General features: G+C 71.3%; 45 protein-coding genes and 1 tRNA gene (1 of these 46 only partly in view). 25 read left to right on the forward strand and 21 right to left on the reverse strand.

Features of this window, described 5'->3' with window-relative positions; translation table 11 throughout:
* Positions 1 to 161: 161 nt before the first annotated feature.
* From ACZ6B1_RS06940 to ACZ6B1_RS06955, 4 genes are all read right to left on the reverse strand, one after another.
* On the reverse strand, positions 162 to 1,583 hold the full coding sequence (locus ACZ6B1_RS06940; RefSeq protein ID WP_468775657.1) for a S28 family serine protease: 1,422 nt from the start codon (positions 1,581 to 1,583) through the stop codon (positions 162 to 164).
* Between the two features lie 152 nt (positions 1,584 to 1,735).
* The gene (locus ACZ6B1_RS06945) at positions 1,736 to 2,128 is read right to left on the reverse strand and encodes a hypothetical protein (protein ID WP_468775659.1); all 393 of its coding nucleotides are present in this window, start codon (positions 2,126 to 2,128) and stop codon (positions 1,736 to 1,738) included.
* 126 nt (positions 2,129 to 2,254) lie between these two features.
* Positions 2,255 to 5,974, reverse strand: coding sequence for an ABC transporter ATP-binding protein (locus ACZ6B1_RS06950; protein WP_468775661.1), 3,720 nt, complete (start codon positions 5,972 to 5,974; stop codon positions 2,255 to 2,257).
* Between the two features lie 123 nt (positions 5,975 to 6,097).
* Positions 6,098 to 7,021: a serine hydrolase gene (locus ACZ6B1_RS06955; protein WP_468775663.1), complete on the reverse strand. Its 924-nt coding sequence runs from the start codon at positions 7,019 to 7,021 to the stop codon at positions 6,098 to 6,100.
* Between the two features lie 72 nt (positions 7,022 to 7,093).
* Between ACZ6B1_RS06955 and ACZ6B1_RS06960 the strand changes: the two genes are divergently transcribed.
* Entirely contained in the window at positions 7,094 to 7,465 is a 372-nt protein-coding gene (locus ACZ6B1_RS06960; RefSeq protein WP_468775665.1) for a hypothetical protein, read from the forward strand.
* A gap of 31 nt (positions 7,466 to 7,496) precedes the next feature.
* On the opposite strand, the gene ACZ6B1_RS06965 is transcribed toward ACZ6B1_RS06960, so the two are convergent.
* Genes ACZ6B1_RS06965 through ACZ6B1_RS06975 form a run of 3 tightly spaced genes read right to left on the reverse strand, consistent with a single transcriptional unit; the run spans position 7,497 to position 11,688 of the window.
* Entirely contained in the window at positions 7,497 to 9,194 is a 1,698-nt protein-coding gene (locus ACZ6B1_RS06965; RefSeq protein ID WP_468775667.1) for a thiamine pyrophosphate-binding protein, read from the reverse strand.
* Between the two features lie 5 nt (positions 9,195 to 9,199).
* Complete coding sequence (speB, locus tag ACZ6B1_RS06970) at positions 9,200 to 10,171, reverse strand: agmatinase (RefSeq protein WP_199210641.1); 972 nt, start codon at positions 10,169 to 10,171, stop codon at positions 9,200 to 9,202.
* A gap of 56 nt (positions 10,172 to 10,227) precedes the next feature.
* On the reverse strand, positions 10,228 to 11,688 hold the full coding sequence (locus ACZ6B1_RS06975; RefSeq protein WP_468775669.1) for a sodium:solute symporter family protein: 1,461 nt from the start codon (positions 11,686 to 11,688) through the stop codon (positions 10,228 to 10,230).
* Between the two features lie 192 nt (positions 11,689 to 11,880).
* Between ACZ6B1_RS06975 and ACZ6B1_RS06980 the strand changes: the two genes are divergently transcribed.
* A complete protein-coding gene (locus ACZ6B1_RS06980; RefSeq protein WP_468775671.1) occupies positions 11,881 to 13,668 on the forward strand; it encodes a PucR family transcriptional regulator in 1,788 nt (595 codons plus the stop codon).
* Between the two features lie 103 nt (positions 13,669 to 13,771).
* Positions 13,772 to 14,560 (forward strand): phosphatase, encoded by a 789-nt coding sequence (locus tag ACZ6B1_RS06985; RefSeq protein ID WP_468775672.1) that lies wholly within the window; start codon positions 13,772 to 13,774, stop codon positions 14,558 to 14,560.
* A gap of 70 nt (positions 14,561 to 14,630) precedes the next feature.
* Here the strand turns inward: ACZ6B1_RS06985 and ACZ6B1_RS06990 are convergent, their stop codons facing one another.
* Entirely contained in the window at positions 14,631 to 14,978 is a 348-nt protein-coding gene (locus ACZ6B1_RS06990; RefSeq protein WP_468775674.1) for a hypothetical protein, read from the reverse strand.
* 480 nt (positions 14,979 to 15,458) lie between these two features.
* On the opposite strand from ACZ6B1_RS06990, the gene ACZ6B1_RS06995 reads away from it, so the two are divergent.
* The 3 genes from ACZ6B1_RS06995 to ACZ6B1_RS07005 all read left to right on the forward strand — a co-directional run bounded on the left by ACZ6B1_RS06995 (position 15,459) and on the right by ACZ6B1_RS07005 (position 18,894).
* Positions 15,459 to 15,872 (forward strand): hypothetical protein, encoded by a 414-nt coding sequence (locus ACZ6B1_RS06995; protein ID WP_468775676.1) that lies wholly within the window; start codon positions 15,459 to 15,461, stop codon positions 15,870 to 15,872.
* Positions 15,873 to 16,009: 137 nt separating this feature from the next.
* On the forward strand, positions 16,010 to 16,618 hold the full coding sequence (locus tag ACZ6B1_RS07000; protein WP_468775678.1) for an ABC transporter ATP-binding protein: 609 nt from the start codon (positions 16,010 to 16,012) through the stop codon (positions 16,616 to 16,618).
* The gene (locus ACZ6B1_RS07005) at positions 16,615 to 18,894 is read left to right on the forward strand and encodes an FtsX-like permease family protein (RefSeq protein WP_468775680.1); all 2,280 of its coding nucleotides are present in this window, start codon (positions 16,615 to 16,617) and stop codon (positions 18,892 to 18,894) included. The genes ACZ6B1_RS07000 and ACZ6B1_RS07005 overlap by 4 nt, the downstream gene beginning before the upstream one ends.
* Positions 18,895 to 18,963: 69 nt before the next feature.
* On the opposite strand, the gene tesB is transcribed toward ACZ6B1_RS07005, so the two are convergent.
* The 3 genes from tesB to ACZ6B1_RS07020 all read right to left on the reverse strand — a co-directional run bounded on the left by tesB (position 18,964) and on the right by ACZ6B1_RS07020 (position 21,761).
* A complete protein-coding gene (gene tesB, locus ACZ6B1_RS07010; protein ID WP_468775682.1) occupies positions 18,964 to 19,830 on the reverse strand; it encodes an acyl-CoA thioesterase II in 867 nt (288 codons plus the stop codon).
* 34 nt (positions 19,831 to 19,864) lie between these two features.
* Positions 19,865 to 21,022 carry an acyl-CoA dehydrogenase family protein gene (locus tag ACZ6B1_RS07015; protein ID WP_468775683.1) on the reverse strand — a complete coding sequence of 386 codons (1,158 nt, stop codon included), beginning with the start codon at positions 21,020 to 21,022 and terminating at the stop codon, positions 19,865 to 19,867.
* A 133-nt stretch (positions 21,023 to 21,155) separates the two neighbouring features.
* Positions 21,156 to 21,761 carry an SACE_7040 family transcriptional regulator gene (locus tag ACZ6B1_RS07020; RefSeq protein WP_468775685.1) on the reverse strand — a complete coding sequence of 202 codons (606 nt, stop codon included), beginning with the start codon at positions 21,759 to 21,761 and terminating at the stop codon, positions 21,156 to 21,158.
* A 95-nt stretch (positions 21,762 to 21,856) separates the two neighbouring features.
* Here ACZ6B1_RS07020 and ACZ6B1_RS07025 point away from each other — a divergent pair, with 95 nt between their 5' ends.
* The 11 genes from ACZ6B1_RS07025 to ACZ6B1_RS07075 all read left to right on the forward strand — a co-directional run bounded on the left by ACZ6B1_RS07025 (position 21,857) and on the right by ACZ6B1_RS07075 (position 35,265).
* Positions 21,857 to 23,473, forward strand: a complete 1,617-nt coding sequence (locus ACZ6B1_RS07025) for a carboxyl transferase domain-containing protein (RefSeq protein WP_468775687.1) — start codon at positions 21,857 to 21,859, stop codon at positions 23,471 to 23,473.
* A gap of 11 nt (positions 23,474 to 23,484) precedes the next feature.
* The gene (locus ACZ6B1_RS07030) at positions 23,485 to 25,410 is read left to right on the forward strand and encodes an acetyl/propionyl/methylcrotonyl-CoA carboxylase subunit alpha (RefSeq protein ID WP_468775689.1); all 1,926 of its coding nucleotides are present in this window, start codon (positions 23,485 to 23,487) and stop codon (positions 25,408 to 25,410) included.
* Between the two features lie 21 nt (positions 25,411 to 25,431).
* A complete protein-coding gene (locus ACZ6B1_RS07035; protein ID WP_468776054.1) occupies positions 25,432 to 26,352 on the forward strand; it encodes a hydroxymethylglutaryl-CoA lyase in 921 nt (306 codons plus the stop codon).
* 5 nt (positions 26,353 to 26,357) lie between these two features.
* Entirely contained in the window at positions 26,358 to 27,518 is a 1,161-nt protein-coding gene (locus tag ACZ6B1_RS07040) for an acyl-CoA dehydrogenase family protein (protein ID WP_468775691.1), read from the forward strand.
* A gap of 360 nt (positions 27,519 to 27,878) precedes the next feature.
* Positions 27,879 to 28,088, forward strand: a complete 210-nt coding sequence (locus ACZ6B1_RS07045; RefSeq protein WP_468775693.1) for a hypothetical protein — start codon at positions 27,879 to 27,881, stop codon at positions 28,086 to 28,088.
* A 146-nt stretch (positions 28,089 to 28,234) separates the two neighbouring features.
* On the forward strand, positions 28,235 to 29,281 hold the full coding sequence (locus tag ACZ6B1_RS07050) for an ABC transporter substrate-binding protein (protein ID WP_468775695.1): 1,047 nt from the start codon (positions 28,235 to 28,237) through the stop codon (positions 29,279 to 29,281).
* 37 nt (positions 29,282 to 29,318) lie between these two features.
* Positions 29,319 to 30,140, forward strand: coding sequence for a siderophore-interacting protein (locus ACZ6B1_RS07055; protein WP_468775697.1), 822 nt, complete (start codon positions 29,319 to 29,321; stop codon positions 30,138 to 30,140).
* Between the two features lie 110 nt (positions 30,141 to 30,250).
* Positions 30,251 to 31,693 carry a lysine decarboxylase DesA gene (desA, locus tag ACZ6B1_RS07060; RefSeq protein WP_468775699.1) on the forward strand — a complete coding sequence of 481 codons (1,443 nt, stop codon included), beginning with the start codon at positions 30,251 to 30,253 and terminating at the stop codon, positions 31,691 to 31,693.
* On the forward strand, positions 31,677 to 32,963 hold the full coding sequence (locus ACZ6B1_RS07065) for a lysine N(6)-hydroxylase/L-ornithine N(5)-oxygenase family protein (protein ID WP_468775701.1): 1,287 nt from the start codon (positions 31,677 to 31,679) through the stop codon (positions 32,961 to 32,963). The genes desA and ACZ6B1_RS07065 overlap by 17 nt, the downstream gene beginning before the upstream one ends.
* Positions 32,960 to 33,499, forward strand: a complete 540-nt coding sequence (locus ACZ6B1_RS07070; RefSeq protein WP_468775703.1) for a GNAT family N-acetyltransferase — start codon at positions 32,960 to 32,962, stop codon at positions 33,497 to 33,499. The genes ACZ6B1_RS07065 and ACZ6B1_RS07070 overlap by 4 nt, the downstream gene beginning before the upstream one ends.
* Positions 33,496 to 35,265: an IucA/IucC family protein gene (locus tag ACZ6B1_RS07075; RefSeq protein ID WP_468775705.1), complete on the forward strand. Its 1,770-nt coding sequence runs from the start codon at positions 33,496 to 33,498 to the stop codon at positions 35,263 to 35,265. The genes ACZ6B1_RS07070 and ACZ6B1_RS07075 overlap by 4 nt, the downstream gene beginning before the upstream one ends.
* A gap of 62 nt (positions 35,266 to 35,327) precedes the next feature.
* Here ACZ6B1_RS07075 and ACZ6B1_RS07080 read toward each other — a convergent pair whose 3' ends face one another.
* The gene (locus ACZ6B1_RS07080) at positions 35,328 to 36,938 is read right to left on the reverse strand and encodes a beta-N-acetylhexosaminidase (protein ID WP_468775707.1); all 1,611 of its coding nucleotides are present in this window, start codon (positions 36,936 to 36,938) and stop codon (positions 35,328 to 35,330) included.
* 161 nt (positions 36,939 to 37,099) lie between these two features.
* Positions 37,100 to 38,665, reverse strand: a complete 1,566-nt coding sequence (locus tag ACZ6B1_RS07085; RefSeq protein WP_468775709.1) for a purple acid phosphatase family protein — start codon at positions 38,663 to 38,665, stop codon at positions 37,100 to 37,102.
* Between the two features lie 165 nt (positions 38,666 to 38,830).
* Here ACZ6B1_RS07085 and ACZ6B1_RS07090 point away from each other — a divergent pair, with 165 nt between their 5' ends.
* Both ACZ6B1_RS07090 and glmS read left to right on the forward strand, forming a co-directional pair.
* Positions 38,831 to 39,088, forward strand: coding sequence for a hypothetical protein (locus ACZ6B1_RS07090; RefSeq protein ID WP_351665125.1), 258 nt, complete (start codon positions 38,831 to 38,833; stop codon positions 39,086 to 39,088).
* A gap of 26 nt (positions 39,089 to 39,114) precedes the next feature.
* Positions 39,115 to 40,932 carry a glutamine--fructose-6-phosphate transaminase (isomerizing) gene (gene glmS, locus ACZ6B1_RS07095; protein ID WP_468775711.1) on the forward strand — a complete coding sequence of 606 codons (1,818 nt, stop codon included), beginning with the start codon at positions 39,115 to 39,117 and terminating at the stop codon, positions 40,930 to 40,932.
* A gap of 233 nt (positions 40,933 to 41,165) precedes the next feature.
* On the opposite strand, the gene ACZ6B1_RS07100 is transcribed toward glmS, so the two are convergent.
* Entirely contained in the window at positions 41,166 to 41,693 is a 528-nt protein-coding gene (locus tag ACZ6B1_RS07100) for a universal stress protein (protein ID WP_468775712.1), read from the reverse strand.
* Positions 41,694 to 42,010: 317 nt separating this feature from the next.
* On the opposite strand from ACZ6B1_RS07100, the gene ACZ6B1_RS07105 reads away from it, so the two are divergent.
* The 4 genes from ACZ6B1_RS07105 to ACZ6B1_RS07120 all read left to right on the forward strand — a co-directional run bounded on the left by ACZ6B1_RS07105 (position 42,011) and on the right by ACZ6B1_RS07120 (position 44,789).
* Positions 42,011 to 42,268: a hypothetical protein gene (locus tag ACZ6B1_RS07105; protein WP_468775714.1), complete on the forward strand. Its 258-nt coding sequence runs from the start codon at positions 42,011 to 42,013 to the stop codon at positions 42,266 to 42,268.
* 377 nt (positions 42,269 to 42,645) lie between these two features.
* A complete protein-coding gene (locus tag ACZ6B1_RS07110; protein WP_468775716.1) occupies positions 42,646 to 43,857 on the forward strand; it encodes a helix-turn-helix domain-containing protein in 1,212 nt (403 codons plus the stop codon).
* 128 nt (positions 43,858 to 43,985) lie between these two features.
* A complete protein-coding gene (orn, locus tag ACZ6B1_RS07115) occupies positions 43,986 to 44,588 on the forward strand; it encodes an oligoribonuclease (RefSeq protein WP_358937845.1) in 603 nt (200 codons plus the stop codon).
* Positions 44,589 to 44,716: 128 nt separating this feature from the next.
* A tRNA-His gene (locus ACZ6B1_RS07120) sits at positions 44,717 to 44,789 on the forward strand.
* Between the two features lie 110 nt (positions 44,790 to 44,899).
* On the opposite strand, the gene ACZ6B1_RS07125 is transcribed toward ACZ6B1_RS07120, so the two are convergent.
* From ACZ6B1_RS07125 to ACZ6B1_RS07145, 5 genes are all read right to left on the reverse strand, one after another.
* The gene (locus ACZ6B1_RS07125; RefSeq protein ID WP_468775718.1) at positions 44,900 to 45,955 is read right to left on the reverse strand and encodes a LacI family DNA-binding transcriptional regulator; all 1,056 of its coding nucleotides are present in this window, start codon (positions 45,953 to 45,955) and stop codon (positions 44,900 to 44,902) included.
* Between the two features lie 207 nt (positions 45,956 to 46,162).
* The gene (locus ACZ6B1_RS07130; RefSeq protein ID WP_468775720.1) at positions 46,163 to 47,620 is read right to left on the reverse strand and encodes a GH1 family beta-glucosidase; all 1,458 of its coding nucleotides are present in this window, start codon (positions 47,618 to 47,620) and stop codon (positions 46,163 to 46,165) included.
* Positions 47,621 to 47,683: 63 nt separating this feature from the next.
* On the reverse strand, positions 47,684 to 48,604 hold the full coding sequence (locus ACZ6B1_RS07135) for a carbohydrate ABC transporter permease (protein ID WP_468775722.1): 921 nt from the start codon (positions 48,602 to 48,604) through the stop codon (positions 47,684 to 47,686).
* Between the two features lie 14 nt (positions 48,605 to 48,618).
* Positions 48,619 to 49,617, reverse strand: a complete 999-nt coding sequence (locus ACZ6B1_RS07140; RefSeq protein ID WP_468775724.1) for a carbohydrate ABC transporter permease — start codon at positions 49,615 to 49,617, stop codon at positions 48,619 to 48,621.
* Positions 49,618 to 50,080: 463 nt separating this feature from the next.
* A complete protein-coding gene (locus ACZ6B1_RS07145; protein WP_468775726.1) occupies positions 50,081 to 51,403 on the reverse strand; it encodes an ABC transporter substrate-binding protein in 1,323 nt (440 codons plus the stop codon).
* A 495-nt stretch (positions 51,404 to 51,898) separates the two neighbouring features.
* Here ACZ6B1_RS07145 and ACZ6B1_RS07150 point away from each other — a divergent pair, with 495 nt between their 5' ends.
* Entirely contained in the window at positions 51,899 to 52,936 is a 1,038-nt protein-coding gene (locus ACZ6B1_RS07150) for a LacI family DNA-binding transcriptional regulator (protein WP_468775728.1), read from the forward strand.
* 191 nt (positions 52,937 to 53,127) lie between these two features.
* Positions 53,128 to 54,561: a GH1 family beta-glucosidase gene (locus ACZ6B1_RS07155; protein WP_468775730.1), complete on the forward strand. Its 1,434-nt coding sequence runs from the start codon at positions 53,128 to 53,130 to the stop codon at positions 54,559 to 54,561.
* A gap of 160 nt (positions 54,562 to 54,721) precedes the next feature.
* Here the strand turns inward: ACZ6B1_RS07155 and ACZ6B1_RS07160 are convergent, their stop codons facing one another.
* Both ACZ6B1_RS07160 and ACZ6B1_RS07165 read right to left on the reverse strand, forming a co-directional pair.
* A complete protein-coding gene (locus ACZ6B1_RS07160) occupies positions 54,722 to 56,194 on the reverse strand; it encodes a glycoside hydrolase family 18 protein (protein WP_468775731.1) in 1,473 nt (490 codons plus the stop codon).
* Positions 56,195 to 56,369: 175 nt separating this feature from the next.
* Positions 56,370 to 57,671 carry the 3' portion of a sensor histidine kinase gene (locus ACZ6B1_RS07165; protein ID WP_468775733.1) on the reverse strand. 75 nt of this gene lie beyond the right edge of the window, so the window shows 1,302 of its 1,377 coding nt (coding positions 76-1,377); its start codon lies beyond the right edge, outside the window; it ends in the stop codon at positions 56,370 to 56,372.

Consider the following 57,671-nt stretch of genomic DNA (forward strand, 5'->3'; position numbering starts at 1 on the left):
ACGAGTTGCTCGACCGCTTCCCCTTCTAGGTCGTGCCCAGCCCGAGCGGTGGGACACACCCCCTTTTCTGGCGGGTGTGACACGCCGGGCCACCCCACCCCCCCCTCCCCGCCCCCCCGCCGGTGCCGGCCCCTCCGGGTGGAGGGACCGGCACCGGTGGGTCAGGGACGCAGCGCGGGCTCGCGCTCCACGTCCCGTACGTCCAGCTTCGCGTCGTGGCGGGCCAGCGGCCTGGCCGCGGACGGGTCCGCCTGGACGGCGGCGGGCGCGACGCCCGCCCACTCCAGGATGCGGGCCGTGGCCAGCGCCTTCTGGTCGGGCACCAGGCCCGCCACATTGGCCCCGTGGTTCATGCCGGGGGCGGTGTAGACGTACGAGTCACGGGCGCCCGCGCCGAGGCGGAACCGCTCCGAACCCCACGGGTCGTTCTCGCCGTAGACGAAGAGCATGTGCCGGGCGTGCTGCCTGACCCAGCTGTCCACGTCCCGCATCGCGTCCGGCTGGAAACGCATCGGGATGGAGCGGGGCACGAAGTTGCGCGGCGGCTGGTAGCCGTAGCGGATCAGCTTCTTCTCGATGTACGGGAAGTGGATGGTGGGCGCGCCGAGCTGGGTGCCCGCCTGGTAGTAGTACGGGGTGTACGTCTCCAGGCCCTGGTCGGTGTAGGCGGAGAAGCCGGAGATGGTGTCGACCGAGTCCCAGATCGCGTCGTCGGCCGCGGTCGCCGCGTCGGCGGGGATCGTGTCGCAGTCCTTCAGCAGGCTGTACTGCCAGAAGCCCCAGACGTAGTCGAGGACGACCGCCTCGTAGGCCTTGTCCAGGCCGCCGATGGTGTCGAAGGTGTAGCCGTTGTCCGCGGCGTACTGCGCGTACTTCTTCTCCAGCGGCTCGCGGCGCACCAGCGCCTCCCGCTGGACGGCGTTCAGCCGGTCCCGGCACTCCTTGGTGCCGACGCCCGCGAAGAACCGGTCGTAGGCCGAGTCCTCCTTGTTGACGACGTCGTTGGGGGCGACGTACGCGATCACGCCGTCCATGTCGCGCGGGTAGAAGCGCTCGAAGTAGGTGGCCGTCATGCCGCCCTTGGAGCCGCCGGTGGCCAGCCAGTTGGCGGAGTAGACCGGCTTCAGGGCCTGGTAGACCCGGTGCTGGTCACTGGCCGCCTGCCAGATGTCCAGCTTGGACCAGTCGGCCGGCGCGGGCCGGGACGGCGTGAAGAAGCGGTACTCCAGGGAGACCTGGTTGCCGTCCACGATCTGGGTGGGTTCCCGGCGGGACGGGGTCGTGGAGACGTTGTAGCCGCCGGTGTAGAAGACCGTCGGGCGGCTGGTGTCCTTGTGCAGCACGGTGATCCGCTGCTGGAAGGTGCCCTTGGACGGGTGCCGGTGGTCGACCGGCTGCGTGTAGTTCAGTACGAAGTACCGGTAGCCGGGGTACGGCTTCTCCTGGACCAGGCTCATGCCGGGTATCGCCAGGAGCCGGTCCTTGATGTCGGGCTCGGACTGGGCGGCGGTGGCCGCGCCCGCTGTGCTCAGCGTGCCTATGAAGACCGTGAGCGCCAGCAGCCATCTGAGCGCCTTGCGCATGCGCACTCTCCCCTGTGAGACAGATGTGCGCCGGAAGTTAGCGGAGCAACTGCCGTGACACCAGAGGGGGTTGTGCGCTTTGGGCCGTTCTGCGGCTACATGGCCGTACGGTTCGGCGGCTCAGGGGTTCAAGGGTTCGCGAATTCAGCGGTTCAGCACAGGAACCAGCCGGAGCTGACCGAGGCTCGGCCCACCGAGCCCCGCACCCACACGCAGCGCTGTCCGGCGTGCACGGTCACCGGGCCGGCGTGGTGCTTGAACCGGCCGGCGTCCACGACGGGCCGGTTGCCGCGGGCCTGGACGCTGACCGACATCAGGCGTCTGGCGCCGGGGTGCCGGGTGACGGTGACGGCGCAGACGTAGCCGTTGCGCTTGTAGACGTGCACGACGCCGGCGCTGAAGGGAAGGGTGCGGACCTCGCGTCCCGCGCACGAGCCGGCCGGGGCCGCCTGGGCGGCACCGGGCACCGCCAGGGCGAGCGCGCCGGAGGCGGCCAGGGCCGCCGCGCCGAGCGCCAGACGCCGGCGTATCGCACCACAGTCCATCGTCGTCCTCCCCGTACCGCGGTCATACGTCCCCGGCATACGTCACCGACGACCGTACTGATGTACGGACGCACGACATGTGTCGGATGGTTGCACGGCCGTCGGCGAGAAGGCCCTCCGGGGTGCTCAGCGGATGGCGCCGACCGGCTCCTCCGGTTCCGACCGGCCGACGAAGGTCCGCCACAGCTCCGCGTACCGGCCGTCACGGGCCAGGAGTTCGTCGTGGGTGCCGTCCTCGACCACCCGGCCGTGGTCCATGACCACCACCCGGTCGGCGCGCGCGGCCGTGGTCAGCCGGTGCGCGACAACCAGCGTGGTGCGGCGGCCCGCCAGCCGGTCGGTGGCCTGGTTGACCTGGGCCTCGGTGGCCAGGTCCAGGGCGGCCGTGGCCTCGTCGAGGAGCAGGACGTCCGGGTCGACCAGTTCGGCGCGGGCGAGCGCGATGAGCTGGCGCTGGCCGGCCGAGAGGTTGCGGCCGCGCTCGGCGACCTCGTGCAGGTAGCCGCCGTCGAGCGTGGCGATCATCTCGTGCGCGCCGACCGCCCGCGCCGCGGCCTCGACCTCGGCGTCGGTGGCCTCGGGGCGGCCGTAGGCGATGGCGTCCCGGACGGTGCCCGGGAAGAGGTACGCCTCCTGTGGGACCACCCCGAGGCGGTGCCGGTAGGAGGTCAGGTCCAGGGCGCGCAGATCCGTGCCGTCGGCAGTGACCCGGCCGGAGGTGGGGTCGTAGAACCGGGCCACCAGCTTCACCAGGGTCGACTTCCCGGCCCCGGTCTCGCCGACGAAGGCGACCGTCTGCCCGGCCGGGATCGTCAGGTCGATGCCGGCCAGCGCCTCCTCCTCGGCGCCGTAGGCGAAGCGCACGCCCTCGAAGGCGATGTCGCCGCGCAGGGAGCCGACCTCGCGGGGCTCGTCGGCGGAGCCGGTGGAGGTCGGCTCGCGCAGCAGCTCCTGGATGCGGCCGAGGGAGACGGTGGCCTGCTGGTAGCCGTCGAAGACCTGGGAGAGCTGCTGGACCGGGGCGAAGAACAGGTCGATGTAGAGCAGGTACGCCACCAGCGCGCCCGTGGTCAGCGTGGCCGCCTCCACCCGGCCGGCGCCGGTGATCAGCACGGCGGCCGCGGCGACCGAGGACAGCAGCTGGACGAAGGGGAAGTAGACGGAGATCAGCCACTGGCCGCGGATGCGGGCGGCGCGGTAGCTGGCGCTGCGCTCGGCGAACCGCCGGGCGCCGTCCCGCTCGCGCCGGAAGGCCTGCACGATCCTGAGTCCGGCCACCGACTCCTGCAGGTCCGCGTTGACCACCGACACCCGCTCACGGGCGAGCTCGTACGCCTTCACACTGGCCCGGCGGAAGAAGAAGGTGGCGACGATCAGCGGGGGCAGGGTGGCGAAGACGACCAGGGCGAGCTGTACGTCGAGCACCAGCAGGGCGGCCATGATGCCGAAGAAGGTGACGACCGAGACGAACGCGGTGACCAGGCCGGTCTGCAGGAAGGTGGACAGGGCGTCGACGTCCGTCGTCATCCGGGTCATGATCCGGCCGGTCAGCTCGCGCTCGTAGTAGTCGAGGCCGAGCCGCTGGAGCTGGGCGAAGATCTTCAGCCGCAGCGCGTACAGCACGCGCTCGCCGGTGCGGCCGGTCATCCGGGTCTCGCCGATCTGGGCGGTCCACTGCACCAGCACGGTGAGCAGGCCCAGCAGCGACGCCGCCCACACCGCGCCGAGCGCCGCCCTGCTGACGCCCTGGTCGATGCCGTGCCGGATCAGCACCGGCAGCAGCAGGCCCGCGCCCGCGTCCACGGCGACCAGCAGCAGGCTGACCAGCAGCGGCAGACCGAAGCCGTGCAGCAGGCGGCGCAGGCCGTACGACTGCTCGGCGCGCACCGCACGGGCCTCATCGACGTCGGGGGTGTCGGTGGCCGGGGGCAGCGCCTCGACCTGGGCGAGGAGTTCGGGGGTGGCGGGGGTGCCGGCCATGGCCGCGTCCCTGGGCCGGCGCTCGCCCGTCCACAGCCGGGGGGTGACGCCGGCCTCGGCGTCGAACTCGGCGTCCAGCTCCTCGCGCAGGCTGGTGTCCTCCTGCGGTTCGGCGGGGCCGGTGTGGCCCGGGGAGACGCCGCCCAGCTCGTCGGGGTCGGTCAGCAGCCGGCGGTACAGGGCGCAGCGCTCCTGCAGTTCCTCGTGCGTGCCGATGTCGGCGAGCCGGCCGCCGTCCAGGACGGCGATGCGGTCGGCGAGGTTCAAGGTGGAGCGGCGGTGGGCGATGAGCAGGGTCGTACGGCCCTCCATCACATGCTTCAGCGCCTCGTGGATCTCGTGCTCCACGCGGGCGTCCACGGCGGAGGTGGCGTCGTCCAGGACCAGCAGGCGGGGGTCGGTGAGCAGGGCGCGGGCGAGCGCGACGCGCTGGCGCTGGCCGCCGGAGAGGGTCAGGCCGTGCTCGCCGACCTTGGTGTCGTAGCCCTGGGGCAGCTCGCGGATGAACCGGTCCGCCTGGGCGGCGTGGGCGGCGGCCTCGATCTCCTCCTGGGTGGCGGCCGGGCGGCCGTAGGCGATGTTCGCGCCGACGGTGTCTGAGAAGAGGAACGAGTCCTCGGGGACCAGGCCGATCGCGGCCCTCAGCGAGTCCAGGGTCAGCTCGCGCACATCGTGCCCGCCGATCAGGACGGCGCCCCGGGTGACGTCGTAGAAGCGCGGCAGGAGCAGGGAGACGGTGGACTTGCCGGAGCCGGAGGAGCCGACGACGGCCAGGGTCTCACCGGACCGGATCTCGAGGCTGAGCCCGTCGAGAACGGGACGCTCGTGGTCGTAGCCGAACGACACCCCGTCGAACTCGACGGTCGCCGGCGCGTCGGCCGGGAGGGTCTTCGTGCCGTCCTTCATGGTCGGCTCGGTGTCGATCAGCTCCAGCACGCGCTCGGTGCCGGCCCGGGCCTGCTGCCCGACGGTGAGCACCACGGCGAGCATGCGGACCGGGCCGACGAGCTGGGCGAGGTAGGTGGAGAAGGCGACGAAGGTGCCGAGGGTGATGTGGCCGCGCACGGCCAGCCAGCCGCCGAGCGCGAGCATGACGACCTGGCCGAGGGCGGGCACGGCCTGCAGGGCCGGGGTGAACCTGCTGTTCAGCCGGATGGTGCGCAGCCGCCCCGCGAAGAGCCGGCGGCCGACCTCGCGCAGCTTTCCGGTCTCCTGCTCCTCCTGCCCGAACCCCTTCACCACGCGGACACCGCTCACCGCGCCGTCCACCACGCCGGCCACGGCCGCGGCCTGGGCCTGCGCGTACCAGGTGGCGGGGTGGAGCTTGCTGCGGCTGCGCTTGGCGATGGCGTAGAGGGCCGGGGCCACGGCCAGGGCGACCAGGGTCAGCGGCAGCGACAGCCACGCCATGATCACCAGGGAGATCAGGAAGAGCAGGACGTTCCCGATGGTCATCGGGAGCATGAAGAGCAGGCCCTGGATGAGCTGGAGGTCGCTGGTGGCCCGGCCGACCACCTGCCCGGTGGACAGCTCGTCCTGGCGGCGGCCGTCGAGGCGGGTGATCGTGCCGTACATCTCGGTCCGCAGATCGTGCTGGACGTCGAGGGCGAGCCGTCCGCCGTAGTAGCGGCGGACGTAGGTGAAGACGTAGACCAGCACGGCCGCGCCGAGCAGGGCCCCGGCCCACACGGCCATGGAGCGGGTGTGGGCGCCGATCACATCGTCGATGATCACCTTGGTGAACAGCGGCACGACGGCCATGACGGCCATGCCGCCGAGGGAGGAGCCGAGGGCGAGGACCACGTCCTTCGGATACCGCCAGGCGTAGCCCGCCAGCCGCCGTGCCCATCCCCGTTGCGCTGCCACGCCGGTGCCTTCCTGTCGTCCTGCTCTACCGGAAGGCACCAACGCCGGGGCGTGCGGATTTCATCCCCCTGCAACAAAACGGAGCCCGGCACCAGGGCCGTACCCGTGAGTGACGGACCCGCTTCAGCCCTGCGGCGGCACCGCCACGTGCGCCTCGCTCGGCGTGCTGGTCGGGGTGTAGCGGGCCACGGCGGCCGTCGTGGGCACCAGGTCCTTGTGGATGGCCTTGGCGACGTTCTGGATGGTGGTGACGCCGTAGCTCATGGTGCTGTTGTCCTGCGTCAGCACGGACATCATGTAGTCGTGGCCGCCGCCGTTGAAGGTGCCGAGGCTGTGCACCCGCCAGCCGTGCGTGGCGCGCTGCAGCCAGCCGTTCTTCACGTGCACGGTGACCGTGGACGGCGCCCCGGCCGGCGTGCCCCAGCGCTGCGAGGAGACGACCTGGTTCATGAGCTTGAGGATGTAGGCGCGGGAGTTGTCGCTCAGCACGCTGTTCTTGGCGGTGACGAGCTTGAGCAGCTTCTGCTCGTCGGTGACGTTCTCCTGGGTCAGTCCCCAGTAGCCGTTCGCGCCGGGGACCGTCTTCGTCATCCCGGCGGCCGACAGGAAGCCCTTGATCTTCGTCGTGCCGAGCTGCTTCCAGAGCGTGCTGGTCGCGTCGTTGTCCGACTTGGTGATCATGGCCTTGGCGAGCGAGGCCTCACGGTCGGTCAGGTACCGGTTGTGCTTCTTGGCGTCCCAGAGCAGCGTGGCGAGCACGGTGACCTTGACGGTGCTGGCCGAGTCGTAGGCGGTGGTGGCGCGCAGGGTGCAGGTGGTCTTGGTGGACCGGTCGTAGAGGCCGATCGCGACGGTGCCCCTGCGGTTCGCGAGCGCCGCGGTGATGTCCTTCTTCAGCTTGTCGGCCAGGCCCGCCGTGGCGGACGTGCAGCTGACGGTGGGCGCGGTCGCCGCCGCGGCCGGGGTGGCGGCGACCGCCGGTATGAGCACGACGGCGCCGAGGGCGGCCGCCAGCGCTCCGGTGCGTACGGATGTGCGGAAAGTCATGCATGCGTTGACTCACCGGGACGGGTGACGGTTGTACGTGTGGCCTTCGGAACGGGTGGCAATGATTCACCCATGCCACAGACAGAAGGTCAGCTGAAGCAGTCCGGGCGCCTGTTCGCGGCACTGGCAGTGCTGCGCTTCCTCGCCCGCGTGGACCGCCGACTGCTCACCCCGGACGCGGCGCCCAACGCGAAGGACAGCCCGGAGATACGCATGAGGCACGTCAAGGGCGACCTGTACGACGTACTCACGGCGGCTCGCCGGCAGGGCGGCGGAGAACACTGGAAGGCCGCATCGGAGATATTCCGGTCGATACCGGGCTTCCTGACGGCCGGGGCGGTCCCGCCGGGCAACATCAACGACGACGAGCTCGCGGAGCACCAGGCGGGTTACGAAGCCCAGCTGGCCGAGTACCGGGAAAAGTTCCCCGGCCTGCTGGACTGACGGACTCTCCGCGCCCCCGGGTCAGCGGCTCTCAGTCGTCGCCGTCGCCCAGATGCGTAGGCGCGAACATCCGCAGGACCGCGGGGAGTACGACCACCGACGGGCCGGGTGCCGCCAGCGCCTTCGCCAGGTCCGTCTCCAAGGCCTCCGGGGTCGTCAGGACGCCCGGTACGCCGAAGGACTCCGCCAGGGCCACGTAGTCCGGGCGGGTCAGTTCGGTGGCCGTGGCCTGGCCGAAGGCGTCGGTCATGTACTCGCGGAGGATGCCGTAGCCGCCGTCGTCGACGATCAGCCAGGTGACCGGCAGGTCGTACTGGCGGGCCGTGGCCAGTTCGGCGATCGAGTAGAGGGCGCCGCCGTCGCCGGACACCGCCAGGACGGGGCGGGTGGGGTCGGCCGCCGCCGCGCCGAGTGCCGCCGGGAAGCCGTAGCCGAGGCCGCCGGCGCCCTGCGCGGAGTGCATGGAGTTGGTGCCCCGGGGATCGAAGGCCGACCAGGCCCAGTAGGCCAGGATCGTCATGTCCCAGAAGGACGGGGAGTCGGCGGGGAGGGCGCGGCGGACCGACGCCAACACGTCCTGTTCCAGGGTGAGTTCCTGGCCCGCGATGCGGTCCCCGACCTTGGCGAGCAGCTCCCGCACCCGCTGCGGCGCCGACTCGTCCGTGCGGTCCTCCACCGTCTCCAGCAGGGCCTGGAGGGCGAGGCGGGCGTCCGCGTGGATGCCGAGGGCCGGGTGGTTGGACTCCAGTTTGCCGAGGTCGGCCTCGATCTGGATGACCCGGCCGCGCGGCTTGAACGTGTGGTAGTTCGAGGAGAGTTCGCCGAGGCCCGAGCCGACGACCAGGAGGACGTCGGCGTCCTCCAGGAAGTCGGTGGTGTGGCGGTCCTCCAGCCAGGACTGGAGGGAGAGGGGGTGGGCCCAGGGGAAGGCGCCCTTGCCGCCGAAGGTCGTCACCACCGGGGCGTCCAGCTTCTCCGCCAGCGCCTTCAGCTTCCCGGACGCGTCGGCCCGTACGACTCCGCCGCCCGCGATGATCGCCGGGCGGGCCGCGCGGGACAGCAGGTCGGCCGCCACCGCGGTCAGTTCGGGGCGCGGGGCCAGGTCGTCCGGGGTGGCGTCCATCGCCGTCACCACCGGAAGCGCGGTCGCGGAAAGCAGCACGTCCTGGGGGATCTCCACCCACACCGGGCCGTGCGGGGCGGAGAGGGCCGACTTCCAGGCCTCGGCGATCGCCGACGGGATCTGGGACTGGGTGCGGACGGTGTGGACCGACTTGACCACACCCCGGAACGAGGCCGCCTGGTCGGGGAGTTCGTGGAGATAGCCGTGCCGGCCACCGCCCAGGCCGGCGGTCGGGATCTGGCTGCTGATCGCCAGCACCGGGGCGGAGGCGGCGGCGGCCTCCTGGAGCGCGGCCAGCGAGGTCAGCGCGCCCGGGCCGGTCGAGAGCAGCAGCGGGGCCGCCTCGCCGGTGACCCTGCCGTACGCGTCGGCCGCGAAGCCCGCGTTGTTCTCCACCCGCAGGCCGATGTAGCGCAGCGACGAGCGGCGCAGGGCGTCGAACATGCCGAGGGCGTGCTGGCCGGGCAGACCGAAGACGGTCGTCGCGCCCAGCCCGGCCAGGGTCTCCACGACCAGGTCTCCGCCGGTGCGCCCGGGGGGAGGGTTCAGCGCGGTCGAGATCTGTGCCTCGGTCGGGCGGAGCACCAGGTCGTGGTCGTGAGTCACTTCGCTTACGCGTCCTTCCGGGCCGCCGCGATCTGGCGGCTCATGATGGTGGTCAGTTCGTAGGCCGTGTGGGAGGCCGCCACCGAGGTGATCTCCGCGTGGTCGTACGCGGGGGCGACCTCGACGACGTCCGCCGACACCAGGTTGCACGATGCCAGCCCGCGCAGGATCTCCAGGAGCTCGCGGGAGGTCATGCCGCCCGCCTCCGGGGTGCCGGTGCCCGGGGCGTGGGCCGGGTCGAGGCAGTCGATGTCGATGGAGATGTACAGCGGGCGGTCGCCGATGCGCTGGCGGAGCTGGTCGGCCACCTCGTCGGCGCCGCGGCGGTAGACGTCCGCCGAGGTGACGATGCCGAAGCCCATCTTCTCGTCGTCGGTGAGGTCCTGCTTGCCGTACAGCGGACCTCGGGTGCCGACGTGGGAGAGCGCCTCGGTGTCGAGGATGCCCTCCTCCACCGCGCGGCGGAACGGGGTGCCGTGGGTGTACTCGGCACCGAAGTAGGTGTCCCAGGTGTCCAGGTGGGCGTCGAAGTGGAGCAGGGCAACCGGGCCGTGCTTCTTCGCCACCGAGCGCAGCAGGGGCAGCGCGATGGTGTGGTCACCACCGAGGGTCATCAGGCGGGCGCCCGTGCCGAGGAGGTCGTCGGCCGCCGCCTCGATGGTGTCCACGGCCTCGTTGATGTTGAACGGGTTCACGGCGATGTCGCCGCCGTCCGCGACCTGCGCGAGGGCGAAGGGGGAGGCGTCCTGCGCCGGGTTGTAGGGGCGCAGCAGCCGGGACGCCTCGCGGATCGCGTTGCCGCCGAAGCGGGCGCCCGGCCGGTACGAGACGCCGGAGTCGAACGGCACGCCCACCACGGCGACGTCGGCGGTGCCGACCTCGTCGAGGCGGGGCAGCCGGGCGAAGGTCGCGGGGCCGGCGTACCGCGGGACGCGGGAGGAGTCGACGGGGCCGCGGGGCGTCTCGTTGCTGCTCATGGTCAAATGCCTTCTTTCTGGCGCTTCATCGCGCTTGTACTGCTTTCCTAATGACTCTACTGGTGAGCCACTACCGGTTCGGACGCGAGTTCGGGGGAGCGTCCCGCGAGGCGTTCCCGCCAGGCGGCGAGGACGGCCTCGTCGGTGGGCCTGGTCGCCAGGGAGACGGCGACGTAGGCGACGAGGGAGGCGAGCAGGCCGTAGTAGACGGGCTCGTTGGCGAGGATTCCGTAGCCCGCCATCAGGCCGATCACGGCGAGGCCGCCGACGGCCACGGAGGCCAGCGCGCCCTGCGCGGTGCCGCGCTTCCACAGCAGACCGCCGAGGATGGGCACGAGCAGGCCGCCGACGAGGAGGTTGTAGGCGACCGTCAGGGCCTCGACGACGTTGTTCAGCGCGATCGCGGTGCCGATCACTCCGACGCCCATGATCAGGATGAAGACCCGGTTGCCCCGGACCTCGTCGTGCTCCTCGCCGGAGGGCCTGACCACGCCCCGCAGCCGCGACCAGATGTCGTTGTTGGCGACGGTGGCGCAGGCGATCAGGGCACCGGAGGACGTCGACATCACGGCGGCGAGGGCGGCGGCCAGCACCAGGCCGCGCACGCCGACGGGCAGCTCGTCCTTGACGATGGTGGCGAACGCGTCGTCGGGGCTGCCCAGCTTGGGGTAGAGCACCTTGGCCGCCGTGCCGATCACGGCGCCGGCGAGGGCGTAGGCGAGGCAGTAGGTGCCGGCGACCGTGCCGCCCCACTTCGCCGTCTTGTCACTGCGGGCGGTGAACACGCGCTGCCAGATGTCCTGGCCGATCAGCATGCCGAAGGTGTAGATCAGCACGTAGGTGAAGATCGTCTCGCCGCCGATGCCCAGCGGGTCGAAGTACGAGGTCGGCAGCTTGGCCTTCATCTCGGAGAAGCCGCCCGCCTTGACCACCGCGATGGGCAGGAGCAGCAGGAGCACGCCGATCGTCTTGACCACGAACTGCACCATGTCGGTGAGGGTGATCGACCACATGCCGCCCAGCGTCGAGTACGCGACGACGATCGAGCCGCCAAGGATGATCGCGACGGTGCGGTTCATGTCGAAGAGGACGTCGAAGATGGTGGCGTACGCGATGGTGGACGTCACCGCGAGCATGAGCGTGTAGGCCCACATGACCAGGCCGGAGATCACGCCCGCGCGACCGCCGTATCGGAGGTCGAGCATCTCGGAGACCGTGTAGACCTTCAGGCGGGCGATGCGCGCCGAGAAGAAGACCGACAGGGCCAGCAGGCCGAGGCCGATGGTGAAGACCATCCACGCGCCGGAGAGGCCGTACTGGTAGCCGAGCCCGACGCCGCCGATGGTGGACGCGCCGCCGAGGACGATCGCGGCCATGGTGCCGGAGTACATGGCGGGCCCGAGACGACGGCCGGCCACCAGGAACTCGCTCTTGGACTTGGCGCGGCGCATGCCCCACCAGCCCATGGCCAGCATGCCGGCGAGATAGACGACGATCACTGTGTAGTCGACGGCCATGTGGGGCCCTCCTTCGCGCACATCCGGTGGCGTGTCGTGCGGGTTGCAATGGGGACGTGACGGCAGCGGATCGCGGGGACATCCGCCCGTACCCGCGGCTGCCGGACTGACTTGACACTAGGTGGCCGGAAAGCGACTGCGAAGTGTACGTTTCATCCATATGAACGGGGCTGGATGGAGGGAACGCACACCATGCCGGAACCGGTCGTCCCAGCCGTCCCACCGACCCCACCGGTCGCGCTCTCGGCCCTGCTGTCCCGGGAGGACCTCGCCCTGCGCCAGATCGCGGGCCCGTCCGACCCGTCCCTGGTGATCCACGCGGCGCACACCTCGGAGATGGCCGACCCGTACCCGTATCTGCTGGGCGGAGAGCTGCTGCTGACGGCCGGGGTGCACATCCCGGAGGCGGCGGAGGGGAGCACGTACTTCGACGACTACGTCTCCCGGATCGTGGCCGCGGGGGGCGCGGCCCTCGGCTTCGGGCTGGCCCCGGTGCACGACACCGTGCCGCCCGCCCTGATCGCGGCCTGCGACGCGCAGCACCTGCCGCTGCTCGAAGTCCCGCCCCGGACCACCTTCTCGGGCGTGGCCCGCGCGGTCTGGCAGCTCATGGCGCAGGCCCGCCTCGCCGAGCTGCGCCGCGTGACGGACGCCCAGCAGAGCCTCGCGGCGGCGGCGTCCCGACCGGACCCGGTGCCCTCGGTGCTGCGCCAGCTCGCCCAGCGCCTCGGCGGCCACGCCGTCCTCTACGGGCCGGACGGCACCGGCATCGCGGAGGCGGGCCGGGCGATGTCCGGCGCGGCGCGGGAGGCTCTGGCGAAGCTGGTGGACGTGGTCCGGCCGAGCGGCCCGCGGAGCCCGGAGCCGGACCGCGTCCCGGAGGGCGACGGCGGTACCGGGCGCTCCGGCACCGACGGCCCGGGGGCCGGCGGCACCGGATCCGTCCGGCCCGGCGCCGGCGGCCCGACGGCCGACGGGGCGGCCGGCGCCGTCCGCGGCGGGCAGGCCGGCGCGGCCCGACGGACGGGCGAGCGCACTGCCTCTCCCCCGCCCGCCGGAGCGACCACCTCGGGGACCGGACGCCCGCTCCCGGCATCCACCCCCGCCGACACCCGGCGGCCCGGCGCCACCGCACCCGCCACCCCGGCCCCAGCGCCGGCCGCCCGGCCGGTGCCCTCCTCCGCCACCGACACCCTCGGTGACACCCACCTCGCCGCCTACGCCCTCGGGGCCGGCGAGGGGTTCGTGCTCGGGGTGACCTCCGGGCAGCGCGGACCAGGGGACCACACCATCGCCTCCGTCGCCGCCGTACTGCTCTCCCTGCTGACCGGCGAGCACCAGAGCGGGTCCGGCGCGGCCCGGTCGGCCGCGCTCGTGCGGCTGCTGCTCGGCGCGTCCCCCGAAGAGGTGGCGCCGCTGCTCGGGGACGGGCACTGGATCGTCGTGCACGCCCGGCCGGAGGCCCAGTCGGCGGACGCGGTGGCCGCCTCCGCACTGGGCGCCGCCCTCGGATCGCCGCTGGTGGACGTGGCCCGTGACGTCGTACGGGTGCTGGTTCCCGCCGAGCGGGAACCCGTGCCGCAGCCGGGCTGGACCCTCGGGGTCAGCGCGGCGGCCGGCCCCGGTGAGTGGCCCGGCGCCGACACCCAGGCGGCCCGCGCGCTGGCCCGCGCCCGCGCCACCCGCGTGCCGCTGGTCCGGCACGGCGCCCGGCCGGGCCTGGCGGACCTGGTGCCCCGCGCGGACGCCCGGGCGCACGCCCGTGCGCTGCTCGCGCCGCTCGGCGCCCAGCCCGCGCTCGCCGAGACACTGCGCACCTGGCTGTCGCTGCACGGCAGTTGGGACCGTACGGCGGTGGCGCTGGACGTGCACCGCAACACCGTGCGGCAGCGGATCGCCCGCTGCGCCGCGCTGTTGGACGCCGACCTGGACGACGCGGACGTGCGCATGGAGCTGTGGTTCGCGCTGCGGCAGGGCTGAGCGGGGTGCGGGGGCCGGGTGTCGGGGTGGATCCCAGTGATCCAAGTCCCAGCGGGCGGTATGGCGAGGACGCGCCCGCCCCGCTGCCCTCACAATGGGAGGCATGCCGATACCCGGGACACCCAGCCGCGCCCAGCTCGTCGACCACCTGGTGAGGACCCGTATCGCGGGGGACGTCGCCACGCCCCGCGAGAACAACCTCTCCCACTACCGCAGGCTGGCCAACGGCGAGCGCAACTTCTGGCTGGGGCTCGAGCTGGGCGACCGCTGGGCGGACGAGCAGGACGTGCTCGCGGTGATGGCGGAGCGGGTGGGCGTCAATGACGACCCGGAACACCGGTTCGGGCAGGACACCATCGACCCCGAGCTGACCGTGGACGCGCTGGACCGGCTGGCCGCCCGGCTGCGCAAGGCGGCCGAGGGACGGCAGCGGGTGCTGTTCGCCACCGGTCATCCGGGCGGTCTGCTCGACGTGCACCGGGCCACGGCCGGGGCGCTGCGCGCGGCCGGCTGCGAGATCGTGGTCATCCCCGACGGGCTGCAGACGGACGAGGGTTACGTCATGCAGTTCGCCGACGTGGCCGTCCTGGAGCACGGCGCGTCGCTGTGGCACACGCACTCCGGGGAGCCGATGCGGGCCATTCTGAACGGACTTGAGCGCGAGGGGCGCCCGCTGCCGGACCTGGTGGTCGCCGACCACGGCTGGGCCGGGTACGCGGGACAGCACGGCGTCGACTCCGTCGGGTACGCCGACTGCAACGATCCCGCACTGTTTCTCGCCGAGTCCGAGGGCACCGTGCAGGTGGTGGTCCCGCTCGACGACCACGTCGTCAGCCCGCGCCACTACGACCCCATGACGGCGTATCTGCTGGCGGCGGCCGGTCTCGACTAGCCCTGCCGGGCAAGGCGGATGCGCGGCTCCGTGACGGGGCCGCACATCCTGGTTTCATCCGGTGGTGCGGTCAGCGACCCCCGTGGCCACCATGCCCGCCGCCATGGCCGCCGTGGCCGCCATGGTCGCCGTTGCCGTAGCCACCGTGATCGCCGTGACCATAGCCGCCGTGGTCACCGTGGTCACCGTAGCCGCCATAGCCACCGTAGTCGCCGTAGTCGTCGTCATCGTCGTCCCACCACGAGTTGTGGTGGTTGTAGTTGTCGTTGTCTCCCCAGTCCCAACTGTGGCTGTAGGAGCCGTGGTCGCTGTTGTCGGAGGCCGAGGCGGCGCCCGCCGTGCCGACCGCTGCCCCGCCGGCCAGCAGCAGGCCTGTGGCGGACATGGCGACAAGGCGCCTCGCGCGCTGTGCTCGCATGGGAAATACCTTCCATCCCTGAAGTGGATGGCCGCCGCCGCGGATCAAGAGGGAAAGAGCGGGGCGGTCGGAGAGGGGTCACCGCAGCATGTGATGTGGCACGACGTGCGTCACCTTGTCGACGCCTGCGGCCCACCCGTACGCGATCGCGCCCCTCGGGTGCCGCGGCTGAGGTCCGACTTATCCGAATCCTCGCCGGCCGGGCATGCCGTGCACTGCGGCTTTCACTCCAGAGCCTAGTCCCCCACACGTCACACGTCACTTTGAGCAGGCAACTATTTTCCGCAGCTTCGAAAAAACTCCGGAAGATCACATTCCGCTCAGCAGCAGGCAAGGTGACGGCAAAGTATGCCCGGAACTACCGCCCCAAACACCGCCATACCGCACCCAAATTCGAGCTGCCCTGACGGCGCCTGCGGCTACGTTCTACGAGTTCCTGGCCTGACCACCAGGAATCACACAACTGAAACGGGAGAACACATGCGGAAACTGGCAGCAGGCATCCTGACGGCAGCCCTGTTCGCCACGGGGGCAGGAACCGCGTTCGCCGCCTCCTGGCACACGATTCCGAAGCTGACGACCGGCGGCGCGGAGTTCAACCACGGCAAGTACACCTTCTGGCCCGCCGGCCAGCACCACGGCGCCTTCGAGTGGAAGGGCAACCTGAAGGACGCGAGCCCGAACGACGGGCACAACGTGTACATGCAGGCGAAGGTCGAGGGCTACGACTGGAGCCGGTACAACGGCAAGCAGAAGAAGAGCGTCCCCATGGACTACCTCAACTGGGACGGCGCCGAGCGCTACACCGTCAACGCCTACATACGCGTGTGCCGGGACAAGGGCTCCTTCCACCCGGACAACTGCTCCGTGACCAAGCACTACAAGCGGCCGTAGCCGGTACACCGGCGAGATCCCGGGCCCAGGTGCGAGCCTGGGCCCTCCCGCTTCTGGGGGAAGTCATCACTACGTCACACATTCTCTCCGCCTCGGGCGTCGAGCTCTCCTACGGCAGTCACCTCGCCGTCCGCGGCGTGAATCTCTCGATCGCGCGAGGCGAGGTCGTGGCCGTCACCGGGCAGAGCGGCTCGGGCAAGTCGTCGCTGCTGTACTGCCTGGCCGGGGTGCTGCCGCCCGCGCGCGGGCGCGTGCGCTTCGACGGGACGGTGCTCGCGGACCTCGACGACGAGGAGATGAGTTCGCTGCGCCGCGAGCGTTTCGGCTTCGTCTTCCAGTACGGCGAACTGCTGCCCGAGCTGACGGTCGAGGAGAACACGGCCCTGCCGTTGCGCCTGGCCGGGAAGCGCAAGAAGGCCGCTCTGGCGGAAGCCGGCCGGGTGCTGGAACGGCTCGGTCTGGGCGAGCTGCGCGAGCGGCGGCCCTCGCAGGTGTCGGGCGGGCAGAGTCAGCGCGTCGCGGTGGCCCGTGCCCTGGTGCACCGCCCGGCGGTGGTCTTCGCAGACGAACCCACCGGGTCACTGGACAGCGCCAACGCCGACGCCGTACTGCGGGAATTTCTTGACCTGGCGCGCTCCCAGGGGACCGCCGTGGTGCTGGTGACGCACGACCCGGGTGTCGCGGCGCAGGCCGACAGCCACTACACGATGGCCGACGGCGTACTCACCCCGCGGAGGCCGGTGTGAGGGAGTTCCTCCTGGGCCTGCGCCTGCTGTTCGGCGCCAAGCGAGGCAACCGTGTCCGCTTCTTCCTGATGGCGGTCGGCGGCTCACTGGGCGTGTGCTGCCTCGCCCTCGTCCTGACCATCCCGGCGATCCTGGACGCGCACGACGGACGCGCCGCTGCCCGGGAACCCCAGACGTCGGGGAAGCGGGCCGGCGCGACCCTCGTCCTGGAGCGGAAGGATCCTCACGGCTCCGAGCCCTTCACCAGGGTCTTCATCGCCGAGGGCGGCAAGGGCACGCACACGCCGCCGCCCGGCCTCGACGAACTGCCGGGCCCTGGCGAAGTCTTCACCTCTCCGCGCGTGCGCGATCTACTGCGCGCCGAGCCGGCGCTCAAAGGTCTCCTTCCGGGGCATGTGAAGGGCCTGATCGGCGCGTCCGGCCTCACCGACCCCGACGAGCTGTACGCCTACGTCGGAACGACCCCTGCCAAGATCGCGAATGACAGCGACACGGGCACACTGAAGTCCTTCGGCTATGACTACACGCCCATTCCGGTCGTCGACCCCTCCACCCTCACCAACCTCCGCTTCGCCCTGGGCACCCTCGTCCTGCTCCCGCTGGCCGTCTTCCTCTCCGTCTGCGCCCGGCTCTCCGCCGCCAGCCGCACCCGGCGCCTCGCCTCGCTGCGGCTGCTGGGCCTGAGCACCAAGGGCACGCAGCGCGTCAACGCCGCCGAGACCGTGGTCGCCGCGCTGTTCGGCGCGTTTCTCGGGCTCGGCGAGTACTGGATCCTCAACCAAGCCCTGTGCCATTCGGGGCTGCCCGCCCTGCGCTGGTACCCGGCGGACGGCGCCCTGTCCTGGAGCACCGTCGCCGTGTGCCTGATCGGCTGCCCGGCCCTGGCCTGGTTCGTCGGCCGGGCGAGCGCGCGCAGCGCCGCCGCCAACCCGCTGGCGGTGCGCCGCACGGCCGTGCCGAAGCCTCCCTCGAAGTGGGGCGGGTTGCTGCTGGTCACCGGCCTCGGCATCGTCACGGGGTTCTGCGCCACCGGGCTCACCGACCACCCGGCCACGAGCGACGGCATCTTCGCCGTCCTCCTGGTGGGCGGAGTGCTGCTGACCGGGACGGGGCTCGTGCTGACCCTGCCCTGGCTTTCGTACCTGCTCGCCCGCAGGGTGGCCGGCACGACGCGGTCCCTCGCGCTGAACCTGGCCATGCGCCGCAACGAGGTGGAGCCCGGCAGCACCATGCGGGTCGTCACCGGGCTGGTGCTACTCGTTTTCGCGGCGTCGCTCGCGCAGGGCGTGCTGATCGAGTTCCAGGAGGTCAGCAAGCCGAGCAGCCCCACGCAGGACTACTCCATACCGCTGTCGGACCTCACCGCACAGCAGCAGCGCGCAATCACCGGGGTGCCGGGCGTACGGGCGCACGGCTTGACGATGGATTCGTGGAGCGATCCCGACTCCGACTCCATCGACGGGATCTCCGTCGTCGTCGCCACCTGCTCCCAGTTCTCCCGCCTCGTGGTGCACGCCGAGGGCTGCGCCGACGGCAAGGTCATGCGACTGGTCAACGAGGGCTCGATCCCCAATCCGTGGGTGCACCGGGGCGCTTCCTTCCCCTTCCATCTGCGGGAGGGCGGGCGGAAGGTGACGCTCTCCGTGACCGTCCCCTCCGCCGCGATCAGTTACACGGCCTACGACCCGTCCGCGGCGGGCGGCGAGGACCTTCTCGTCCCGCCCTCCGCCCTGCCGGCCGGGGCCCGTCCGGACTCGGCGCGACTCGTACTCACCAGCGGCTCCGATCCGCAGGTGGTGCGCGGCGTCCTGGACGGCATCGCGGCCGCCGCGCCCACCGTCTCCGTCGAACCGGTCGGCGTCAACGTCGACAGTCTGCAGCAGATCGCGGTCATCGAGACGCTGCTGGTGCTCGGCATGATCATGGGGCTGGTGATCGGTGTCGCCGCGTTCCTGGTCGCCGTCACCGACCGGGCCGTCGAACGCCGGGCGCAGGTCACCGCCATCACGCTGATCGGGGCCAGGAGCCGCACCCTGCGCGCGGTGCAGAGCGTCCAGGTCGTGCTGCCGCTCGCCATCGGCCTCGCGCTGGCGCTGGTCACCGGCAAGCTCGCCGAGTCCAGCTATCTGATCACCGGGGGCGGCGAGGTCTTCTGGGACTTCGCCGGGATACCCGTGCTGGTGTGCGCCGCCCTGGGTGTGGTCGTCGTCGCGACGCTGGGCACGCTGCCGCTGGTGGGGCGGCGCATCGATCCGGAACTCATCCGGAGGGACTGACCCACGCGGCGAGGCCCGCCCGCGCCCTCTCGATGCGAGGGCGTGGGCGGGCCTGCCGGCGGGACGGGTTCAGCGGGGGACGCGGACCACGCCCTCCTGGATGACCGAGATGGCCAGCCGTCCGTCCTGGGTGTAGATACGGGCCTGGCCGAGGCCCCGGCCGCCGTGCGCGGACGGCGACTCCTGGTCGTACAGCAGCCACTCGTCGGCGCGGAAGGGCCGGTGGAACCACATCGCGTGGTCCAGCGACGCCCCGACGACGTCCCCGACGGCCCAGCCGCCGCGACCGTGCGCCAGCAGCACGGAGTCGAGGAGGGTCATGTCGGAGACGTAGGTGGCGAGCACGACGTGCAGCAGCGGGTCGTCGTCCAGCTTGCCGTTGGTGCGGAACCACACCTGGGAGTGCGGCTCGCGCGGCTCGCCGAACCTGCCGTACGGCGGCTCGTCCACATAGCGCAGGTCGATGGCCTCGCGTGCCTCGAGGAAGCGCTCCACCACCTCGGGCGCGAGATGGGCGTAACCGCGCATCCGCTCCTGGGAGGTGGGCAGCGCGGCCGGGTCGGGCGCGGCCGGCATGGCGGCCTGGTGGTCGAGCCCCTCCTCGTACGTCTGGAAGGACGCCGAGAGATGGAAGATCGGCTTGCCGTGCTGCACGGCGACCACGCGGCGGGTGGTGAAGGACCGGCCGTCGCGGATGCGGTCGACGCTGTAGACGATCGGCGCGCCTGGGTCGCCCGGCCGCAGGAAGTACGCGTGCAGGGAGTGGGCCGCCCGGTCCCCGGGGACCGTACGTCCGGCGGCGACCAGTGCCTGCGCCGCGACCTGCCCGCCGAAGACGCGGGGTACGACGGCGGATCGGGACCGGCCGCGGAAGATGTCCTCCTCGATCTGCTCGAGGTCGAGCAGATCGAGGAGGTCCTGAAGTGCCTGGCTCATGAGGTGGTTGTACCCGCCAGTGATTGCGGGGACCTTACAGACCCATGTCCTTGGCGATGATCGTCTTCATGATCTCGCTGGTACCGCCGTAGATGCGGTTGACGCGGTTGTCCGCGTACAGGCGGGCGATCGGGTACTCGTTCATGTAGCCGTAGCCGCCGTGCAGCTGGAGGCAGCGGTCGATGACGCGGTGCGCGACCTCGGTGCAGAAGAGCTTGGCGGAGGCGGCCTCGGCGGGGGTCAGCTCACCGGCGTCAAGGGCCTCGGTCGCGCGGTCGGCGACGGCCTCGGCGGCGTCCACCTCGGCCTGGCAGGCGGCCAGCTCGAACTTGGTGTTCTGGAAGTGGGCGACCGGCTTGCCGAAGACGGTGCGCTCCTGCACGTACTGCTTGGCGAACCGGACCGCGGCCTTGGCCTGGGCGTAGGCGCCGAAGGCGATGCCCCAGCGCTCGGAGGCCAGGTTGTGGCCGAGGTAGTAGAAGCCCTTGTTCTCCTCGCCGAGCAGGTCCTCGACCGGCACCTTGACGTCGACGAAGGCCAGCTCGGCGGTGTCGGAGGTGCGCAGGCCCAGCTTGTCCAGCTTGCGGCCGACCGAGTAGCCCTCGGACTTGGTGTCCACGGCGAACAGGGAGATGCCGTGGCGGCGGTCCTCGGCGGTCGGCGCGGCCGTACGGGCGCAGACGATGACCTTGTCGGCGTGCACACCGCCGGTGATGAAGGTCTTGGCGCCGTTGAGGACGTAGTGCGTGCCGTCCTCGGAGAGCTTGGCGGTGGACTTCATGCCCGCGAGGTCGGAGCCGGTGCCCGGCTCGGTCATCGCGATGGCCCACATCTCCTCGCCGGAGACGAACTTCGGCAGGTAGCGCTTCTTCTGCTCGTCCGTGGCCAGCATCTTGATGTACGGCAGGGCGAGCAGCACGTGCACGCCGGAGCCGCCGAACTGCACGCCGGCGCGGGCGGTCTCCTCGTAGAGGACGGCCTCGAACTTGTGGCTGTCCAGACCGGCGCCGCCGAACTCCTCGGGCACGTTGATCCCGAAGATGCCCAGCTCACCGAGCTTGTGGTAGAAGTCGCGCGGCGCCTGGCCGGCGGCGAACCACTCGTCGTAGACGGGGACGACCTCGGCCTCGATGAAGGCGCGAAGGGTCTCCCGGAACGCCTCGTGATCCTCGTTGAACACCGTACGGCGCACGCCGCCACCTCCACGTACCTCGGCATGACATTCGGGCATGTCTAAGCGCTTGCTCAGACTCCAAGATACTGGCGGGTACGTTCAGCCGTCCAGGGTGACCTTGGCCACCCGGCGGCCGGGAGCGCCTCGCGGCTCAGTCCTCGCCCGTCCCGGCCGCCCCGAACGCCCCCCGGGCCATCCGGTGCAGCAGGGCCGCCGTGGCGGCGCGGCCCGGCAGGGTGCCGGCGCGGCCGAGGTGCGGGGTGGAGTTGAGCAGGCCGAAGACCGAGTGGACCGCCGAGCGGGCGCTGGGCTCGGTCAGCCCGGGGTAGACCGCCCGCACCACGTCCACCCACAGCTCCACGTACTGCCGCTGGAGCTGCCGCACCAGCTTGCGGTCGCTGTCGCGCAGCCGGTCCAGCTCGCGGTCGTGCAGGGTGATCAGGGGGCGGTCGTCGAGGGCGAAGTCGATGTGGCCCTCGATGAGCGAGTCCAGGACCTCCGGGGCCCCGGTCCCGCCGTCGGCCTCGGCCAGGCGGCGCTTGGCCCCGGTCAGCAGCCGGCCGCTGATGCCGACCAGCAGCTCCGCGAGCATCGCGTCCTTGCCGGGGAAGTGGCGGTACAGGCCGGGGCCGCTGATGCCGACCGCGGCGCCTATCTCGTCCACCCCGACGCCGTGGAAGCCGCGCTCGGCGAAGAGCCGGGCAGCCTCCTTGAGGATCTGCTCGCGGCGGGTGGGGGCGTCGGTTCTGGTGACCATGCCAGTAATTCTAGACAGCGAGGTTAGCGGTCGTTAACCTGGAGGAAATGGTTAACGCTCATTAACAGTCACCACTGGGTGAGGGGACCGCAAGGATGCAAGAGGCACCGGAGCTTCACAGCGCGGCCGATCCCGCGTCGGAGGCCTGGCGGGCCAATGAACAGGCTCATCTCGCGCTCGTCGGGGAACTGCGCGGCAGGCTGGCCGCCGCCGCTCTCGGCGGGGGCGAGAAGGCGCGGGCCCGGCACACCGCGCGCGGCAAGCTGCTGCCGCGGGACCGGGTGGACACGCTGCTCGACCCGGGATCGCCCTTCCTGGAGCTGGCTCCCCTCGCGGCCGACGGGATGTACGACGGGCAGGCACCGGCCGCCGGCGTGATCGCCGGTATCGGCCGGGTCAGCGGGCGCGAGTGCGTGATCGTCGCGAACGACGCTACCGTCAAGGGCGGCACGTACTACCCGATGACGGTGAAGAAGCACCTGCGCGCGCAGGAGGTGGCCCTCGACAACCGGCTGCCCTGCGTCTACCTCGTCGACTCCGGCGGGGCGTTCCTGCCGATGCAGGACGAGGTGTTCCCGGACCGCGAGCACTTCGGGCGGATCTTCTACAACCAGGCACGGATGTCCGGCGCCGGCATCCCGCAGATCGCGGCCGTCCTCGGTTCGTGCACGGCCGGCGGGGCCTACGTACCGGCCATGAGCGACGAGGCCGTCATCGTCCGCAACCAGGGGACGATCTTCCTGGGCGGCCCGCCGCTGGTGAAGGCGGCCACCGGCGAGGTCGTGACCGCCGAGGAGCTGGGCGGCGGCGAGGTGCACTCCCGGACCTCCGGCGTCACCGACCACCTCGCCGAGGACGACGCGCACGCCCTGCGGATCGTGCGGAACATCGTCGCCACGCTGCCCGCGCGGCAGTCCCTCCCCTGGGAGGTCACCCCGGCCGTGGAGCCCAAGGTGGACCCGTCCGGGCTGTACGGCGCGGTCCCCGTGGACTCCCGCACCCCTTACGACGTGCGCGAGATCATCGCGCGCGTGGTCGACGGCTCGCGGTTCGCCGAGTTCAAGGCCGAGTTCGGCCAGACCCTCATCACCGGCTTCGCCCGGATCCACGGCCACCCGGTCGGGATCGTCGCCAACAACGGCATCCTCTTCTCGGAGTCCGCCCAGAAGGGCGCCCACTTCATCGAGCTCTGCGACCAGCGGGGCATCCCGCTGGTGTTCCTGCAGAACATCTCCGGCTTCATGGTCGGCCGGGACTACGAGGCGGGTGGCATCGCCAAGCACGGCGCCAAGATGGTGACGGCGGTGGCCTGCACGCGCGTGCCGAAGCTGACCGTCGTCGTCGGCGGTTCGTACGGCGCCGGCAACTACTCGATGTGCGGCCGGGCGTACTCCCCCCGCTTCCTGTGGATGTGGCCCAACGCCAAGATCTCCGTGATGGGCGGCGAGCAGGCCGCCTCCGTGCTCGCCACGGTCAAGCGGGACCAGATGCAGGCGCGCGGCGAGGACTGGCCCGCCGACGACGAAGAGGCCTTCAAGGCCCCGATCCGCGCCCAGTACGAGAGCCAGGGCAACGCCTACTACGCCACCGCCCGCCTGTGGGACGACGGCGTGATCGACCCGATGGAGACCCGTCAGGTGCTGGGACTCGCCCTGACGGCCTGCGCCAACGCGCCGCTGGGAGACCCCCAGTTCGGCGTCTTCCGGATGTGAGGAGGGGAACCGTGTTCGACACAGTGCTGGTGGCCAACCGGGGCGAGATCGCCGTACGCGTCATCCGTACGCTGCGCTCGCTGGGCGTCCGCTCGGTGGCGGTCTTCTCCGACGCCGACGCCGACGCGCGGCACGTCCGGGAGGCCGACACGGCGGTACGGATCGGCCCGGCGCCCGCGGCCGAGAGCTATCTGTCGGTGGAGCGGCTGCTCGAGGCCGCCGCCCGCACCGGCGCCCAGGCGGTCCACCCCGGCTACGGCTTCCTCGCCGAGAACGCCGGCTTCGCGCGTGCCTGCGAGGAGGCGGGGCTGGTCTTCATCGGCCCTTCCGCGGACGCGATCGCGCTCATGGGCGACAAGATCCGCGCCAAGGAGACGGTGAAGGCGGCCGGGGTCCCGGTGGTGCCGGGCTCCAGCGGCAGCGGCCTCACGGACGCCGAACTGGCCGACGCCGCCCGCGAGATCGGGACGCCCGTACTGCTCAAGCCCTCGGCGGGCGGCGGCGGCAAGGGCATGCGGCTGGTGCGGGACGTGGCGGTGCTGGAGGAGGAGATCGCGGCCGCCCGCCGCGAGGCCCGCGCCTCCTTCGGCGACGACACCCTGCTGGTGGAGCGGTGGATCGACCGTCCCCGGCACATCGAGATCCAGGTGCTGGCCGACGGGCACGGCGACGTCGTCCATCTCGGCGAGCGCGAGTGCTCGCTGCAGCGGCGGCACCAGAAGATCATCGAGGAGGCGCCGAGCGTGCTCCTCGACGAGGCCACCCGGGCCGCGATGGGCGAGGCAGCCGTGCAGGCGGCCCGCAGTTGCGGGTACCGGGGCGCGGGCACGGTGGAGTTCATCGTGCCGGGCGGCGACCCCTCGTCGTACTACTTCATGGAGATGAACACCCGTCTGCAGGTGGAGCACCCGGTCACGGAGCTGATCACCGGCCTGGACCTGGTGGAGTGGCAGCTGCGGGTGGCGGCCGGGGAACGGCTGGGCTTCGCGCAGGAGGACGTCCGGCTGACCGGGCACGCGGTGGAGGCCCGCATCTGCGCGGAGGACCCGGCGCGCGGCTTCCTGCCCTCCGGCGGCACGGTGCGGCTGCTGAACGAGCCCCAGGGTGACGGCGTACGCACCGACTCGGGGCTCAGCGAGGGCACCGAGGTGGGCAGCCTCTATGACCCGATGCTGTCCAAGGTGATCGCCTACGGCCCCGACCGGGAGACGGCGCTGCGCAAGCTCCGCTCCGCGCTCGCCGAGACCGTCACGCTGGGCGTGCAGACCAACGCGGGCTTCCTGCGGCGGCTGCTGGCGCACCCGGCGGTGGTGGCCGGCGAGCTGGACACCGGGCTGGTGGAGCGGGTGGTCGACGAGCTGGTCACCACGGACGTGCCGGAGGAGGTGTACGAGGCGGCGGCGGCCGTACGGCTGGAGGCGCTGCGGCCGGCCGGCGACGGCTGGGTCGACCCCTTCTCGGTGCCGAGCGGCTGGCGGTTGGGCGGCACGCCCAGGCCGCCCGTCGTCCATCTCCGGGCGCAGGAAGCGGTCGCGTACACCCCGCGCGGCACGCACACCGTCACCGGCGACCGGGTGTCCGTCACCCTCGACGGCGTCCGGCACACCTTCCGCCGGGCCGGTGACTGGATCGGCCGCGACGGCGACGCCTGGCAGGTGCGCGACCACGATCCGGTGGAAGCCGCCCTGACCCGGTCGGCGCACGCGGGCGCCGACTCGCTCACCGCGCCCATGCCGGGCACGGTGACGGTGGTGAAGGTCGCCGTCGGCGACGAGGTCGCGGCCGGGCAGAGCCTGCTGGTGGTCGAGGCGATGAAGATGGAGCACGTCGTCTCCGCCCCGCACGCGGGCACGGTCGCCGAGCTGGACGTGACCCCGGGCTCGACGGTCGCCATGGACCAGGTCCTGGCCGTCATCACGCCCAAGGAGGAGGCGTAAGTGAGCGCCGAGGGACTGCCCATGGTCGTACCGGCCCAGGATCTGCCCGCGCGGGTGCGGATCCACGAGGTCGGTGCGCGCGACGGGCTGCAGAACGAGAAGACGTCCGTGCCGACGGCGGTGAAGGCGGAGTTCATCCGCCGCCTGGCCGGCGCGGGCCTGACGACGATCGAGGCGACCAGCTTCGTGCACCCCAAGTGGGTGCCCCAGCTCGCCGACGCCGAGCAGTTGTTCCCGCTCGTCTCGGACCTCGACGTCGAACTCCCGGTGCTGGTGCCGAACCAGCGCGGCCTGGACCGGGCCCTGGCGCTCGGCGCCCGCCGGATCGCGGTGTTCGCCAGCGCCACGGAGTCCTTCGCGAAGGCCAACCTGAACCGCACGGTGGACGAGTCGCTGGCCGTGTTCGAACCGGTGGTGCGGCAGGCGAAGGACGCCGGCGCGCAGGTGCGCGGCTATGTGTCGATGTGCTTCGGCGACCCCTGGGAGGGAGCCGTCCCGCTCCACCAGGTGGCCCGCGTCTGCAAGGCCCTGCGCGACATGGGCTGCGACGAGCTGAGCCTCGGCGACACCATCGGCGTGGCCACTGCGGGCCATGTCCTGGAGCTGCTCGCGCTGCTGAACGAGGAGGGCGTGCCGACGAACGCGATCGGCGTGCACTTCCACGACACCTACGGCCAGGCGCTCGCGAACACCTACGCGGCCCTGGAGCACGGCGTGACGACGGTCGACGCGTCCGCCGGAGGCCTCGGCGGCTGCCCGTACGCGAAGTCCGCCACCGGCAACCTCGCCACCGAAGACCTCGTATGGATGCTGCACGGCCTCGGCATCGAGACCGGGGTCGACCTCGGCCGTCTGACCGCCACGAGCGTGTGGATGGCCGAACAGCTGGGCCGCCCGAGCCCGTCCCGTACCGTCCGCGCTCTCTCCCACAAGGACCAGTGATCAGCATGGACCACCGTCTCAGCCCCGAGCTGGAGGAACTCCGCCGTACGGTGGAGGAGTTCGCGCACGACGTGGTGGCGCCGAAGATCGGCGACTTCTACGAGCGGCACGAGTTCCCGTACGAGATCGTCCGCGAGATGGGCCGCATGGGCCTGTTCGGGCTGCCGTTCCCGGAGGAGCACGGCGGCATGGGCGGCGACTACCTGGCCCTCGGCATCGCCCTGGAGGAACTGGCCCGAGTCGACTCCTCGGTGGCCATCACGCTGGAGGCCGGCGTCTCGCTGGGCGCCATGCCGATCCACCTCTTCGGCACCGAGGAGCAGAAGCGCGAGTGGCTCCCCCGGCTCTGCTCCGGAGAGATCCTGGGCGCCTTCGGCCTCACCGAGCCGGACGGCGGCAGCGACGCCGGTGCCACCCGCACCACGGCCCGCCTGGACCCGGACACGAACGAGTGGGTGATCAACGGCACGAAGTGCTTCATCACCAACTCGGGCACCGACATCACCGGTCTGGTGACGGTCACGGCGGTCACCGGCCGCAAGCCGGACGGCAGGCCGCTGATCTCAGCGATCATCGTCCCGTCCGGCACTCCCGGCTTCACGGTCGCCGCGCCCTACTCCAAGGTCGGCTGGAACGCCTCCGACACCCGTGAGCTGTCCTTCCAGGACGTCCGGGTGCCCGCCGCGAACCTGCTCGGGGAGGAGGGCCGGGGCTACGCGCAGTTCCTGCGCATCCTCGACGAGGGCCGCATCGCCATCGCGGCACTCGCCACCGGGCTGGCCCAGGGCTGTGTGGACGAGTCGGTGAAGTACGCCAAGGAACGCCACGCCTTCGGCCGGCCGATCGGCGCCAACCAGGCCATCCAGTTCAAGATCGCCGATATGGAGATGAAGGCCCACACCGCCCGCCTGGCCTGGCGTGACGCCGCCTACCGGCTGGTGGCCGGCGAGCCCTTCAAGAAGGAGGCGGCGATGGCCAAGCTGTACTCCTCCACCGTCGCTGTGGACAACGCCCGCGACGCCACGCAGGTGCACGGCGGATACGGCTTCATGAACGAGTACCCGGTGGCCCGCATGTGGCGCGACTCCAAGATCCTGGAGATCGGCGAGGGCACGAGCGAGGTGCAGCGGATGCTGGTGGCCCGCGAACTGGGCCTGACCGGCTGAGGCGTTCCCCGCCGCTGAGGACGCGGGGCATCGGCAGGCGGATCCGCCGATCGCCCCGCGTTTCGCGTTCCCTCCCCTGACGTCGTCTCAGAGGCATCCCATTGCAAGCAAGTTGACGATCATGTTAGGTTCCGTTCCGATTCCGGCCACTTGCCCTTGAACGTTCGGCTGACCACCGAGCAAGCGCGGGACCGGAAAGGGAAAACGGGGGAGAGACTCGTCGCGCGCGGCATTTCATCGGCCTGGTGCGTGCATCGGGCGTGCCGCCCGCCGCACTGACGGTCACGATGCTTTTACCGGGCCAATCGGTTTCCAGCCGTCGCCCGCTCCCGGTTCCCGCGTGTGGCCACCGCCCCGCGCGTGCAGCGCATCCTCGGTGAATGGAACGAACGGACGGGCGACGCCTACATCTCCACCGACATCGGCGGCGGCAAGTCCTCGGTGCCGGACCCCCAGGAGGCGGCCGCCGCGGTCGTCAAGGCGTTCGCCGGCTGGAAGCACTCCGAGCAGGGCCACGCCTCCGTCTACGACGTCTACGGCAACGCCGTCATCACCGACTACGAGTTCTGACCCGCGCCGGGGGCGCGGCACCGCAGGCTGACGAGGACTCACCTCGGCCACGCGAGCCCCACCCCTGGACATCCACTGAGGTTAGGCTAACCTACCTTCGAACTGTCCGGCGGGCGGCCACGCCCTGGTCGAAAGCAGCCATACCCATGTCCCATGCCCGTTCCACCCACTTCTCCCGTCGCGGTCTGCTCGCCGCGGGCGGTGCCCTCGGACTCGGCGCCGCGCTCGCGGCCTGCGGTGACGACAAGGGTGAAGACGCGGGGTCCGACGGACAGGCGAAGGGCGGCAAGTCCGGCCCCTGGAGCTTCACGGACGACCGCGCCACGACGGTGAAGCTGGACAAGGTCCCCGCGAACATCGTCGCGTTCACCGGTGCCGCCGCCGCGCTGTACGACTACGGCATCCAGGTCAAGGGCGTCTTCGGCCCGACGAAGACCACGGCGGGCAAGGCCGACGTCCAGGCCGGCGACATGGACATCAGCAAGGTGACGATCCTCGGCAACACCTGGGGCCAGTTCAACATCGAGAAGTACGCGGCCCTCGCCCCGGACGTGCTCATCAGCACCATGTTCGACGGCGCCGGCACCCTCTGGTACGTCCCCGACGAGTCGAAGAAGAAGATCGCCCAGCTCGCACCGAGCGTCGGCGTCTCCGTCTACGACCGTCAGCTCACCCAGCCGCTGCAGCGCATGTGGAAGCTGGCCGAGTCGCTCGGCGCGGACATGAAGGCCGCGAAGGTGACGGACGCCAAGAAGCGGTTCGAGGACGCCTCGGCCCGGCTGCGTGCCGCCGCCAAGGCCAAGCCCGGCGTCAAGGTGATGGCCGGCTCGGCGAGCGACCAGCTCTTCTACGTCTCCGGCACCAACCTCTCCATCGACCTGGAGTACTTCAAGGCCCTCGGCGTGAACTTCGTCGAGCCCCCGGAGAGCGCCAAGAAGCAGGGCGGCGGCTGGTACGAGTCGCTGAGCTGGGAGAACGTCGACAAGTACCAGGCCGACATCATCATGATGGACGACCGCACCTCGGCCATCCAGCCGGCCGGCATCACCAAGGCCACCTGGAAGAAGCTGCCCGCGGTAAAGGCGGGACAGGTCATCGCCCGTTCCCCGGAGCCGATCCTCTCCTACGACAAGTGCGTGCCGCTGCTCACCGGCCTGGCCGAGGCGCTGGAGAAGGCCAAGAAGGTCGGCTGAACCCCTCTTTCCTGAACGGCAACCTCAGGAGCCCCCCATGACGACGGCCGTAGCCGCCCCGTTCCGTTTCTTCTCCCTCCAGGTCGTACGGGCAAGGCGGCTGGGGCCGTCTCTGGTCCGGGTCACCTTCACCGGCGACGATCTGCACGCCTTCCGCTCCGACGGGCGCGACCAGTCCCTGTCGCTCTTCCTGCCGCACCCGGGCCAGACCGAACCGGCCGTACCCCTCGAACTGGGCGACGGCTGGTGGCAGGGCTGGCGTGAACTCCCGGACGACGTACGGGCCGTGATGCGGTCGTACACGCTCCGGGCCCTGCGCCGCGATCCCGACGAGATCGACATCGACTTCGCCCTGCACACCCCCGCCGGACCCGCCTCCCGGTGGGTTTCCCGGGCCGTACCCGGTGACCGTGTTCTGCTGCTCGGCCCGGCGATCGCCGACAACCGGGCGATCCGGTTCCGGCCCCCGGCGGACACCGATCTCGTCGTCCTCTGGGGGGACACGACCGCCGTTCCCGCCGCGACCGCCGTCCTGGAGTCGCTGCCGGCCGGAACGCGGGCCCGCGCCTGGCTGGAGGTGCCGCACCCCGGTGACATCCAGGACGTGGCGACGCAGGCCGACGCGGAGATCACCTGGCTGGTGCGCCACGACGCCTCCCCCGCTGCCGTCGACGCGGTGCGGGCCGCTCGACTTCCGCCCGCCGAACGGCCGTACGTGTGGATCGCGGGCGAGTCCGGCCGGGTGAGGGGACTGCGCCGGCACTTCGCCGGCGAGCGCGGGATCGACCGGCGGCGCATCACCTTCGTCGGGTACTGGCGGCAGGGCATGACGGAAGAACAGCTGCGCGCGGCGGAGTAACCCCCCTGAAGTGACCCCGGTCACGGAAGAAGTGTATCTTGATCCAGAAAACTTAGGTTAGGCTAACCTAAGTTGACCTGCACGGACAGTCCCCTCGGAGGACCCCCAACATGCGCTCGCACCTGCTCAATGGCCTCACAGCGGAGCACTACCGCCGCTCCGTGACCGAAGGAGTCGAGCGGGTGGCGGCCAAACTCGCCACCACCGACCGTCCGTTCACCGGTGTCACCGTCGACGCCCTCGCCCCCCGCGTCGACGCGATCGACCTCGACCGGCCCCTCGGCGACACCGCCGCGGTGCTGGACGAGCTGGAGGACCTCTACCTCCGCGACGCGGTCTACTTCCACCACCCCCGCTACCTCGCCCACCTCAACTGCCCGGTGGTCATCCCGGCGGTGCTCGGCGAGGCGGTGCTCTCCGCCGTCAACTCCTCCCTCGACACCTGGGACCAGTCGGCCGGCGGCACCCTCATCGAGCGCAGGCTCGTGGACTGGACGACCGCCCGGATCGGTCTCGGCCCGGGCGCCGACGGCGTGTTCACCTCCGGCGGCACCCAGTCCAACCTCCAGGCGCTGCTGTTGGCCCGGGAGGAGGCGAAGAGCGACAGCCTCTCGAAACTGCGGATCTTCGCCTCCGAGGTCAGCCACTTCAGCGTCAAGAAGTCCGCGAAACTGCTCGGCCTGGACCCGGACTCCGTCGTCTCCGTCCCCGTCGACCACGACAAGCGGATGCAGACCGTGGCGCTCGCCCATGAGCTGGAGCGCTGCGCACAGGACGGCCTCGTGCCCATGGCCGTGGTCGCCACCGCCGGCACCACCGACTTCGGCTCCATCGACCCGCTGCCCGAGATCGCCGAACTCTGCGCCCAGTACGGCGTGTGGATGCACGTGGACGCGGCCTACGGCTGCGGGCTGCTCGCCTCGCTGAAGCACCGGGACCGCATCGACGGCATCGAGCGCGCCGACTCGGTGACCGTCGACTACCACAAGTCCTTCTTCCAGCCGGTGAGTTCCTCCGCCGTGCTGGTCCGGGACGCGGCCACCCTGCGGCACGCCACCTACCACGCGGAATACCTCAACCCGCGCCGCATGGTGCAGGAGCGCATCCCCAACCAGGTCGACAAGTCCCTGCAGACCACCCGCCGCTTCGACGCTCTCAAGCTGTGGCTGACGCTGCGCACCATGGGCGCCGACGGCATCGGGCAGCTCTTCGACGAGGTCTGCGAACTGGCCCGGCAGGGCTGGCGGCTGCTCGCCGCCGATCCCCGCTACGACGTGGTCGTCGAGCCCAGCCTGTCCACCCTCGTCTTCCGCTACGTCCCGGCGGCGGTCACCGACCCGGCCGAGGTCGACCGCGCCAACCTGTACGCCCGCAAGGCACTGTTCGCCTCCGGCGACGCCGTGGTCGCGGGCACCAAGGTCGGCGGCCGCCACTACCTGAAGTTCACCCTGCTCAACCCCGAGACGACCGCGGCCGACATCGCCGCCGTCCTGGACCTGATCGCCGGCCACGCCGAGCAGTACCTGGGAGAGTCCCTTGACCGCGCGTCCTGAACCCCCGACCGCCCCGTACGACTTCGTGGGGATCGGGCTCGGCCCCTTCAACCTCGGCCTCGCCTGCCTGACCGAGCCGATCGCCGAACTGAACGGCGTCTTCCTCGACTCCAAGCCCGACTTCGAGTGGCACGCCGGCATGTTCCTCGACGGCGCCCATCTGCAGACGCCGTTCATGTCGGACCTGGTCACCCTGGCCGACCCCACCTCCCCGTACTCCTTCCTCAACTACCTGAAGGAAAAGGGCAGGCTGTACCCGTTCTACATCCGCGAGAACTTCTACCCGCTGCGCGTCGAGTACGACGACTACTGCCGCTGGGCGGCCGGCAAGCTCGGCAGCGTCCGCTTCGGCACCACGGTCACCGAGGTGACGTACGAGGACGAGGTGTACGTCGTCCGCACGGCGGCCGGCGAGACGTTCCGCGCCCGGCACCTGGTGCTCGGCACGGGCACGGTCCCGTTCGTCCCCGAGGCCTGCCGGGACCTGGGCGACGACGTCGTCCACACCGCGCGGTACATGCACCGCAAAGCCGACCTGCAGGCCCGGAAGTCCCTCACGATCGTGGGCAGCGGCCAGAGCGCCGCCGAGATCTACTACGAGCTGCTGTCCGAGATCGATGTCCACGGCTACGAGCTGAACTGGGTCACCCGCTCACCGCGGTTCTTCCCGCTGGAGTACACCAAGCTGACCCTGGAGATGACGTCCCCGGACTACATCGACTACTTCCGCGCACTGCCCGAGGAGACCCGCTACCGGCTGGAGAGGCAGCAGAAGGGCCTGTTCAAGGGCATCAACTCGGATCTGATCGACTCGATCTTCGACCTGCTGTACCAGAAGAACGTGGAGAGCGGCGACCGCCCGGTACCCACCCGCCTGCTCACCAACTCCACACTGAACGAGGCCCGTCACGAGGACGGCGCGTACACGCTCGGTTTCCACCAGGACGAGCAGGGCAAGGACTTCGAGATCCGCTCCGAGGGCCTGGTGCTGGCCACCGGCTACCACTACCGGCCGCCGGCCTTTCTCGACCCGGTGCGCGAACGCCTCCGTTTCGACGGCCACGGCCGCTTCGACGTCGCCCGCAACTACGCCATCGACGTCACCGGCCGCGGTGTCTTCCTGCAGAACGCCGGCGTCCACACCCACAGCATCACCAGCCCCGACCTGGGCATGGGGGCGTACCGGAACGCGTACATCATCCGTGAGCTGCTCGGCACGGAGTACTACCCGGTCGAGAAGACCATCGCCTTCCAGGAGTTCGCCGTATGACCAGCGACGCCATGACGTTCACCCTCCGGCCGCTCGACCCGCTGAAGGACGCCGAGTTGCTGCACGGCTGGGTCACCCACCCCAAGGCGGCGTTCTGGATGATGCAGGACGCGAGACTGCAGGACGTCGAGCGGGCCTACATGGAGATCGCGGCCGACGAGCACCACCACGCCCTGCTCGGGATGCGCGACGGGGAGCCCGTCTTCCTGATGGAGAAGTACGACCCCGCCCACCGCGAGCTGGCCGGGCTGTACGAGCCGCGGCCGGGCGACGTCGGCATGCACTTCCTCGTCGCCCCCACCGACACCCCCGTGCACGGGTTCACCCGGGCCGTCATCACCGCCGTGATGGCGCACCTCTTCGAGGACCCGGCGACCCGGCGGGTCGTGGTCGAGCCCGATGTGGGCAACAAGGCGGTGCACGCCCTGAACGAGGCGGTCGGGTTCGTGCCCGAGCGCGAGATCCAGAAGCCGGAGAAGCGGGCGCTGCTGAGTTTCTGCACGCGCGAGCGGTTCCTGAAGGCGGTGTCCGCATGAGCCTCGCCGACTCCGTCGCCCACCTCTCCCCCGAGCGCTGGGAGCGGGCCAACCGGCTGCTCCTGCGCAAGGCGGTCGCGGAGTTCGCCCACGAGCGGCTGATCACGCCGGAGGAGGACGGCGAGGGCTACGTCGTCCGCAGCGACGACGGCCTCACCCGGTACCGGTTCACCGCCGTCCGCCGCGCCCTCGACCACTGGCAGGTCGACGCCGAGTCGATCACCCGGCACCGCGACGGCGGCGAACTCCCCCTCGCGGCATTGGACTTCTTCATCGAGATGAGGGAGACCCTGGGGCTGAGCGACGAGATCCTGCCGGTCTACCTGGAGGAGATCTCCTCCACCCTCTCGGGCACCTGCTACAAGCTCACCAAGCCCCGCGTCACCTCCGCGGAGCTCGCGCGAGGCTCCTTCCAGGACATCGAGACCGGGATGACCGAGGGCCACCCCTGCTTCGTCGCCAACAACGGGCGGCTCGGCTTCGGCGTCCACGAGTACCTGTCGTACGCCCCGGAGACCGCGAGCCCCGTCCGGCTGGTGTGGCTGGCCGCGCACCGCTCGCGGGCCGCGTTCACGGCGGGCGCCGGGATCGAGTACGAGTCGTTCCTCAGGGCGGAGCTGGGCGAGGAGACCCTGGAGCGGTTCCGCGCCACACTCACCGGCCAGGGTCTCGACCCCGCCGAGTACCTGCTCATCCCGGTGCACCCCTGGCAGTGGTGGAACAAGCTCAGCGTCACCTTCGCCGCCGAGGTGGCCCGCCGGCATCTGGTGTGCCTCGGCGAGGGCGACGACGAGTACCTGGCCCAGCAGTCCATACGGACCTTCTTCAACGCCTCCGACCCGCGGCGGCACTATGTGAAGACGGCCCTGTCCGTTCTCAACATGGGCTTCATGCGCGGGCTTTCGGCCGCCTACATGGAGGCCACCCCGGCGATCAACGACTGGCTCGCGAAGCTCATCGAGAACGATCCCGTGCTGAAGTCCACCGGTCTGTCGATCATCCGGGAGCGGGCGGCCGTCGGCTACCGGCACCTGGAGTACGAGCGGGCCACCGACCGCTACTCGCCCTACCGGAAGATGCTGGCCGCGCTGTGGCGGGAGAGCCCGGTGCCGTCCCTGCGCGAGGGCGAGTCACTGGCCACCATGGCCTCGCTGCTGCACGTCGACGACGCGGGCGCCTCCTTCGCGGGCGCGCTCATCGAGCGCTCCGGCCTGCCGCCCGCCGAGTGGCTGCGGCACTACCTGCGGGCCTACTTCACCCCGCTGCTGCACAGCTTCTACGCCTACGACCTGGCCTTCATGCCGCACGGCGAGAACGTGATCCTCGTCCTGCGCGACGGGGTGGTGCAGCGCGCGATCTACAAGGACATCGCCGAGGAGATCGCCGTCATGGACCCCGACGCGGTGCTGCCGCCGGAGGTGCGGCGGATCCGCGTCGAGGTGCCCGAGGACCAGAAGCTGCTGTCGGTCTTCACGGACGTCTTCGACTGCTTCTTCCGGTTCCTGGCGGCGAACCTCGCCACCGAGGGGATCCTGGCGGAGGACGACTTCTGGCGCGCGGTCGCCGAGGTCACCCGCGAGTACCAGCGGGCGGCGCCCGAACTGGCCGACCGGTTCGAGCGGTACGACATCTTCGCCCCCCGGTTCGCGCTGTCCTGCCTCAACCGGCTCCAGCTCCGCGACAACCGGCAGATGGTCGACCTGGCCGACCCGTCCGGCGCGCTGCAGCTCGTGGGACATCTGGACAACCCGGTCGCCGGGTTCTGACGTCCTGACGGACGGACGGGCACCCCGCGGTACGGTCCCGCGGGGTGTCCGTCGCGCTGTGCTCAGCCCGCCGGCCAGGGGACCTGGGGCGACTTGTAGTAGCTCATCCCGAGGGCGTCCCAGCGCGGGGCCTGGGCCGCGAGCCGGACCTTGTAGGCGTCCCAGTCGTGGGTGGCCGCAGGGGACCAGCCCAGCTCGGCCGCTCCGGGCAGGCGCGGGAAGGCCATGTACTCGATGTCGGAGGACTTGGTGAGGGTCTCCGACCACAGCGGCGCCTCGACCCCCCGGACGGCCGAAGCCGGCGCGCCGGGCAGATAGCTCCCGGGGTTCCAGTCGTAGGAGCGCCGCACCTCCACCAGGCCCGCCCACTTGGTGCCGAGCCTCGTGCTCGCGGTGTACTTCATGTCGAGGTAGACCCGGTCGGCCGGGGACAGGATCAGACCGGTGCCGTTCTGGGCGGCCTTGGCCACCTGGGCCTTCTCCGTCGCGCTGGTGCCGTCCAGGCCCCAGTACTGGGCGAGGGCGCCCTTGACGGGGGTGGCCCCGGTGAGCTGGTGCCAGCCGATGACCGTCTTGCCGTACTTGGCGACGACCGGCTGCACGCGGTTCATGAACTCCACGTAGTCGGCGTGGCTGGTGGAGTGCGCCTCGTCGCCGCCGATGTGCAGATAGCGGCCGGGGGTGATCGCGGCCAGTTCGCGGATCACGTCGTCCACGAAGTCGTACGTCACCTGCTTCGGTACGCACAGCGAACTGAAGCCGACCTGGGTGCCGGTGTACAGCGGGGGCGCGGTGCCGTCGCAGTTGAGCTGCGCGTAGGAGGCGAGGGCCGCGTTGGTGTGGCCTGGCATGTCGATCTCGGGCACGACCTCCAGGTAGCGGGAGGCTGCGTAGCGGACGATGTCCTGGTAGTCGGCCTTGGTGAAGTAGCCGCCCTTGCCGCCGCCGACCTGGGTGGAGCCGCCGTAGGTGGTCAGGCGGGGCCAGGAGTCGATGGCGATGCGCCAGCCCTGGTCGTCGCTGAGGTGCAGATGCAGGGTGTTGATCTTGTACAGGGCCAGCTCGTCGATGTAGCGCTTGACCTGACCGACGTTGAAGAAGTGCCGGGAGACGTCCAGCATGGCGCTGCGGTAGGCGTAGCGGGGGCGGTCCTCGATGGTGCCGCCGGCGATCCGCCAAGGCCCGGGCTGGAGGCTCTTGCGCTCGACGGACGCCGGAAGGAGCTGGCGCAGGGTCTGGACGCCGTGGAAGAGGCCTGCGGGCGCGCTGGCGGTGATGGCGATGCCCGCGGGTCCGCTGGTCAGCCGGTAGCCCTCGGCGCCGAACTGGTCCCCGGTCAGGTGGAGTCGGATACCGCCGGCACCCTGGTCGGTGACCGGCACGCGGTAGCCGGTGGACGGGCGCAGGATGCCGGCGAGGTACTCGCCGATCCGGCGGACCTCGTCCGAGCCGTCCACGCGGACGCCGGTGGCCGGGGTGATGCGGTACGGACGCCCGCCGGGCCGTGCCTCGGCGGGCGCCGGGACCACCCGGTCCAGTGGGGTGGCCGCCGCCGCGGCCGTCGGCGCCGGCGCCGGGGCCGCGCCGACGGTGGTCACGCCCGCCGCCGCGACGAGCAGCAGGGATCCGAGGACGCGGGTCAGCCGGGGAGTCGTGCTGTGGTGCCGTCTCACATGCGCTCCCTTCACGAGTGGTAAAGACCACTCTCCCGCAGATCCGGCGAATCAATCCCCGCCCTGCGGAAATCATCCGCAGGGACGGCGGTCGGGCCATCGGCGCGGCCGTCCGTCGCCCTGCGTCGCCGTGCGGCACTCTACTTCGCCGTGCGGCGCCCCTACTTCGCGGTGCGGGCCACCGTGAAGTGGTCGATGCGCCTGCCGGTCTCGGCGATGCCCGACACCGTCAGCGTGGTCCGGTGGCCCTTCGCCGCGGGCGTGACGTCCACGCGCAGGAAGGAGTAGTCGAGGTAGCGCACCCGGGACCAGGTGACCGTCTCGTTCCGCTTGCCCTCCTTGGTGTTGACGAAGGAGGCGACCGTGTCGACCTCGTGCTCGTGCCCCTCGTAGGAGTCGGGGGCGGAGAAGGCGTACAGGCCGCGGCCCGCCGCTCCGGCCGTGACGTACACCACGCCCTCGGTCTCGGGGTGAGCGGTGCCGCCGATCGGCAGCTTCTTGGTGACCTGGCCCGCCTTGATGACGTCGGTGCGCTCGTACTGGTGGTTGTGGCCGTTGATGACCAGGTCCACGGTGTACTTCTCGAACAGCGGCACCCACTCCTGGCGGACACCGCCCTCCGAGGCGTGCGCGGTGGAGGTGCAGTAGGCGCAGTGGTGGAAGAAGACGACGACGAAGTCGACGTCCTTCGCGGCGCGGTACTTCTTGAGCTGCGCCTCCAGCCAGGCGGTCTGGGTTCCGCCGGAGATGCCCAGGTTCGCGGGGATCTCGAAGGAGATGTCGTTGGCGTCGAGCGAGATGACGGCGGTGTTGCCGTAGACGAAGGAGTAGACGCCGGGCAGGTTCTCGCGGTCCGGGCCGTTGTCGGGGAGCGTCCAGCGGGCGTCCTCGCCGCCGTAGCCGTTGGGCGAGTACCAGGCCTCCATGTCGTGGTTGCCGTAGGCGGGCATCCAGGGGACCTGCTTCGCGACCGACTCGGTCTGGTGCAGGAACTGGTCCCAGGTGCGCGAGTCGAAGCCGGTGTCGCCGGTCTTGCCCTGGCCGGCCGGATCGCCGTAGGCGATGTCGCCCGCGTGCAGGTGGAAGGCCGGGTTCTGGCCGAGGATCAGGGCGTTGTTGGCCAGGCCGTGATAGCCGACGCCCTCGTCGCCGAAGGCGGTGAAGGTGAAGGGCGCCTTGTGGGCGGGGGCGGTGGTGAAGGTGCCCAGGGTCCCCAGCAGATGGGGCTCGGCCGGGTCGAAGCCCTGGTGGCCGACGCCGTAGTAATAGGTCCGGCCGGGGCGCAGGTGGGTGAGCTTGGCGTGCAGGTAGTACTGGGTGTGGTCGCCGCTCGCGCCGACACCCGCCGGGGTGTACAGGGTGCGGACCTCGGCGTCGATCCGGCGGGAGAGGTCCCAGGGGTGGGCGCCGACGCGGATGAAGGGCTTCTTCACCGCGACCGGGACCTGCCAGGAGACGCTGATCTCGGTCCGGGGGTCGTTGCCCCAGGCGAGGTGGCGCCCGAAGGGAGCGACCAGGGAGCCGTCCACGGCCCCGGCCGCGGGCGCGGTGCGCGGAGCGGGAACCGTGGCCCGGGCGGTGGCGCCCGACACGAACGCGCCGCCGGTGACGGCGCCCAGGGTGACGGCGCCACCCCTGATCATGGTGCGCCGCGAGAACCTGGCGCGCAGATAGTCGTGCTGCTCGGCCATGCTCATGCGCGCGGCCAGCTTCTCGGGTACTCCCATACGAGGAATGTCCATGACGTCTGAAACTCGTCCGGCCGGGCAACGAGACGCGGGACACGGGATGGACAGCCCGCAAACAGAGCCCCATAAGACTTCCAACAGCCCCCTGCCCGGAATCGGGCAGGATTCTTGCGAAACTCGCGCTCGTACCTCAGGATCTACCGGGTGCACGAGGAACTTGTCGATCATCTGACGCGGTCCACGCCCCTCAGCAGGGGCGAGGCGCTGCGGGTGGTGCAGGACGTGCTCGCCTTTTTCGACGAGACGACGCAGGACTACGTCCGTCGCCGCCACCGCGAGCTGCAGGCCCAGGGCCTGACGAACACGGCGATCTTCGACCGGATCGAGGCGGACCTGAAATACCGGGCGGTGGCGCCGCCGGAGCTGACGCTCAGGCAGCTGCGCCGCATGGTCTACGGCTGAGACGCCAGACTGAGAGATACCTGTATATGTGCGGAATTGTCGGATACATCGGCAAGCGTGACGTGGCTCCACTGCTGCTCGAGGGCCTGCAGCGCCTGGAGTACCGCGGCTACGACTCGGCGGGCATCGTCGTGACGTCCCCGAAGACGGCCGGCCTGCGGATGGTCAAGGCCAAGGGCCGGGTGCGCGACCTGGAGGCCAAGGTCCCGGCGCGCTTCAAGGGCACCACCGGTATCGCCCACACCCGCTGGGCCACCCACGGCGCCCCCTCCGACGTGAACGCCCACCCGCACATGTCGGGCGACAGCAAGGTCGCCGTCGTGCACAACGGCATCATCGACAACGCCGCCGACCTGCGCCGCAAGCTGGAGGCGGACGGCGTCGAGTTCCTCTCCGAGACCGACACCGAGGTCCTCACCCACCTCATCGCCCGCTCCACGGCCGAGAAGCTGGAGGACAAGGTCCGCGAGACCCTCCGGCTGGTCGAGGGGACGTACGGCATCGCGGTGATGCACGCCGACTTCAACGACCGCATCGTGGTGGCCCGCAACGGCTCCCCCGTGGTCCTCGGCATCGGCGAGAAGGAGATGTTCGTCGCATCGGACATCGCCGCCCTGGTCGCCCACACCCGGCAGATCGTCACGCTGGACGACGGCGAGATGGCCACCCTCAAGGCCGACGACTTCCGCACCTACACCACCGAGGGCACCCGTACCAGCGCCGAGCCGACCACCGTGGAGTGGGAGGCGGCGTCGTACGACATGGGCGGCCACGACACGTACATGCACAAGGAGATCCACGAGCAGGCCGACGCCGTGGACCGGGTGCTGCGCGGCCGCATCGACGAGCGGTTCTCCACCGTGCATCTGGGCGGCCTCAACCTGGACGCCCGCGAGGCGCGCCGGATCCGCCGCGTGAAGATCCTCGGCTGCGGCACCTCGTACCACGCGGGCATGATCGGCGCCCAGATGATCGAGGAGCTGGCCCGTATCCCCGCCGACGCCGAGCCGGCCTCCGAGTTCCGCTACCGCAACGCGGTCGTGGACCCCGACACGCTGTACGTCGCCGTCTCCCAGTCCGGTGAGACGTACGACGTGCTCGCCGCCGTGCAGGAGCTGAAGCGCAAGGGCGCCCGGGTGCTCGGCGTGGTCAACGTGGTGGGTTCCGCCATCGCCCGCGAGGCCGACGGCGGCATCTACGTGCACGCCGGCCCCGAGGTCTGCGTCGTCTCGACGAAGTGCTTCACCAACACCACGGTCGCCTTCGCCCTGCTCGCCCTGCACCTCGGCCGCACCCGCGACCTCTCGGTGCGCGACGGCAAGCGGATCATCGAGGGCCTGCGCAGGCTGCCGGAGCAGATCACCCAGATCCTCAAGCAGGAGGAGGACATCAGGCAGCTCGCGGAGAGCTACGCCGACGCCCGCTCCATGCTCTTCATCGGCCGCGTCCGGGGTTACCCGGTGGCCCGCGAGGCCTCCCTGAAGCTCAAGGAGGTCTCCTACATCCACGCCGAGGCCTACCCCGCCTCCGAGCTGAAGCACGGCCCGCTGGCCCTGATCGAGCCGGCCCTGCCGACGGTCGCGATCGTCCCCGACGACGACCTGCTGGAGAAGAACCGCGCGGCCCTGGAGGAGATCAAGGCCCGCAGCGGCAAGATCCTCGCGGTGGCCCACCAGGAGCAGGAGAAGGCCGACCGGACCATCGTGGTCCCGAAGAACGAGGACGAGCTGGACCCGATCCTCCTGGGCATCCCGCTCCAGCTCCTGGCCTACCACACGGCGAAGGCCCTGGGCCGGGACATCGACAAGCCGAGGAACCTGGCGAAGTCCGTCACGGTGGAGTAGCGACTCCCTCCCCCCCCCGACGGAGCGCAGAACGGACCCCCGCGTTGCCACCTCGTAGGCGGGGGTCCGTTCCCGTGCCGCTGCGATCGGCCGGCGGCCGTCACCCGCCGGCTCGCGACACGCCTCGGTGCGATGACCGATGTATGCCCTTCACAAGGGCACAAACACCTCTACGCGCGAGTAGTTTCGCGCTGCACAAAGGAAGTTGACGAAGCGTCGGTGAGGAGCGGGCCTCAGGGGATGACGATGACCGGCCGCTGCGCCCGCTTGGCGAGCCGCCCGGCCACGGAGCCGAAGATCCGGCCCACGATGCCGTGGGTGGTGCCGACCACGATCGCGTCGGCCTCGTACTCCCGCCCCACCTCTTCGAGTTCGTGGCAGATGTCACCGCCGCGCTCGACGAGGATCCAGGGCACCTCGGCCAGATAGTCCGCGCAGGCCAGTTCGAGACCGAGCACCTCGGTGCGGTGGTCCGGCACGTCGACGAAGACGGGCGGCTCGCAGCCGGCCCACACGGTGGTGGGCAGCCGGTTGGCCACGTGGACGATGATCAGTCCCGAGCCGGAGCGGTGGGCCATGCCGATCGCGTAGGCGAGGGCGCGCTCACTGGAGGTCGAGCCGTCGAAGCCGACGACCACGCCGTGCAGGAAGGCGGGATCGCAGGACGGGCGTGGCTCTGGCGCCGCCAGGGGCTCGGCCGCCGTGGGATCGGCGACGGGCCGCTTGCGGTCCGCGGGTTCGAAGAATTCGTGACCGGCCATGGCTGTCTCGGCGTTGTGATCCTTGTGATCGGGCGGGAGGGACATCGGGCGGTGGAGCTGTGTCCGGGATTCGTCTTCCCCACCCCATACCCCCAAGGGTACGGCGGCACGCCTCCTCTGCCCAGTTCCCGCACACGCTCCGTGAGCGGGCCCCCGGATGTCCGTGGGGTTCCCCGGAGCATGCACGAGCGGCGCCCGTAACGCAATGGTTGCTGCCTCGTACAGGCGGTTTGCACAGCATGAACGGAGCAGCGGCCGGTGACCGACGGATCGAACGGGCGTTGATCTCCGTGAGCCACCGCCACAGGGAGTACGAGTTGCCCGGACCGAGATCCACCACCGACCCTCGTCCCGCCCCGGACACCGCGAGCGACGTGATCCGCTGGGCGGCCTTCAGCTGCGTCCTCGTTCCCGTGGTCCTCGTCTGGTACGGCACCTCGCTCGGCGGCGCGGCCGGCACCGCCTTCGGACTCGCCGCCGTCACGGCCGCCTGCCGGGTGCTGCTGCGGCGGTCCGAACGTTGCGCCGCGCAAAGAGGCGGACGTCACACCAGAGGAGAGACACCGGTCGACTGACCGGTTTCCGTACCCTCGAGCGCTTCTTTTCGGCCAACTTCCGGATACCGCCTCGGAGGGGTCCCCACCACCCCCCAACCCCCGTTCCACCTGCACGGAAAGGGTCCGGGCCGGCCTCCGCACCCTACGCGGTTTGGCCACTGCGACAAGGCGCACTTCCCTGCACGCCCCACGAGTGCAACGCTTCGTGATCGAATGCTTCACGCCAAGTTGTCATGTCGACAATGTCCGGCGTGTCGAACTGGCCACCGTCAGACCGCGGTAGCCAGTAGATTCGATCTTGATGTCTTACGGCGGGGGACTCGTGCAGGACCGAGGGGAAACGTGCAGGAGCGACACAACCGAGGAGCCGCGACCACCGAGGGGGGCTTAGCAGGATGAGCCACGACTCCACTGCCACGCCGGAAGCCGCGGCCCGGAAACTGTCCGGGCGCCGCCGCAAGGAGATCGTCGCGGTGCTGCTGTTCAGCGGCGGCCCCATCTTCGAGAGTTCCATACCTCTTTCGGTGTTCGGGATCGACCGCCAGGACGCCGGAGTACCGCGCTACCGACTGCTGGTGTCCGCCGGCGAGGAGGGCCCGCTGCGGACCACGGGGGGCCTGGAACTCACCGCGCCACATGGGCTCGAGGCGATCTCACGCGCCGGGACGGTCGTCGTACCGGCCTGGCGTTCGATCACCTCGCCGCCACCGGAGGAGGCGCTCGACGCGCTGCGCCGGGCCCACGAGGAGGGCGCCCGCATCGTCGGGCTGTGCACGGGCGCGTTCGTCCTCGCGGCGGCCGGCCTGCTGGACGGACGGCCGGCGACCACCCACTGGATGTACGCGCCGACGCTGGCCAAGCGCTATCCGTCGGTGCACGTGGACCCGAGAGAGCTGTTCGTCGACGACGGCGACGTCCTGACGTCGGCGGGTACGGCGGCCGGGATCGATCTCTGTCTCCACATCGTGCGGACGGACCACGGCAACGAGGCGGCCGGCGCGCTCGCCCGGCGCCTGGTGGTCCCGCCGCGCCGGTCGGGCGGCCAGGAGCGCTACCTCGACCGGTCTTTACCGGAGGAGATCGGCGCCGACCCGCTCGCCGAGGTCGTCGCCTGGGCACTGGAACACCTCCACGAGCAGTTCGACGTGGAGACCCTGGCGGCACGCGCCTACATGAGCCGCCGTACGTTCGACCGCCGGTTCCGCTCGCTCACCGGCAGCGCGCCCCTGCAGTGGCTGATCACCCAGCGGGTGCTCCAGGCGCAGCGGCTGCTGGAGACGTCGGACTACTCCGTGGACGAGGTGGCGGGCCGTTGCGGCTTCCGCTCCCCGGTCGCGCTGCGCGGGCACTTCCGCCGCCAGCTCGGCTCGTCCCCGGCGGCCTACCGCGCGGCCTACCGGGCCCGCCGGCCGCAGGGCGAGCGGCACGGTGAGACGGAGATCCCGATGCAGCCCGGGCCGGGCGGGCCCGGCCTGGCCGGCGCCGGGCCGATCGGCCACGCGCCGCCGGTGCTGCACCCGGACCGCGAGAGCGGGGTGCCGATGCAGAGCCGCCGGCAGGCGGCGGGCGCGGTGAGCCTGCTGCCGGGGCCGCGCAGCGGGAGCTGAGCGAGGGCGGGATGGGAGGGGCGGAGCGCGGCTCCGCCCCTCTTCCGCCTTCGCCCTTCTGTGCGCACACCGACAAGGTCGCCGCACGCCCGGTCCGGCCCGGGGCGGCGCGCCGTAAGGTGAGACACATGAACGATCGCATGGTGTGGATCGACTGCGAGATGACCGGCCTCTCGCTGTCCGACGACGCGCTCATCGAGGTGGCCGCCCTCGTCACCGACTCCGAGCTGAACGTGCTCGGCGAAGGGGTGGACATCGTCATCCGCCCGCCGGACTCGGCACTGGAGACGATGCCGGAGGTGGTGCGCGAGATGCACACCGCGTCCGGGCTGCTGGAGGAACTGGCCGGCGGCACCACGCTCGCCGACGCCGAGGCGCAGGTCCTCGCCTACGTCCGCGAGCACGTCAAGGAGCCGGGCAAGGCCCCGCTGTGCGGCAACTCCGTCGGCACCGACCGCGGTTTCCTGCTGCGCGACATGCCGACCCTGGAGGACTACCTCCACTACCGCATCGTCGACGTCTCCTCGATCAAGGAGCTGGCCCGCCGCTGGTATCCCCGGGCCTACTTCAACAGCCCGGAGAAGAACGGCAACCACCGCGCCCTCGCCGACATCCGCGAGTCGATCGCCGAGCTGCGCTACTACCGCGAGGCCGTCTTCGTCCCGCAGCCCGGCCCGGACTCCGACACCGCCAGGGCGATCGCCGCCAAGCACGTCCTTCCCGCACGGTAGGACCCCGGGGCCGGCGCCCCGGGACCGACCCGGGACCCGCGCGAAAACCCGTGCGCGAGCACCCCTTCGGACCCTGTAGACTTCTTCTCGGCCGGTCGGGGAGAGCACTCCTCGAACTGCCGGTCATGGTGGGTGTAGCTCAGCTGGTAGAGCACCTGGTTGTGGTCCAGGATGCCGCGGGTTCGAGTCCCGTCACTCACCCTGAGTAATCAGCCGGTGACTCCGTCGAAGGACGAAGTCACCGGCTGATTCGTTTTCGCGCCCGCCTCGCGGTGGCGGACGACACGCGTCACCCGCCCCCGGGAGGGGCGTCACGACGACGCCCGGCCCACCAGTTCCGTGGGCAGTACCGCGTGGTGGGGCCGCGGGGCGCGGGTGGTGGCCGGGCGGCGGCCGGCGATCTCGGTGAGGAGCAGGTCGATCATGGCGCGGCCCATCTCCTCGATCGGCTGGCGGACGCTGGTCAGCGGCGGGTCCATGTGCCGGGCGATGGCCGAGTCGTCGTAGCCGACCAGGGCCACGTCGCCGGGGACGCTGCGGCCTGCCTCGCGCAGCACCTGCCGGGCGCCCGCGGCCATGACGTCGGAGCCCGCGAAGACGGCGTCCAGGTCCGGGTGGCGCTCGAGCAGGGTCGCCATGGCCCGCCGGCCGCCCTCGTCGGTGAAGTCGCCGGGTTCGATCAGATCCTCGTCCACGGGCAGGCCCGCGTCACGCAGGGCGTCGCGGTAGCCGTCGACCCGGCGCTGGGCTCCGTAGACGTCGAGGCGGCCGGTGATGTGGGCGATCCGGCGACGGCCCCGGGACATCAGGTGCTCCACCGCGGACCGGGCGCCGCCGTAATTGTCCGAGTCCACCGAGGTCAGCGTCTCGGCGGCGGAGCGGGGACCGCTGATCACCGCGGGGATCTCGAGCTGGGACAGCATGTCCGGCAGGGGGTCGTCGGCGTGCACCGAGACCAGTAGGACGCCGTCGACGCGATGGGCGGCCAGATACTGGGCGAGCCGCTGCCGCTCCCGGTCGCTGCCCGCGAAGATGAGCAGCAACTGCATCTCACTGTCGGAGAGTTCGGCGCCGACGCCGCGCAGCATGTCGGAGAAGTACGGCTCCGAGAAGAAGCGGGTCTCCGGCTCCGGCACCACCAGCGCGATGGCGTCGGTGCGGTTGGCCGCGAGGGCCCGCGCCGCGGTGTTGGGCACGTAGCCGAGTTCCGCGACGGCCGCCTCCACCGCGGCGCGGGTCGCCTCGCTCACCCGGGGCGAGCCGTTGATCACCCGTGAGACCGTGCCTCTGCCGACACCGGCACGTGCGGCGACCTCTTCCAGCGTCGGCCGCCGACTGCTCCGGCTCCGCTCTCCGTTGACTGGCATGGTCTCCGCCTCCCGCTCACAACCGACCGGCCGGGGGATTGTCCGCTACCGTCCGGCCAGGAATGTAACCGAGATCCCACAGCACCCGCTCTCATCATCCCGCGCCCGTGGCACCCGCGGAGCCGGGCCCCCGGCGGGCGGCCCGGCGCACGGCGCGGGGTGCCGCCGCGGTCGCGGCGGCTCCCCCGGCCGGGCCGTGGGCGGACGTCACATCCGCGGGCCGGCGTCCGGCAGCGCGTTGCGGCGGATCACGTCGGCGTACCAGTGGGCGCTGGCCTTGGGGATACGGCGCTGGGTGCCGTAGTCGACGTAGACGGCGCCGAACCGCTTCGAGTAGCCGTAGGACCACTCGAAGTTGTCCAGCAGCGACCACAGGAAGTAGCCCCGGACGTCGACGCCGTCGGCGATGGCGCGCCGGACCGCGTCCAGGTGGCCGCGGAGATAGGCGATCCGCTGCGGGTCGTTCACCTTCCCCTCGGGGGAGACGTAGTCGTCGAAGGCGGCGCCGTTCTCGGTGACCATCAGCGGCAGTCCGGGGTGCGCCGCCGCGGTGCCGGCCAGCAGGGTGTGCAGCCCGTCCGCGTCGATGGCCCAGTTCATCGCCGTCAGCTCGTCGTTGGCGAGGTGGAAGGAGACGTCCTCGGAGCCGGTCCACGGCGAGTGGTCGCTGGCCCCGTGACCGTCGTTCTTGGTGGCGCCGGCGCCGTCGGCGGGCCGGGAGACCACGGTCGGCGAGTAGTAGTTGACGCCGAGCACGTCGATCGGGCGGGAGATCTCGGCGAGGTCGTCGCCGCGCACCAGCTCGTCCCAGTCCACGATGCGGGCGGTGTCCGCCAGCAGGTCCTCCGGGTAGGCGCCGTCGAGGATCGGGCCGGTGAAGATCCGGTTGCCGACCGCGTCGATGCGGCGGGCCGCCTCGACGTCCCCGGCGGCGTCCGTGAGCGGGCGCACCTGGTGCAGGTTGAGGGTGATGGAGAGCTGCGCGGAACCGGGCAGGACCGAGCGCAGCGCCCCGACCGCGCGGCCGTGCGCCAGATTGAGGTGGTGGGCGGCGCGCAGGGTGGCGGCCGGGTCGGTACGGCCGGGCGCGTGCACGCCGGATCCGTAGCCGAGGAAGGCCGAGCACCACGGTTCGTTGAGCGTGGTCCACACCCCGACGCGGTCCCCGAGGGCCCGGCCCACCGTCTCGGCGTACTCGGCGAAGCGCTGCGCGGTGTCCCGCTGCGGCCAGCCGCCCGCGTCCTCGAGCTCCTGGGGCAGGTCCCAGTGGTAGAGGGTGGCGACGGGGGTGATGCCGGCCTCGAGCAGCTCGTCGGTGAGGCGGCGGTAGAAGTCGAGGCCGCGTTCCACGGCGGGCCCCCGCCCGGTGGGCTGCACCCGGGACCAGGAGACGGAGAACCGGTACGCCTGCAGGCCCAGGTCCTTCATCAGCGCCACGTCGTCGCGGTACCGGTGGTAGTGGTCGGCGGCGATGTCGCCGGTGTCGCCGTTGCGCACCCTGCCGGGCGTGTGGCTGAAGGTGTCCCAGATGGAGGGTGTGCGTCCGTCCTCGGCGGCCGCGCCCTCGACCTGGTAGGCGGCGGTGGCCGCGCCCCAGACGAAACCGGGCGGGAAGGAGAGGTCCGCGGCCGGCCGGGTCGTCGGCTCGGGTCGTACAGCGGTCATGGTGAGAGCGCTCCCAAAGTGGCGTGTGGAAAGGTCGGTCTGCTGCCCGCGACGGCCGTGCCGTCAGCCCTTGACGGCGCCCGACATGATGCCCCCGACGATCTGCTTGCCGAAGATCACGAAGACCAGCAGCAGCGGAAGTGTGCTGATCAGCGCGCCGGCCATGACGATGCTCTGGTCGGGGGTGTAGGAGGCGCTGAGCTGGCCGAGCGCCACCTGGATGGTGGGGTTCTGCTGGTTCAGGGCGAGGAAGGGCCAGAAGAAGTCGTTCCACGCCTGCACGAAGGTGAGCATCCCGAGCACCATCATGGCGGGCCGGGCCACGGGCAGGACCACGCTCCACACGATGCGGAAATTGGTCGCGCCGTCCACCTTGGCGGCCTCGATCAGCTCGTAGGGCAGGGCCTCCAGCAGGTACTGGCGCATGAAGAAGACGCCGAAGGCGCCGACCAGGGTCGGGAAGATCACCGACTCCAGCTTCCCGCCCCACCCGATGTCCGACATCATCATGAACAGCGGGACGACGCTGAGCTGCGGCGGGATGGTCAGGGTGGCGATGACCGCGGTCATCAGGAAGCCGCGGCCGCGGAAGCGCATCTTGGCGAAGGCGTAGCCGGCCAGCGTGCAGAAGAAGAGGGTCGCCGCGGTGATGCAGCCGGCCACGATGACGCTGTTGACGATGGCCTTGCCCAGGTTGGCCTGCTCCCAGGCGGCCTGGAGGTTGCTCCACAGCCTGCCGCCCGGCAGCAGCGGCGGCGGGCTGTCGAGGACCCGCTGCTGGTCGTGCGAGGCGGCCACCAGGGTCCAGTACAGCGGGAAGATCGATCCCAGGCCGACGATGACGAGGGCCGCGTAGGTGAAGGGTCCACCCTTGAGCTGCTGGCCGGCGCCGAGCCTGAGGCGGGCGCGGCCGCCGCTGCCGGGGGCGGACGGAGGGGCCGGGGTGAGGTCGGCCGCGGTCTTGATGGGACTGGTCGTGGTCATCGAAGTCGCTCCCGTCAGGCCGCGCTCTTGCGCACGAACCGGCCGACGATCCAGTTGATCAGGGCGATCAGCAGCAGCAGGACGAGCATCGCCCAGGCCACGGCGGCGGCCGGACCCAGGTGCCCCAGCTTCCAGCCGTAGTTGAAGAGGTAGATGCTGAGGGTTTCGTACTGGTGCTCGCTGCCGCCGATGGACCCGAGCGTTCCGCCCTGCAGCAGCAGCGGCTCGCCGAACAGCTGCATGGAGCCGATGGTCGAGATGACGATGGTGAACAGGATCGTCGGCCGCAGCGAGGGGATCGTCACCTTGCGGAACTGCTGCCACCGCGACGCGCCGTCGATCGAGGCGGCCTCGTACAGATCGGTCGGCACCGCCTGCATGGCCGCCAGGTAGATCAGGGCGTTGTAGCCCGTCCAGCGCCAGATCACGATGACCGAGATGGCGATCTTGGACGTCCACTCGCCGTTGCCCCAGTCGATGTTGTCGACACCGGCGAAGTGCAGCACCCAGTTGAGGATGCCGCCGTCCGCACGGAAGACGAGGGCGAAGACCAGCGCCGCGGTCGCCACCGAGGTGGCGTACGGGGTGAGGATGAGCGTCCGCCAGAACGTGCTGGCCCGCAGCTTGTAGTTGAGCAGATGGGCCAGGCCGAGCGCCACGAGGAGCTGGGGGACGGTCGATATGACGCCGATGACGAAGGTGTTGGCGACCGCGGTCCAGAACTCCGAGTCCTGGAGGATCCGGGAGAAGTTGTCCCAGCCGACCCACTCGGACTGGCCGAGGCTGGTCATCTCGACCCGGTGCAGGGCGATCCAGCCGGTGTAGAGGAGCGGGTAGAGCCCGAAGGCTCCGAAGATGAGGAAGAAGGGCGCGATGTAGGCGTAGGGCGAGGCCAGGTCGTCGAGGCGCCACAGCCGGCTGCGCCAGGTGCGGGGGCCGGGTCCGTTCGACACGGCGCCGGAATCGCCGGGCGGCGGGCTGTACGCGCCCCGGGCGGGGGTTGTTGTTGCCACGGAGGAGTCCTTGTCTGCAGGTTTTCGGCCGGATACGGGGCGGGCGCGGTGTCCACCGACCGCGCGCCGGCCCCCGTCCCGCGCGCCACGGCGGCCGGTACGGTACCGAGCCGCCCGGCCGGCATCCAGAGCCAGGTGTCCCGGATCCGATCCGCGGGCCCCGGTCCACCGGCCCCGGTCCACCGGCCCCGGTCCGCCGGGCGCGGCTTGCGGGCGCGGCTTCATGGCCGGCGCCGCGATGGTGCGGTGGCCGGGCCGGCGCCCGGATCCGCCTGGGTGCCGGGCACCGGATCCGATCTGGGCGCCGGACGCCGGGGGCCGCCGCGTCGGCGGCACCGTGCCGCCGCCCGGGTACCGGTGGGCCCTCGCGGTCACGGCACCGGCGCGGCGGGACCCGGCCGGCCCGGCCGCCCGCGCGGGCGCGGGGCGGGCGGTCCGAGGGACCGGCCCGCCCCGGCGCGCGTCAGCCGATCGCCTTGTCGATCGTCTCGGTCGCGGCCTTCCATGCGTCGGCGGGCTTGGTGCCCCGCTGCTCCATGTTGTTGATCTGCGTCGAGATCGTGTCCTTGATCACGGCGTCCTTCGGGCCGAGCACCGCCTCGGGGATGGACTTGGCCTCATCCGCGTAGATCTCGCCGATCGGGGCGTTGTTGAAGTAAGGGAGCTTCGCGCTCTTCACGTCGGCCAGCTCGTAGGCGCCCTGGTTGGACGGGAAGACGCCGATCGCCTTGAACACGGCGGCCTGCTGCTCGGGCGCCGTCAGCCACTTGACCAGCTCGGTGGCCTCCTTGACGTGCTTGCCGCCCTGCGGGACCGCCAGGAAGGAGCCGCCCCAGTTGGCCGCCGTGGAACCGGGGGCGCGGGAGATGTCCCACTTGCCCTTGAAGGCGTCACCGGAGTTGGTGGAGATCTGGCCGGCCATCCAGGCCGGGCACGCCACCGTGGCCACGCTGCCCTTGCGCAGCGCCGCCGTCCAGGCGTCGGTGAACTGCGGCAGACCGTGGGTCAGCTTCTTGGACGCGGCCTCGGCGGAGAGGTCCCAGCCCTGCTGCACCGACGCGCTGTCCTTGTAGACCGGCTTGCCGTCGGTGCCGTAGTACTGCTTGTCCGAGGAGCTGACGACCGCGTTGAACATGGCGCTCGCGGAGTCCATGAAGTAGGTGCCGGACGGCGCCTTCTTCTTGTACTGCTCGCCGAGCTTGAGGTAGTCCTCCCAGCCGCCCGCTATCGCCTTGGCGACGTCCTCGCGGTCGGTGGGCAGGCCCGCCTTCTCGAACAGGTCACGGCGGTAGCACAGCGACATCGGGCCGATGTCGGTGCCGGCGCCCACGACCTTGCCGTCCTTCGTGGTGGCCTGCTTCTCCTTCCAGGAGACCCAGTCCTTCACGTCGATCGACTTGCTCAGGTCGGCGAACTTGTCCGCCTGGGTGTCGACGACCTCCTTGATACGGCCGACCTCGATACCGGTGACGTCTCCCAGACCGCTGCCCGTGTTCAGCTGCTGAAGGAGCTTGGGGTAGTAGTCCTGCTCGTTGGCGGTGACCTCTTCCTTCACCGTGATCTTCGGGTGGAGCTTGTGGTACTTGGCGAACAGATCGGCCTCCTTGTAGCCGAACTGCCCGAAGTCGGCCACGGTGAGCGTGATCGAGCCGTCGGACGAGGCGTCCGAGTCGTCGTCACTGCTGCAGCCCGTCAGCAGCAGGGCCGATGCCGTCAGGACCGTGGTGGCGAGGGCCGCCGCTCTGCGACGGCGACCGCCTCCGCCGTCGGTACCGGTGATGCGCATTCCACTACTCCTTGTTCCGGTGGGAAACGGGACCCCAGGAAGCAGACCGCCAAGGATCGGCGGCCCGGACCTGCCCTCTCGATTTCGAGCAGCGGCCGGCTCACTGCACGCGACGTGCGGTGCAAAGGCGCTGGTCAACGGTGTGTCATGCGAGGTAGAGGGAAAGGCCATCAGTGCTTTGATCCGCGCGAGTCGAGCCCCGGAACCTCCCGTGGGACCGCTCCCACGCGGCATGCCGGAAGACTCCTTGCTCTGGGGGTCGGGTGTCAAGACTTGAAAACACCGTTGTTGCCTGAGCGTGTCCCAGACGTCACGTGAACGTGTCACTGAATCCCCCGCCCCGCTCTGGACATCCACCCGTCACCCGCTGGATCTACGCTGGTCACAGGGATGATCTTCGCTCCGGTCCGGCGGACGGCCCGGACGGGGCGGCCGGTGGCGGAACACGCTGGGCCACAATGGGGCGCCCCCTTGCCGCACACCGGAAGGTGAACGATGAGCCACGCCCAGCCGCCCGAAGCGCTCGGGGTCCGGCGCCCGACGCTGAACGTCGTGGCCGCTCGGGCGGGTGTCGGCCGTGGCACGGTGTCCCGGGTGCTCAACGACTCCCCCAAGGTGAGCGATCGGTCCCGGGCCGCGGTGGAGAAGGCGATCGCCGAACTCGGCTACGTCCCCAACCGCGCCGCGCGCTCCCTGGCCACACGCCGTACCGACGCCGTGGCCCTGGTCGTCCCGGAGGCCGAGAGCCGGCTGTTCGCGGAGCCGTACTTCTCGGGCATCATCCGGGGCGCCTCCGCGCGACTCACCCACGCCGGCATGCAGTTGCTGCTGGTGCTCGCGCGCGACGGGAAGAAGCACCGGCGCCTGGCCTCGTACCTGACCGCCCAACGGGTGGACGGCGTACTGATGGTGGCGGTCCACCGCGACGACACCCTCCCGGATCTGCTGGAGGAGCTGTCCGTGCCCACCGTGCTGGCCGGGCGGCGCGGCGATCCGGAACCGCTCGGCCATGTCCGCGCTGACAACGGCGGCGGCGCCCGGAGCGCGGTCCAGCACCTGCTCGACAGGGGGCGGCGCACCATCGCCACGATCACCGGGCCCCTGGACATGGACGCGGCCCGGACCCGGCTCGACGGCTACCGCGAGGCGCTGCGGACCGCGGGAGTCGCGGTGGACGAGGAACTGATGGAGCAGGGCGACTTCACCGAGGAGGGCGGGCGGGCGGCGATGCGCGAGCTGCTGCTGCGGCGCCCCGGGCTCGACGCGGTGTTCGCGGCCTCCGACGTGATGGCCTCCGGGGCGGTGCTCGAACTGCGCGCCGCGGGCCGGCGGGTCCCGGACGACGTGGCCGTCGTCGGCTTCGACGACTCGATCGTGGCGCGGCACATCGACCCTCCGCTGACCAGCGTCCGCCAGCCGATGGAGGAGATGGGGCGCGCCATGGCGGATCTGCTGCTGGACGAGATCGCGGGGCGGGCGGGCCGGCGCGAGGTGGTCCTGCCGACCCGGCTGGTCGTGCGGGAGTCGGCCTGAGGCCGTCCGCGCCGCGCGGTCCGGCCGCGAGCCGGAACCGTGCGCGAGCCGCGAACCGGAACCGGTAACGGGCCATGAGTCGGGCCCCGGGCCGGCCGCAAGCTGTGAAAACCCATAGGGGGCGGGTGGGGGCTTCCGCATGGGAGCGCTCCCATGCACAATGGGGCGCAGCCGATCCGGGGAGTCCTTCCATGACAGAGCCCTTGCCGCCCGAGACCTTCCCTCCCGCCTTCCTCTGGGGCGCCGCGACGTCCGCGTACCAGATCGAGGGCGCGGTGCGGGAGGGTGGCCGAACTCCTTCGATCTGGGACACCTTCAGCCACACCCCCGGCAGAACGGCGGGCGGTGAGACCGGGGACATCGCCGTCGACCACTACCACCGCTACCGCGAGGACGTGGCGCTGATGGCGGAGCTGGGCCTGACCGCCTACCGCTTCTCCGTCTCCTGGTCCCGGGTGCAGCCGACCGGCCGGGGCCCGGCGGTCCAGGTGGGCCTTGACTTCTACCGCCGCCTGGTGGACGAGCTGCTGGCGCACGGCATCAAGCCGGCGATCACCCTCTACCACTGGGACCTGCCCCAGGAGCTGGAGGACGCGGGCGGCTGGCCGGAGCGGGACACCGCCCACCGGTTCGCCGAGTACGCGCGGCTGGTCGGCGAGGCCCTCGGCGACCGGGTGGAGCAGTGGATCACGCTCAACGAGCCCTGGTGCAGCGCCTTCCTGGGCTACGGCTCGGGCGTGCACGCCCCCGGGCGCACCGATCCGGCGGCCGCCCTGCGTGCGGCCCATCACCTCAACCTGGCGCACGGCCTGGGCACGGCGGCCCTTCGCTCGGTGCTGCCTGCCCACGGCCAGATCGCGCTCAGCCTCAACTCCTCGGTGGTGCGCCCGCTTTCCCAGAGCCCGGCCGATCTGGCGGCGGCCCACCGGATCGACAACCTGGCCAACGGCGTCTTCCACGGACCGGTCCTGCACGGCGCCTACCCGGAGACACTGTTCGCCGAGACCGCCTCCGTCACCGACTGGTCGTTCGTGCTGGACGGGGACCTCCGCACGACCAGGGCGCCGCTGGACGCGCTGGGCCTGAACTACTACACCCCGACCCTGGTCTCGGCGGCGGACGGCAGGGCCACGGGCCCCCGGGTGGACGGTCACGGCACCGGCGAGCACTCCCCCTGGCCGGCCGCCGACGACGTGCTGTTCCACCAGACGCCGGGCGAGCGGACCGGGATGGGCTGGACCGTCGACCCCACCGGGCTGCATGAACTGATCACGCGCTACTCGCGCGAGGCGCCGGGCCTGCCGCTGTACATCACGGAGAACGGCGCGGCCTACGACGACAAGCCCGACGCCGAGGGCCGGGTGCACGACCCCGAGCGCATCGCCTATCTGCACGGCCACCTGGCGGCGGTCCGCCGGGCCGTCGCCGACGGTGCCGACGTCCGCGGCTACTACCTGTGGTCCCTGCTGGACAACTTCGAGTGGGCGTACGGCTACGACAAGCGGTTCGGCGCGGTGTACGTGGACTACACGACGCTGGAGCGCACCCCGAAGTCGAGCGCCCGCTGGTACGGCGAGGTGGCCCGGACGGGCACGCTGCGGGCGGCGGCGGAGCCGGTGGTCTGAGGGACCGTCCGGTGGCCCGAGGGCGCCGGACGGCGTGGGCGCGGCACCCGGATAGGGGGTGCCGCGCCCTCGTCATGCGCCGTGCGCGGGTTGCCGGTGCGGCCACAGTGGCCAATGCGGCCGCTGTAGCCGCCTGGCGGCCGTGGCCGCCGTGGCCGGCTCAGTTGAAGGCGCCGAAGGCCTTGGCGAAGGCGAACTTGTCCTGGGGGATGGAGCTGCAGGTGGCGTCGGCGGTGGGCTTGGTGCCGCCGTCGCACTGCTTGTCACGGGTCGCGGACCACATGGAGAGCCAGCCGAGGCCCTTGGACTTGGCGAAGTTCACGAGCTGCGTGGCGTCGTCGACCCTGAAGACCTCGGCGGAGACGTCGTTGACACCGATCATCGGGGTGACCGCGACCGTCTTCCAGGCGGCCGCGTCGGACAGCCCCAGCACGCTCTTGACCTGGGCCTGGGTCGCGGTGGCGGCCTGCTCGGCGTAGGTGCCCATGTCACCGCTGTAGGCGGGGCCGTAGTCCATCGCCATGATGTTGACGGTGTTGATCCTCACGCCGTTGGACTTGGCGTTGGACAGGAGGTTCACGCCGTCCTGGGTCAGGCCCTCGGGCATCACCGGCAGGGTGAAGGAGACGTCCAGGTCCGGGTGCTGGGCCTGGAGTTTGGCGATGGCCTGGGCCCGGCGGGTGTTGGCCGCGGTGTTGGGCAGCGCGCCGCCCTCGACGTCGAAGTCGACCTTGGTCAGCTTGAAGGCGTCCACGGCCTTGCCGTACGCCGCCGCCAGGGCGTCCGCCGAGGAGCAGGTGGTGGCCAGCTCCGAGCCGGAGGCGCCGCCGAAGGAGACCCGGACGTCGCCGCCCTTGGCGCGCAGGGAGCCTATCTGCGCGGCCACCGCGTCGCCGGTGAGGTCGCTGACGCCGCCCCACTTGGGGGTGCAGCCGCCGCCGTCGGTGACGAAGGCGAGGTTGAAGTTCTTCACGCCGGTCGCGTCGGCCGCGGCGAGGAGGTCGAAGGCCGGGTAGAGGGAGGTGTCCACGTAGGGGGCGAAGCCAGCCGAGGCGGTGGTGCCGGTGCCCGTGCTCTGCGAGGGGGTCGGGGTCGCGCTCTGGGTGGGGGTGGCGCTTCGAGTGGGGGTGGCGCTCTGGCTCGGCGTCGCGCTGGGGGCCGGGGTCTGGGTCTGGGTCGGGCGGCCGCTCGGCTCGGGGGTGGCGCCGTCGTCCGCGGAACACCGCGCGTCGTCGACCCGGCAGCCCGTCGGGTCGCCCTTGCCGTTGACCACGAAGCCGACGGTGACCGACTTGCCCACGGCCAGGCCGTCGGTGTCCCACTTCGCGGGCTTCACGGTGACGTGCTGACCGCTGACGTCGGCCTCGGCGTTCCACAGGGAGCCGAGCTTCGCGCCCGCGGGCAGGTCGAACTCCAGCGTCCAGGTCTTCTCCGTCCGGCCGCTGTTGTTGGTGACGACGTACTGCGCGGTGTAGCCCGTCGACCAGTCGCTGGTCTTCGTGTACGCGGCGTTGACCCCGGCCGCGTTCGCCGTGCCGGTGAGCAGGAGGGCGCCGCCACCGATCACGGCCGCGGCCACCACGGAGCCGATCGCCTTGTTCCTGCCACTGATCCTGCGCCGGTGCGTGCTCATGCGCGTGCCTGCCTTCGCTGTTCACGGGGGGTGGGGTGCGGCAGCACGCTAGCGAGCCGGAAACGGGCAAACGGGCCTATGGGGACGGCCGTCGCGGTCCTTAGGGTGCGCTTAAGGAAGGGATCGGGGACGGTTAAAGGTCGAGACCAATCCGTGGTCCGGTGCGAACGGAGCGTCAGCGGGCGCCCGCCGGCCGCCGGCGTCGGCGCACGCTCCCCCGGTGCCCCCGGCCGGCCTGCTTCCGTCCGTCGAGCTGGAACCAGATCCGCACCTCGGTCCCGCCCAGCACCGAGGAGCCGATACGCACGTCACCGCCGGTGGCCTCGGCGAGGCGGCGCACGATGTCCAGGCCGAGCCCGGTCGAGCCCGCGCTGCCGGAGCCACGGCCGCGGGCCATCGCCGCCTCGGGGTCGGGTATGCCGGGGCCCGCGTCGGAGATCAGCACGATCACCGCGTCCTCCGCGTTGTGCACGTCGACCGCGAAAGCGGTGCCCTCGGCCGTGTGCCGGAAGACGTTGCCGAGCAGCGCGTCGAGGGCGGCGGCCAGATCGGCGCGGGCCACGGGTATGCGCACCGGCCTCTCGACCCCGGCCACCCGCCATTTGCGGCCCTCGTCCTCGGCGAGCGCGGACCAGAACTTCATCCGCTCGCGCACCACTTCGGCCGCGTCGCAGCCGGCGCCCGCACCGGCGGCAATGGTCTGCGGCTTGGCCTCCCGGGCGGTGCGGATGATGGTGTCGACCTCCCCCTCCAGCTGGGCGACGGCCGCCCGGGTCTGATCGGCGGCGGGCCCGGCGCCGAGGGAGGCGGCGTTCAGCCGGAGCACGGTCAGCGGGGTGCGCAGCCGGTGCGACAGGTCGGCCGCCAGCTCGCGCTCGTTGGCCAGCAGTTGAACGACCTGGTCGGCCATGGAGTTGAACGCGACCGCCGCGAGCCGCAGTTCGGTCGGCCCCTCCTCCGGCACCCGGCCGCCCAGCTTGCCCTCGCCCAGCTCGTGCGCACCTTCGACCAGCCGTTGCGCGGGCCGCACCATGCGCACCCCGAGCCGGTCGGCGACCGCGACCGAGCCGACGATCAGCGCGAGACCGACCGCCGCGAGCACCGCCCATGCCGTGCCGACGCCGTTGCTCGTCTCGGACTCGGGCACGTACACCTCGACGACCGCGATCGCGCCGGAGCCGAGCGCGACCGGCTGCAGCAGCGTGGAGCCGCCGGGGACGGAGGTGGTGGAGGCACGGCCCAGTTTCCGTACGGCCACGACGTCCTTGGCGGCGGCGCGCCGCCGGCCGAGGTCGAGTGCTCCGCGGCCGCCGTCGGCGGGCAGGTGCACGGCCAGACCGGAGTCGGCGCCGGCCGAGGCCACCACCCGTTCCAGCTTGTCCCGGTCGGTGGTGATGGACAGCGCGGGGGCGACCGCGGCGGCCTCCCGCTCGGCGTTGGAGAACGCCCGGTCGCGGGCCATCTCCTTCACGACCAG

Source organism: Streptomyces sp. NPDC041129 (assembly GCF_055592265.1).

Bases quoted from the DNA above. Each gene is read 5' to 3' on its own strand.
- ACZ6B1_RS06940 (WP_468775657.1), bottom strand. From the start codon at position 1,583: ATGCGCAAGGCGCTCAGATGGCTGCTGGCGCTCACGGTCTTCATAGGC.
- ACZ6B1_RS06945 (WP_468775659.1), bottom strand. From the start codon at position 2,128: ATGGACTGTGGTGCGATACGCCGGCGTCTGGCGCTCGGCGCGGCGGCC.
- ACZ6B1_RS06955 (WP_468775663.1), bottom strand. From the start codon at position 7,021: ATGACTTTCCGCACATCCGTACGCACCGGAGCGCTGGCGGCCGCCCTC.
- ACZ6B1_RS06960 (WP_468775665.1), top strand. From the start codon at position 7,094: ATGCCACAGACAGAAGGTCAGCTGAAGCAGTCCGGGCGCCTGTTCGCG.
- speB (WP_199210641.1), bottom strand. From the start codon at position 10,171: ATGAGCAGCAACGAGACGCCCCGCGGCCCCGTCGACTCCTCCCGCGTC.
- ACZ6B1_RS06975 (WP_468775669.1), bottom strand. From the start codon at position 11,688: ATGGCCGTCGACTACACAGTGATCGTCGTCTATCTCGCCGGCATGCTG.
- ACZ6B1_RS06980 (WP_468775671.1), top strand. From the start codon at position 11,881: ATGCCGGAACCGGTCGTCCCAGCCGTCCCACCGACCCCACCGGTCGCG.
- ACZ6B1_RS06985 (WP_468775672.1), top strand. From the start codon at position 13,772: ATGCCGATACCCGGGACACCCAGCCGCGCCCAGCTCGTCGACCACCTG.
- ACZ6B1_RS06990 (WP_468775674.1), bottom strand. From the start codon at position 14,978: ATGCGAGCACAGCGCGCGAGGCGCCTTGTCGCCATGTCCGCCACAGGC.
- ACZ6B1_RS06995 (WP_468775676.1), top strand. From the start codon at position 15,459: ATGCGGAAACTGGCAGCAGGCATCCTGACGGCAGCCCTGTTCGCCACG.
- tesB (WP_468775682.1), bottom strand. From the start codon at position 19,830: ATGAGCCAGGCACTTCAGGACCTCCTCGATCTGCTCGACCTCGAGCAG.
- ACZ6B1_RS07020 (WP_468775685.1), bottom strand. From the start codon at position 21,761: ATGGTCACCAGAACCGACGCCCCCACCCGCCGCGAGCAGATCCTCAAG.
- ACZ6B1_RS07025 (WP_468775687.1), top strand. From the start codon at position 21,857: ATGCAAGAGGCACCGGAGCTTCACAGCGCGGCCGATCCCGCGTCGGAG.
- ACZ6B1_RS07035 (WP_468776054.1), top strand. From the start codon at position 25,432: ATGGTCGTACCGGCCCAGGATCTGCCCGCGCGGGTGCGGATCCACGAG.
- ACZ6B1_RS07040 (WP_468775691.1), top strand. From the start codon at position 26,358: ATGGACCACCGTCTCAGCCCCGAGCTGGAGGAACTCCGCCGTACGGTG.
- ACZ6B1_RS07050 (WP_468775695.1), top strand. From the start codon at position 28,235: ATGTCCCATGCCCGTTCCACCCACTTCTCCCGTCGCGGTCTGCTCGCC.
- ACZ6B1_RS07055 (WP_468775697.1), top strand. From the start codon at position 29,319: ATGACGACGGCCGTAGCCGCCCCGTTCCGTTTCTTCTCCCTCCAGGTC.
- desA (WP_468775699.1), top strand. From the start codon at position 30,251: ATGCGCTCGCACCTGCTCAATGGCCTCACAGCGGAGCACTACCGCCGC.
- ACZ6B1_RS07070 (WP_468775703.1), top strand. From the start codon at position 32,960: ATGACCAGCGACGCCATGACGTTCACCCTCCGGCCGCTCGACCCGCTG.
- ACZ6B1_RS07075 (WP_468775705.1), top strand. From the start codon at position 33,496: ATGAGCCTCGCCGACTCCGTCGCCCACCTCTCCCCCGAGCGCTGGGAG.
- ACZ6B1_RS07085 (WP_468775709.1), bottom strand. From the start codon at position 38,665: ATGGGAGTACCCGAGAAGCTGGCCGCGCGCATGAGCATGGCCGAGCAG.
- glmS (WP_468775711.1), top strand. From the start codon at position 39,115: ATGTGCGGAATTGTCGGATACATCGGCAAGCGTGACGTGGCTCCACTG.
- ACZ6B1_RS07100 (WP_468775712.1), bottom strand. From the start codon at position 41,693: ATGGCCGGTCACGAATTCTTCGAACCCGCGGACCGCAAGCGGCCCGTC.
- ACZ6B1_RS07110 (WP_468775716.1), top strand. From the start codon at position 42,646: ATGAGCCACGACTCCACTGCCACGCCGGAAGCCGCGGCCCGGAAACTG.
- orn (WP_358937845.1), top strand. From the start codon at position 43,986: ATGAACGATCGCATGGTGTGGATCGACTGCGAGATGACCGGCCTCTCG.
- ACZ6B1_RS07125 (WP_468775718.1), bottom strand. From the start codon at position 45,955: ATGCCAGTCAACGGAGAGCGGAGCCGGAGCAGTCGGCGGCCGACGCTG.
- ACZ6B1_RS07130 (WP_468775720.1), bottom strand. From the start codon at position 47,620: ATGACCGCTGTACGACCCGAGCCGACGACCCGGCCGGCCGCGGACCTC.
- ACZ6B1_RS07135 (WP_468775722.1), bottom strand. From the start codon at position 48,604: ATGACCACGACCAGTCCCATCAAGACCGCGGCCGACCTCACCCCGGCC.
- ACZ6B1_RS07145 (WP_468775726.1), bottom strand. From the start codon at position 51,403: ATGCGCATCACCGGTACCGACGGCGGAGGCGGTCGCCGTCGCAGAGCG.
- ACZ6B1_RS07150 (WP_468775728.1), top strand. From the start codon at position 51,899: ATGAGCCACGCCCAGCCGCCCGAAGCGCTCGGGGTCCGGCGCCCGACG.
- ACZ6B1_RS07155 (WP_468775730.1), top strand. From the start codon at position 53,128: ATGACAGAGCCCTTGCCGCCCGAGACCTTCCCTCCCGCCTTCCTCTGG.
- ACZ6B1_RS07160 (WP_468775731.1), bottom strand. From the start codon at position 56,194: ATGAGCACGCACCGGCGCAGGATCAGTGGCAGGAACAAGGCGATCGGC.